The sequence below is a fragment of the bacterium genome (genome assembly GCA_018830565.1).
Classification (GTDB): Bacteria; UBA9089; JAHJRX01; order JAHJRX01; family JAHJRX01; genus JAHJRX01.
In genome coordinates this window covers 1-57,671 of the sequence record JAHJRX010000043.1, presented here as the reverse complement: position 1 = coordinate 57,671, position 57,671 = coordinate 1, and the positions used below count along the sequence as shown (strand labels likewise).

The window sequence follows — 57,671 nt, the reverse complement described above, 5'->3', positions numbered from 1 at the left end:
CATAGTCTTGATTCTCTTGTGTTATCTTGCTGCCTTTGTACTTATCGCGACATTTTCAGGTCGCCTGTTCCAGTTGTTTGAGCCTGTGTTAAGAAAGGGTCCATACCTTCACATGCTGATGGCAACAGGATTGATGATATGGGGGATATATCTACTGCACAATACAAAGCACAAGCATTGCTCTAAATACTCTGCAATATTTCTGTGGATTCCCTGCCCTGTTTGCGTTGCTGCTATAACCTTTTCTACATGGGCAGCATTAAATGTGATTAAACTCCCTGCACCAGTTGTGGGATTGTGCATTGGCACATCCTTTGTTGTTTTAACCCTTCTTATCATTATCATGATAAGGATGAATTGCATCAGTAATTCAAATGTGAACATTGGACTGAGTATGATAGGCATAGGTCTTTATTTTCTTGCAACACTGGTTCTACCGCCAAAGATTGAAGAGGCAAAGGGGATATACGGATCGTTTCTAACAGGGACAAACAATATTGATTTGAATAATAGTATTGGGGTATTTGCTCTGCTTTTTTCAGCAATGCTGATTGGGTTTTTCGCAAAGAGAACACAAGGGGGGATTAAACAATGAATATTCTTGCGGGACTTGAGACATATCTGTATATCGTCTCCTCTGTCCTTTTTTACCCGGTGGTTGCCGGGATTGCTTTGCTTACATTCTGGATGGTTATTTCGTTTGGGGGATTCTTGCGTGAATATATCGAGAGGGTGCAGGGTATATCACTGCCATTACGCAGGTATCAATTGATGCTTGAATGTGAGTGCAAAGACAAGGCAGCGGAATTAGACATCAAGCTGGAGAGACTCCTTCAGTCAGCAGAGCTTGATTTGGTCAAATCATTGGATAGGGTTAGATTTGCCATTCGGGTTGGACCTGCCCTTGGTCTCATGGGGACATTGATACCTATGGGCATTGCCCTTTCTGCCATGGCACAGGGTGATATGCCTAAAATGGCTGGAAGTATGGTAACTGCATTTACAACCGTTGTTGTGGGACTTGCCTGTAGCGTGGCCGCATATCTTATGTCTATAGTAAAAGAAAAATGGCTCAGAGCTGATATGAGGGAGATGGAATATCTTACAGAGCTGACGCTGCGAAATGCAGATGTAAAATCAAGGTAATGGTTCACCGCAGAGACGCAGAGGCACAGAGTATGGAAATTAATCAGACACAGGAAAAAGACTTTCTTGGTGCAGCCTATTGATCAATTTCAATATTTCTGTCTTAAGGAATGGAATTAAGCGTATAGCCAATAAACTTTAAGTTTTTCTCTGCGTCTCTGCGCCTTTGCGGTTAGCTGAACTATTACAAATCAGGAGCTAAGCATGAGATTTTTGAAAAGACACAAAAGATTTGAAAAATACGAACAGCTGCTTGAGGACCCTATTGCCGGAGTGGCAAATCTTTTCGACGCCAGCGTAGTCTTTATTGTCAGCATGATGATTGCCTTATTTATGGCTTATGATATGGTTGACCTGCTGGACCCAAAATCAGAGGTAACCATTACCAAAAAGACCGCTGACGGTCAGATAGAGATAATTACCAAGAAGGGCAAAGAGATTAAGGTGAAAAAGGTAACTGATACGCAGCTAAGCGGTGAAGGCACGAGACTTGGAATTGCATATCAGCTAAAGAATGGAAAGGTGGTTTATGTACCGGAATAAGAAGAAGAATACAGAAGACAGGAGACAGGAGTCAGGAGTCAGGAGTCAGAATACAGGAGTCCGATTGTTTCTATCTTTATTCTGGATTCTGACTTCTGGATTCTGGATTCTGTTCCCCTGCTTCCTGTGCCCTGCCCATGCCCAGCCGCTAACGGTCAGCTTTCTCATGGGCGACAGCCATTCAAAAATAGCCATAGATGTAGTCAAGGCAATAGAAAAGGAATACCCGCAAGATGTTAAGAGGGAAAAAATAGGCTTCAATGTCTATACAACCCATTCCATTAAGAATAACCCAAGTGTTGCAAAAGATATTGCAAATTCAAGGGTCGTCTTTTTCCTCCTTATAATGGACAGACAGGCAGTAGAATTGGCAAAGCCCTATATTGAACAGGTAATAAAAAATGGCGGTAAGGTCTATGGGCTGGGTGGGAGCTACACCAAAGAACATCATAATATGGGAATTATAGACGATAAAATGGTTGGGCTATACTACAAGGAGAATGGCTTTGAAAATATAAAAAATATGGTACTTTTTGTTTTAAGCAGGGATTTTGGACTCAATATTAAGTACAAAAAGCCTTTGATTGTTCCTGATTTTGGCATTTATCTTAAGCAGGAAAAAGGAGGAAAAAGGGCTGCGGATAATTTTGACGAATTTATGAAATCTTACTCTCAATCACACCAATCGTATGCCCATAATAAATGGATAGGGCTCACCTTTTATAAAAGCTCACTTGATTCTGATAACATGGCACATGTAGATGCGGTTATAGCAAGTCTTGAGAAAGAAGGCTTTAATGTTCTGCCTGTGTACGGCTATCCATCTGAAAATGCGATTGAGAGATTTTTCTTTGATGAAAGAGGCAAGGGACGGATAGATGCCGTTGTCGGCATGTCTCTGAAAATAGGTGTGGACGCTCAAAGGGCGGTACCATTGTTTTGTCGGCTCAATGTGCCTGTTATTGACGCCATAACCCTTTATACCCAATCAAATGATGAATGGAGAAAATCCCCTGTTGGGCTGGATATTCTTGAGCGGACATGGCAGGTAGCCATCCCTGAAATGGCTGGAATTATTCAGCCCACAGTAATTGCCTCAAAGGAAAAAATGATTGATAGGGAGACAGGGATTGAATACATAAGGAAGCAGCCTATCCTTGAGCGGATAAAAATGCTTACAGACAGGGTTAAGGCATGGATAAATCTTCAGAATAAACCAAACCAAGACAAAAAGGTGGCAATTATCTATTATAATTATCCGCCCGGCAAACAGAATATTGGGGCATCATACCTTAATGTCCTGCCTGAGAGTCTGCTTGAGATACTGAACCGGTTAAAGGCAGAGGGATACGATACAGGGGGAGAAAACCATCCAAAAAGCAAGGATGAACTCTTTAATGATATTCATAGCTATGGCAGGAATATTGGCAATTGGGCTCAAGGAGAGATTGACAAATTAGCCGAAAGTGGTCAGGCAGTACTTATCCCTATTAATGTCTATAAGCAATGGTTTGAGGAACTGCCTAAAGGGTTCAAGGCGTCTGTTCTTAAAAGCTGGGGCACAATAGAAAATAATAAAATTATGCTCTGGCAGGGGAATATTGTTATCCCTCAGGTAAGATACGGCAACATACTCTTTACCCCACAACCCTCCCGCGGCTGGGAACAGGATGTAAAAAAATTATATCACGCCGTTACCCTTCCGCCGCACCATCAATACATAGCCTTTTATCTCTGGCTCAAGAAAACCTTTGGGGCAGATGCAGTTGCTCATATCGGCACTCACGGCACCCATGAATGGCTTTCAGGTAAAGAGGTTGGGTTTACCAATGAAGACCCGCCAGAGATATTGATACAGGACATGCCAAATATCTATCCCTATATTGTGGATGATGTTGGTGAGGGGCTACAGGCAAAGAGGCGAGGCATGGCAGTTATCATTGACCATATGACCCCGCCATTTGATACGGCAGGGCTGAACAATGAATTAAAAGAATTGGCAGCATCTATCAATGATTATCTTGTGGCAAATGATAAAAGCCAGACATTGGCTGAGTTGAGGCTTGAAGAGATTAATAAACTCAGCCTAAGGATGGGCATATTGACTGACCTGAAGATTGAGGCAATAAAGTCAGGAAAAGAGGTAGAGATACTCGAACATTACATAAAGGAGATAGCAGAGAAGCAAACACCATTTGGATTGCATACCTTTGGAAAATCTCCAGAGGAGAAATACAGGAAAAGCACAGCAGAGGCAATTCTTTCCATTGAGGAGGGGTTGGGTAAGGAAGAGAAGGAAAGACGGCTGGCAGAATTGGAGGAGAGGATAGCCATAAGCGGACAAAGGGAACTTGACTCATTTATAGCTGCCCTTAGCGGTAGATATATCACAGCAGGGCAGGGTAACGACCCCATAAGGAATCCAGACTCACTTCCTACAGGTAAAAACTTCTATTCCTTTGACCCGCGCAAGATACCCTCACCGGATGCATATAAAATGGGGGTAAATCTGGCAAAGGAATTGATTGAAGGCTACAAGCAGAGGCACAGCGAATACCCTGACAAACTCACCTTTAATCTATGGGGCGTGGAGACTATAAGGCATGAAGGGGTGATGGAATCGCAGATTATGTATCTTATGGGAATAAAGCCAAAATGGGATGAAAGGGGAAAGGTTATCGGGGTTGAGGCTATTTCAAGGGAAGAACTCGAACGGGGAAGGATAGATGTAACCATTGTTCCATCGGGGCTTTACAGGGATTTATTTTCCAACCTTATGGTATTACTTGACAAGGCTGTGAGCTTGGCAAAAGAGCAGGATGAGGATGACAATATTTTAAGGGCAAATGTGCTGAGAACAAAAAAGATGCTGATGAAAAAGGGTATTCATGAGGATATGGCAGAGCGGATAGCACGGGTAAGATTATTTACCGTGCCTTCAGGTGCTTACGGAACAAATCTATCTACTGTCATCCCTTTGTCTGATACATGGGATAATGAAAAGCAGGTAGCTGATGTGTATTTTATGAGAATGAGCCATCTCTATGGACAGGGATTCTGGGGAGAAAAAATAGAGAGGGATTACAAGGATATTAGCCTTGAGGTATTTAAGAATGCCCTTTCAGGCTCTAAGATGGCTGTTCACAGCCGTTCAGGAAATGTCTATCAAACATTAGATAACGACGATTTCTTCCAATATCTTGGCGGTACGGCAATGGCAATTCGGGCAATAGACGGTAAGACACCAGAGGTTTATGTTACCAACATGGCAAATCCGAGGATGCCCAAGCAAGAAACCCTTGAAAAGATGATGGGCAGGGAGATGAGGACAAGGTATCTGAACCCCGAATGGATAAAGGCAATGATGAAGGAAGGATATGCAGGGACAAGGTTTATAGATATGGTAACAGGACACCTCTGGGGATGGCAGGTAACCGTGCCTGAGGCTGTCGATGCCGCCAAGTGGAACGAGATGTATGAGACCTATGTGTTGGATAGAAACAAGTTGGGGATAAAGGATATGTTTCGCGGCTCAAAGAATATGTGGGCATATCAATCCATTGTAGCCAGGATGCTTGAGACAGTGAGAAAGAAATACTGGAAGCCTGACGAAAGGGTAATAGAAACGCTTGCCAAAGAATATGCAGAAACCGTAAAAGAGGTTGGTCTTGCCTGCTGCGACCATACCTGCAACAATCCATCCCTGACAAAATTTACCACAGGGGTATTGATGTCTGTGCCTGGGCTAAAGGGTGATGCCAATGGGCTTATGAAGGCAACCAGGGCGATACGCGGTTTGCAGGCAGATGGCAGTCGGCAGTCGGCAGTAAGCAGTAGGCAGGAGGCAGTCGGCAGTCGGCAGTCGGCAGAAGATAGAAAGCAGAAGGTAAACAGGCAAACTGGAGCACCCGAAAGGAAGACATCCACACCCGGCGGGAAGACAGCAAAGGTTATTAAGGGCTATGAGATGAAGGATGTTGCTGCTGCAGGGGGCTCATCTGCCCCAATCCCGTATTTGTTTCTTGCTGGATTTCTGGTATTTATTGGGCTTATTGCTTTGGGATTCAGAAGGAGAAAAATTAAAAATTAAGTAAGCGTTCAGCTATCAGCGGTCAGGTATCAATTTTTAGCGATGTTAGAGCAGAAAAGCAAGAAAGTGTAAAATTGTGGAGTTCATCTTTGCGTTTGATTTTCCTGGTTCTGGCTGAGTGCTGATACCTGACCGCTGAATACTTACCTATAAAGATTATGGAAATATTTTCAGAATACTTTACCGCAGGGAATGGTCGTAACCGTTCTCTGCTTTCAAAAATCGATGCAAGGATAAAGATCATGATCAGTCTGGCTATTCTTGCCATGGTTCTAAGCTATAAGGGATTTGTCCTCCCAATATTCATGACAATCCTTTGTCTTGCTCTCTGCATAAGGATACGGATACCCTTGAGGGTCTTTGTCCTGAGATTTTTAGAGCCTGTCTTTATCGCCTCAATAATAGTCTTGTTGAAATTCTTTTTCTCTGGAAGCGATGTGTTATTCTCATTGGATATTATGGGCATAAAAATCTTTGGGCATAGCGATGGATTGATAGAGGGCTTAATGATAGCAAGCAGAATTCTGGGTGCGGTATCAATTGTTGTTTTTATGAGCTTTTCTATGCCGTTTGTGGAGTTTGCAGCAGGACTTTCCTGGATGAGAGTTCCGCAAGGATTTATTGAGATATTGATGTTTGCCTACAGGTATATTTTTGTTCTCCTTGAGGATGCAATGGTTATTTATAACGCCCAGAAGAATCGACTTGGATACTCCAATATAAAGTGTGGATTGGGTTCATTCGGCACCCTTACAGGCTCTCTCATTCTTAAGGCATTTGACCATAGCCACCATATCACAGTAGCCATGATTCAAAGGGGTTATGACGGTAACATACCGATACTCAAGCACAAACCCTTCAAAACTGTTGAGGTTATATTCTCTGTCCTGTTCGTTATTGTTGTGGGGGTTGTATGGAAGATGTGAAATCAGAATACAGAAGTCAGGAGTCAGAAGTCAGAAGATTGTCTGTTCAGATAAACTCGTTCAAATATCCGGATGGGACAATAGCCTTGTCTGACATAAGCCTTGAGATAAAAAGGGGAGAGTTTACAGGCATTCTCGGCTCAAACGGCTCAGGGAAAACAACCCTGCTAAAGGCAATAGACGGACTGTTAAAAGATATTGAGGGAAATATCCTTCTTGACGGTGTTAACATTAAAAAGCTATCGCCAAAGGAGATATATAAAAAAATCGGGCTTGTCTTTCAAAACCCTGATGACCAGCTCTTTGCTACAAGCGTCTTTGAGGATGTGGCATTTGGACCAATAAATATGGGGTTTGCGGAAGATGAGGTTATCAGCCGTGTTAAGGAGGCACTAAAGGCTGTTGAGATGGACGATTATGCAGGAAAATCAATCCACAATCTTAGTTTTGGGCAAAAGAAACGGGCATGTATTGCCGGACTTTTATCTATGGGACACGAGATATTGCTCCTTGATGAGCCGACTGCCGGACTTGACCCAATGGGTGAATATAAAATGATGAATCTCCTGACAAGGTTAAATAAGGAAAATGGCGTTACCATTGTTATGGCGACACACTCAGTTGACCTTGTCCCTTTATTCCTTGACAGGCTTTATATTTTGAGCAAGGGGCATATTGTCAGAGGCGGCACTCCTGAGGATGTATTTACCGCACCGGAGGATATGGAGAATGTAAGGCTAAGATTGCCTCAAATGGCAGAGTTGATTTATAGATTGAAGCATGAGGATAATATTCCATTTGGTAGAATCCCACTCACAATTGGTGAGGCGAGAAGGGAGATATTAAGATTATATGCAGTATCTTCTCAATAAATCGTGGTAATCGGTAATCAGTTATCGGGTGATCGGGTAAGCAGGTAATCAGGTAATTGTTTCTCTTACCGATTACCATTTACCGATTACCGGTTACCGACCTTCCCCATCATAATTGAGTAGATACTATATGCCTAAGAAGGAATTGCACATTGCTTGAAAAATCATATTTTCTGCTTGATATTTCAATGATGTTATGGTATCCTTTGTAACCGTTCAGGTGTCAGCCTTCATCCGCTGACTGCTGATAGCTGAACGGTTAGAGGGCTTTTATGATGAAGATAATTGAGAGGAAGATTGATTTTCAGAATATCTTAAAGCGAATCGGTATGTTTCCGGTTACTGCAATACTGGGACCTCGTCAGTGCGGAAAAACAACCATAGCTCGGGGATTTGATTATAGTCATTATTTTGATCTTGAAAATCCGAGAGATATTGCCAGGTTGGAACAACCACAGCTTGCACTTGAAGACTTGAAAGGATTAATTGTTATTGATGAAATTCAACGGCTACCGAATTTATTTCCTATCATTCGTTATCTGGTGGATAACAACCCCAGCCAGAAATATTTAATACTTGGCAATGTTTCAGGTAATCTGATAAGGCAGAGTTCCGAATCGCTTGCCGGCAGGATTGGTTACTATTATCTTGGTGGGTTCAGGATAGACGATGTTAGCCGGGAAAACATTTTTAGACTTTGGATTCGGGGTGGATTACCTGACTCCTACATGGCTGAAACCGAGGAACAAAGCACGCTCTGGCGGGAAAACTACATTACGACATTTCTTGAACGAGATATACCGCAATTAGGTATCAATATTCCAGCTTATACGCTCAGGCGGTTTTGGACTATGATCAGCCACTACCATGGGCAAATCATTAATTATTCGGAGGTTGCCCGCTCTTTTGGAATCTCCGATATGACAGTCCGAAAATATCTTGAGATTTTGGCAGGGACCTTCATGGTAAGGATTTTGCCGCCATGGTATCTTAACATTGGGAAACGGCTTGTTAAAAGACCCAAAATATTCCTTCAAGACTCAGGCTTGTTTCATTCTCTCATAGGTATTGAAACCTTAAGCCAGCTTTATCTGCATAATAAACTGGGTACTTCATGGGAAGGCTTTGCCTTAGAGTGTGTATGCCGAAGCGTTGGAAAAAGAGAGCAGGAGTTTTATTTCTGGAGTACCCACTCAGGCGCTGAGATAGATTTATTCTGGCAGCATAGAGGGAAAAACTGGGGCGTTGAATTTAAATATGTAGATGCCCCTCGGTTGACGAAATCCATGAAGATTGCTTTGGAAAATCTAAAGATTGAACATCTCTGGGTGGTATATCCCGGCAAAGAAGTTTACAGACTTGCTGATAATGTTACTGCTCTTCCATTAAAGGATATTCCCGAAGATGGAAATGGCACACTCTTTGCAACATGCTTGAGAGAAAAAGGCGGTGAATGATGAAGAAGATATATCTTATTGGAATTGGGCCTGGTAGCCCTGATTACCTTACTGTTCAGGCGATAAACACGATGAAAAAGGTAGATGTCTTTTTCCTCTTAGACAAAGAAGGACGGGGCAGAAAAGAGCTTCTTGAGATAAGGAAGGAGATATTAGAAAAGTATCTGGATAGTGGTACATATAGGGTTGTAATCGCAAAGATTCCCGGACGCAAAAAGGGTTGCAAGCCATATTCTGAGGAGATTAAGGTGTGGCGTCAGGAAACATCAGCAGTTATTGCCGGATTAATCAAAAATGAGATGAATGAAGATGAAAACGGGGCTATCCTTGTCTGGGGCGACCCTTCGTTATATGATGGACATTTAGAAATGATACAACACATACTTAGAGAAGGAATAATAGATTTTGAGTATGAGGTGATACCAGGAATAACCAGTATTCAGGTTTTGACTGCAAGGCATAAAATTCCCCTAAATCGTATCGGGGAGCCAATTGTGATTACTACCGGCAGAAAATTGAAAGAATATTCGGCTGATGAGGTTACAAATGCCATTGTCATGTTGGATTCCTATTCTGCCTATAAACGCTTTCAGGAGACCGATATTGATATTTACTGGGGAGGCTATCTGGGGACCGAAGATGAAATCTTAATCTCCGGGAAATTAAGGGATGTAATCGAGGAGATTAAAAGATTAAAGGGTGAGGCTAAAAAGGAAAAGGGTTGGCTGATGGACACATATATTTTAAGGAAGGTATGATGGGTAAAATCTATCTTATTGGTATTGGTTATCGACCCTTTGATGCAAGGGCAAGGGAGATAATTTGCAATTCAACAATGATTATTCTCCCATCTGACAGGCTTCTTGATGTCCTGCTGAAAAACGAGGATATCGGTAATTTTCCCAATTTTCCCAAAGACAAGGTAACAGTGATAGCCGTAGGTAAAATTATCAACGCCATTCGCTCTGCCCTTTCCTGCCAACCCTCAGCAATCATTACCATTCTTTGCTCCGGGGATCCGTTGTTCTTTGGGATTGGCAGGAAGATTATAGGTGAGTTTGGAAGGGAGATGGTGGAGATACTTCCTGATTTATCGAGTATTCAGGCGGCATTTGCAAGGATACGGGAGACATGGGATGATGCCTTCCTGATGAGTCTTCATGGAATCTCTGACCCAAAAAGGCTTGGATATGGAATACGGGATGTGCCGTCATTCCTTATAAAACACAACAAGATGGCTATTCTTACAGACAGAATGACTACCCCTTCTGTCATAGCAAAGATACTCGATACCTCACCCCTTACCGACAACCTTCCAATAACAATGTATGTTTGTGAAAGATTAGGCTGCAAGGATGAAAGGGTTGTAGAGGGAAAACCGCAAGGGTTTATTGATGCGGCTTTTTCAGAACCAAGTGTGGTTATTCTCAAGCTTCAGAATTCTGGTTCCAAACACCAAACCCTTGAGACAAAATCCAGAGCCAGCCTTTTTGTTATAGGGGTAGGACCTGGGGATCCTGAATTATTGACCCTGAAAGCAATACGGATTCTTAATCGCGTCTCCTGTATCTGTGTTCCTATGGGCAGGGAAGAAGGCAAAAGCCTTGCCTTGTCTATTGTAGAGGGGGCATTGAACCTTGAAGGCAAGGAGATTATCTCTGCATATTTCCCGATGAGAAAGACAAGGAGGCAGGAGGCAGATGAAGAAAAAAATCTGTCATCTGACTCTTGTGAGATGGATGCAGGATGGCAAAAGATAGCAGACTCAATCCTTGACAGGATTAATAAGGGAATGGATGTGGCATTTATTACACTTGGTGACCCTACCCTTTACAGCACATTCTTTTATATCTGCGATAGGCTGCTTGAACTCAGGTCTGGGATGGATATTCAGATAATCCCTGGCGTATCATCCATAACTGCAGCCGCATCAAGGCTAAAGATACCCCTTGGTCTTGCTGATGAAAAGATTGCCATCCTCCCGGCAAATTATGCGGCAGCACCCTTGACAATAGACAATTTGAAGAAAACGCTGCAACAATTTGATACTGTTATACTTATGAAGGTTCACAAGGTATTTGGCGATATTGTAAAAGCCCTTACCTCTATGGGTATGCTGGATAGGGCAACATATATCTCAAGGGCAGGAATGGAAGATGAGGCAATATTTAAGGACATCAGGGATGTAAGGGCAGGGGATTTGAATTATTTTTCAATGGTGATAGTAAGATCGCGAATCTCGAATCTCGAATTGTGAATCTGTAGAAATGGAACAGATTCGCAATTTCTGCCAGGGGTGCTCCATGCAATTCACAATTTGAGATTCTGTTCTGTTTCTTCAGATTCGCAATTCGCAATTCGAAATTCGAAATGGTGCTCTCTCTGACTGCTGATAGCTGACGGCTGAACGCTTACCTTACCTGATATGGAGGTACTAAAAAGTGGCTAAGGTTTATTTTATTGGTGCAGGTCCTGGTGACCCTGAATTGTTAACATTAAAAGGCAAAAGGGTTATAGAAAACGCAGATATTATTATCTACGCCGGCTCTTTAGTTAATGAGAAGATACTTGAATTTGCCCATAATAAAGCTGTTCAGATATACAATTCTGCTGCCATGACCTTAGAAGAGGTTGTGGGAATATATAGGCAATATAAGGACACAGACGCTGCTATAGCCCGAATCCATACTGGGGATACATCCCTGTACAGTGCTATTGCTGAACAGATAGAGTGGTGTGAGGAACAAGGAATTGAGTATGAGGTTGTCCCTGGTGTAAGCTCATTTTGTGCTGCTGCCGCTGCCCTGAAACAAGAGCTGACCCTCCCCGGGATAAGTCAAACAGTAATCATCACCAGGGCTTCCGGAAGAACGGCTGTGCCGGATAACGAGGATATAGCAAGGCTTGCTCAGATAAAAGCGACCCTTATTATTTTCTTGAGTGTAGACAGGATAGATGAGATTGTTGATAAGATTGCTTGCGGCTATGAGAAAACAACACCCGTAGCCGTAGTCTATAAGGCATCATGGGATGATGAGAGGATAATCAGGGGTACACTTGCAGATATTAGCGATAAGGTGAAGAATGAAGGGATAAAAAGGCAGGCATTGATTATCGTAGGGGATGTGCTGAAAAGGGAAGGGTTTGAGAAAAGCAGGCTCTATGCTCAGGAATTCACGCACCTTTATCGGGTAGGACAGAAATGATGGTTGCTGTTTTGGTGATAAATGAACATGGTGAGGCATTGGCAGAACGGCTATTAAAAGGGCTTGATGGGATAACGGTTATTAAGAGGGATGAGAATGAATCTCTTGCAAGCATGGTTGCTCGTATCTTTCATAAATACGAGGGATTGATATTTATTGCGGCGTTAGGGATTGTGGTTCGTGTGATTAGTCCTTTTATTAAGAGTAAGCATACTGACCCGGCGATTGTTTGCGTGGATACCAGCGGACGATTTGCCATAAGCGTACTCTCCGGGCACGAAGGCAGGGCAAATGAGCTTGCGTTCAGGGTGGCTGCTGTATTGGATGCTATACCTGTTATTACCACAGGGACAGAGGCTCGCAAGAGGTTAATCCTTGGAATAGGCTGCCGGAAAGGGATAACCCATGATACGGTAAGGGATGCCATCCTTAACACATTGGATAGACAAGGGTTAGAAATAGAAGGGATACGGTTGGCAGCAACAGCCTCTCTGAAAAAGGGTGAGATTGGGTTGATAGAGGCATGTGAGGAACTAAACCTTCCCCTGATCTTTATCCCAAACGAACAGATTAGATGTTTCCATGGGGAAATATCTCATAGTGATGTTGTTGAACGACATGTTGGATTAAAGGGGGTGTGTGAGCCATGTGCATTATTAGCTGGCAGGAATGCGGGATTAATAGTAAAAAAACAGAAATTAAATGGTGTGACTATAGCCATAGCCATGGAAGGCTGAGTATTGTAGGAATAGGTCCCGGTGATATGAGTCTTTTGTGTCAAAGGGCAAGGGAGGCAATAGATGGGTGCGAGGTTATTGTTGGGTATAAAACCTATGTAAGTCTCCTCAAGGAACTGGTAAATAACAAGGAAATTATCTCTTCCGGCATGACCGAGGAGATAAAAAGGGCAAAGAAGGCGATAAATAAGGCATTGGAAGGAAAAAGGGTATGTGTTATCTCAAGCGGGGATGCCGGTATCTATGGCATGGCAGGACTGATTTTGGAGCTTTTAAGTGAAGAGGAGATAGGCAGGCTTGAGATAGAGATAATTCCAGGGATTTCAGCTGCCTCCGGATGTGCTGGTTTGCTTGGCGCACCATTGATGCATGATTTTGCCGTTATCTCCTTAAGCGACCTATTGACAGATATGGCATTGATAGAACAACGGATTGAGCTGACAGCACAAGCAGATTTTGTGATAGTACTTTATAATCCCAAAAGTAAAAAGAGGATAGAGCCGTTAAAATCTGCATGGAATATCTTGATGAGACACAGAAACCCCCAGACCCCGGTAGGCATAGTCAGGAACGCATATCGAGAAAACCAGGAAATAGAGATAACTACCCTTAAGGAAATGCTTTCTTCAGAGAAGGTTGACATGCTTACAACTATAATTATAGGCAATTCCAAAACTTATGTAAAGGGTAAATTTATGATTACCCCTCGCGGGTATAATCTTAAAAAATAGTAGAGACAGATCTTAGACCTGTCTCTACATATTGCATACATACGAGGAGGACAGGCATGAAAGGTTTAATCCACATCTATACAGGTGATGGCAAGGGTAAGACAACTGCGGCAATAGGGCTTGCAATAAGGGCAAGGGGACAGAACCTTCGGGTCGGCTATATCTATTTTCATAAAGAACCAGAAAGATGGGGATATGCTGAACATGGGATTTTAACAAAACTCGGTGTAGATATCTTCGGTTTTGCCAAAAAACATCCACATTTTCATAAGGATATTACCGCTGATGAGATACGGCATGAATGCCTTGAAGGATTAGGGGTTATCAAAGGGCTGTACAGGGAAAACAAATACGACCTGCTCATATTGGATGAGATAAACATCTCCTTGCGTGATGGTTTTCTGAAAGAGGATGAGGTATTGGATATATTGGAGGCTAAGCCGGAGAATCTGGAGTTAGTCCTGACAGGCAGGGGTGCATCACAAAAAATCATTGAAAAAGCAGACTTAGTGAGCAGGATAGAAGCAATAAAGCATCCATATGATGTGGGAATTCAGAGAAGAAAGGGGATTGAGTATTAAGCATCACAACATTGAGGCTTGTTAAATCCTAGGAGATATCCACAATAAATACGAAAGAACCTAAATTTTCATAATTAGAATTGCTGTAAAAAACCTTGACGAGTTTAAGATTAAGAATTATATTACTTCTATGATTTTCTATGATAAGTTTTTAAAGAAAAATCTATTTAACACCTGGAGGTTAAGATGAAGTTAAGCAAGATATTCTCTTTAATGTTCTTAGTAATCTTAATAAGTTATTCAACAGCAAAGGCTCAAAATGAGCTTCCTGCTTGGTTGGATCCTAATTATGGAGGATTTGGCGGGGCACCTTTTTGGGCAATTTATTATAGTCCATCTTTAAAAGAATTAAATGATGATTTGAAGAATAGCTTACAATTAAGTGAGATTAAAAGATTAACAATGGGTGGAGGAACTCTTAGGTGGACTTTTTATGAATATCTCCAGTTAGGTTATATAGGTAGTTGGTTTTATGGTGAAAGTAGTGGTTTTTCTGACCAAAACAAAAAATGCAAAAGTGCACTTTTAAGCGGAGGGTTTCACACCCTAAATGCTTTTTATAAAGTGCCCAAAGGAAAGTTTAACTATGCCATTGGAGCAGGAGTAGGCTGGTATGGTGTAGACTATGAAAAACTTATAGAACCTTTATGGAAAGAAGTAAGGGAAGTAAGTGAAGACAGTGAAGACAAAACAAACTATACTAAGAGTGCTTTTGTTAGTGGAGACACCATAGGATATCAAATTATTTTAGAAGGTAGTTATAAATTAGCTCGCTGGATAGATATTGGAACAAGCATTTTTTATCTTCAAGCCAAAATAGATAATTTAAAGCAAGCCGGCAAGGTAGCAGAAGGAGCACCAAAAATTGATCTGTCAGGAGTGATAGTCTCTATAGGACCTCGAATTAATTTTTGACCACTAATAAAAAAAAGAAATGGTTAGGATGAAAGGTAAAACTTAGAGATAATGTTAGGCAAATTTGTTCTTATTTATAGTCTTATTCAAACTTTCTTAGTGCCCGTGATATTTCGTTCTACTGATATTCCTCATTTTGTCTCTCTGGTGGTCTGTCATGAGGAAATAAAGGATAATCTCTCGGCAGAATTAAGAAATGCTACTGCTAAAGAACTTATAGAATTAATTGAAAGTGGGGTTTTAGTAAAGATAGATTATACGATTGAGCAAATAAGAGTGTTAAGGAAGAGAAAAGAAGTGGTAAGAAGTGAGATGCTTACCAAAACCATAAGTTATGACCTGATAAGTAAGAAGTATAAAATAGTAGCTAATGGCAAAAAAGAGGAAGCTATTTCTTTTCAAGAAGCTAAAAAGTTTTGGAACACCATAGAGATCTCTTTTCCTTTAGAGAAAATTAATAGTGGAGAAGGTTATTGCTATCAAATTTCGGCAAGATTAGGTAAAATTAAGACTATTTCTCATTTAGAGCTAGATTTGATGAAATACTGGGCTAATCAAATTCCAAAGATAAAGTCAGAGGTTATGAAAAAATGAAACTTCGTATAAAGCTGACCATTATCTTCTTAATCGTAGCACTTGTTTCTGCCTTACCTATATTCTTAATTAGTAATATTTTACTAAGAGAAAATATTAAATTATTCATTAATCCTGACATAGAAAGACTTATTGATCAATCCTTAATTAAGACCAAAGGCCAAGAAGAGTCTGTAAAAAAACTATCTCTAGAATATAAAAAGTTAAAGTTTTTCCAAGAAACTATAGAGAAGAGTATCTATATAGGATCTTTGTTGGTCTTATTTTTGATGGTTATAGTAGCTATAGTGGCGGGAAGGTTAATTTCTAAAGCTATTACTACCCCCATTCTGTATTTATTAGAAGGAACTAAAAAACTATCCTTAGGAGATGTAGATTGCCAAATAAGAGAAAGAAGTAAGATTTATGAGATCGTAAAATTAACTAAGGCTTTTAATAATATGATAGCCAGAATTAAAAAAGGGAAAGAAGATTTAGTCGAAGCTCAAAAGAAACTTATTGAATCAGAAAAGGAAACTACTTGGCAGGCAGTAGCTCAAAAGGTAGCTCATGAAATAAAAAATCCTTTAACGCCTATTAAATTATCTATAGAGAGAATTATTCGAAAACAAGAAGAAAAGGACCCTGAATTTGAACAGATCTTAAAAGAAGGTAGCCAGATTATCTTAGAAGAAGTGGAAGAACTATACCGACTTACCCATGGGTTTTCAGAATTTGCTAAGTTACCTAAATTAGAGTTTAAATTAAACAATATTAATAAAATAATAGAAGAGGTAATCGAGATTCAGGAAAAGTTATATCCTGAAGTTGAATTTCATAGAGAGTTTTCAAAGAATTTGTCTTTGATGGTTTTAGATAAAAATTCTCTGAAGAGAGCTTTTACTAATTTAGCCAAGAATAGCGTGGAGTCGATGTACGAGGGAGGGATAGTCTTTTTTAAGACAGAACAAGACCAAAATATGATTAAAATAGAAGTAGTGGATAATGGTTGTGGGATTAAAGAAGAAGATTTGTCTTTAATCTTTGAGCCTTATTATAGTAAAAAATGGGGAGGAATGGGATTAGGATTATCTATTGTCAAAAGCATTATTGAGGAACATCAAGGTAAGATTAAAGTAGAAAGCAAAGAAAACAAGGGTACTAAATTTATTGTCTATTTACCTAGTCAGAGAGAAGAAAGTGAGTTATAGTATCTTAATTATTGATGATGAAAAGAATGTAAGAGTTACTTTAGGAAATTTACTAAAGGACTATGGATATAAAATATTTTTAGCAGAAAGATTAGTCGAAGCAGAAAAGATTTTGCTTACTGAAGAAATTAGTCTTATAATGTTAGATCTATTCTTAAATCAAGAAGATGGCTTAAAGTGGTTAAAGAAGATGTCTAGTATGAAGAAATATTATCCAACTACTATAATTATCTCAGGAAATGTTAATCCAGAAACCTTGGAGAAAGCTATGGAAATAGGAGTGGTTGGGGTTTTAAAAAAGCCCTTCTCTAGTGAAGAGGTAATAAATATAATTAGAGAAGCTTTGGAGAAGAGATCATCGAAAATTAATATCCTATCCTCCAGTTGAGTCAAGAGAAATAATGAAGATATTACCCTTTGAAAGAGATTTGTTTTACCAAGGAGATACACCTAAGGATATGGTGCTAATTTCTAAAGGAGAGTTTATGATGGGAGGAGAGGAGTATGAAAGTGAAAGCCCCATCCATGTGGTGTTCTTAAGTGATTATTGGGTAGATAAGTATCTTGTTACCAATGCTCAATATAAACTGTTTAATCCTGACCATCAGCCTGTGCCTGATTTTGATGAACCTTACCAGCCGGTAGTAAATATTAGTTGGCATGAAGCTTTAATGTTTGCTTATTGGGCAGAAAAAAGACTACCGACGGAAGCAGAGTGGGAAAAAACAGCTCGAGGAGAAAGATGGGTAGAGGGAAGAGAGAATAAAAAAGCTTATCCCTGGGGTGATGAATGGAAGGATAATGTTTGTAATGGAGGAAGAAGTAACATAGGAAAAACTTCTCCAGTCGCTACTTATCCGCAGGGAAGATCTTGTTATGGATGTTTTGATCTGGCTGGAAATATATGGGAATGGTGTCTGGATTGGTATGATTGGAATTATTATAGTCAATGCCATGAGAAAGGAGTAATTATCAATCCTGTTGGCGTTAAAGAAGGGAGATATAAGGTAATCAGAGGTGGCTCTTTTGCTGATAGAGAAGAATGTTGTAAGTGTAACTATAGAGGTTTTATGAAGCCAGATTATAGATTTAATAACATAGGTTTTCGTTGCGTCAAGCCGGTAGATTTGTAGGAAATATAGTCAGCAGTCAGCGGTCAGTTGCCAGCAAAAAGGAAGAGAAAATCCTGCAAAGGCGGTGAAATAAATGAAAAAACAAGTGATTCTTTCTAAGTTAAAAAACTAAAAGCTGATAGCTGAACGTTTATTGGATGACGAAGAAGATACTCGGTAAGGAGAAATATAGAAATGAATTGGTTAGAAAAGATATTTGAATCATTTTTGTGGAATAGTAAGTTTATTGTTATCTTAGCAGTAATTGCCAGCTTGGTTTCAGCTATTATTCTCTTTCTTTTAGCTACCTATGATGTATTAGGAATAGCTATTCACGCCTGGAATTACATGTTGGGTCACTTCACAGAACCATATGGTGCATTTCATGATGCCCTGGTAGGACGTATTATTGGAGCGATAGATGACTATCTTTTAGCGGTAGTTCTTCTTATTTTTTCATTTGGCCTTTACGAATTATTTATCAGCAAGATTGAAGTAGCAGAAAGCGATACTCGTGGTTCTAATGTTTTACTAATAAAGACCTTAGATGACCTAAAGGATAGATTAGCTAAAGTAATTATAATGATCTTGATAGTAATGTTCTTTAAACATGTTCTCTATACTTCATTTGAAGAACCTCTTAATATTCTTTGTCTGGCTGGGGGAATCCTTTTAATTTCATTGGCTTTGTATTTTGGACATATAGCCCATAAAGTAAAAGATTGATAAACTAATAACTTCTTTTTATTTAACAAGTGAGATGAAAAGCGCCAGCTACTTTCTTTTCTTTTAAAAGCTGATTAAAATAAAGAGTGGCTTCTTTAGTAGGAATACTTAAAAATTCAATATCTTTTTGGTGTAAATAATCTTTTACCTCTGGAGTTACTTTCATTAACCCAGAGCTACCCATGCCAAAAATAATAATTTCAGGTCTTTGCTCTGCCAAAGCTTCAATATCTTTTTTAACTACTTGGTGGCCTGTTACTCTCCACCAAGAGCTAACCTGATCTTGGAAAACAATGAGATCATGTTTATAAACCTTGCCCTCTATCTTAACTTGTCCAAAACTATAATCTTCTATCACTTAGTTTAGCCTATTTTACCATAATTCCTGCATAACCAACCACATGATTATAATCACCAGAAGCTTCAGCTGAGGTAGTATATTTTACCAGGATAGCCTTTTTAGCCCCTAACTCTTTAGTTGCTTTTAACATAATGACCGTGGGGGCATAACCACACATAGAGATGTTATACTTTTTAATCTTTTCCATAAGCTCATCTTCGTTTAAGTCTAAGATAGCCTCAATAGCCTTACTGTCCTTTTTAGAGACTATATTTTGAGATTCGTAGTGGGTCATATCGCTACTGGCAATAATCACAACTTTCTTAGGAGAATCTTTTACAATCCAAGCAATCTCTTTTCCAAGTTGTTTAAGTTCTTCTAAGTCTCTACCTCCTATACAAATGGGAATAATCATAAAGGGCTCATTATGTAAGCATTGTAAAAAGGGGAGTTGGATTTCAATAGAGTGTTCTTGAATGTGGGCTAAATTATCTTCTTTTAAAAGGGTAGAATTATTCAGTAGGCTATTGGCCAAATCCTTGTCTATCAAAACATCGCCTAATGGAGTTTGCCATGTTTCTTTGCTGTCAACTGCATATTCTTGCCCTAAACCCGAATGATTAGGACCTAATATGATATAAGTTGAAGCTAAATTAATTTTAGAGAAAACCTCACCAGCGGTGCCTCCTGAATAGATATATCCAGCGTGAGGAGATACTATTCCTAATACCTCTTCTTTAGAAGCAGTAAAATCTAAGAATGATTCTACTTGGGCTCTTAAAGCTTTTTCACTTTTAGGATAAAATGTTCCTGCTACTGCAGGATAGCGAATTGCCATAATAGCACCTTCCTTTCCTTAGAATTTCTTCTTTAACTACTTTTTTTGCAAACCTGATTTATTTGGGTGATAGCTTGAATGATATAGTCGTTATCAACAAAAACTGGAAATAGGAAATAATACCAACTAATAAAAGATAAACTTGCTTGGAGTTAAAAATTAATTTGCTCTAAGTCAAATTTTGACTAATAAGTGCTATAAAACAAGAGATTACATGTTTTTTTTACCCGAAACTTTAACCTGAGAATTTCTCATGATTAAGTAACTGTTTTAACTGTTTCATCTTTTTTGTCTTGCCTAATTTCTCCTGTTAATATTAATCGCTCAAATTTAAGGCAGCCTTCACATTTAGTCAAATACTTCCGAATAGCAAACAATGCCCCTACAGCCAATACCCAAATTATTAGTTCATAAGTATTTGGAATCATAAGGAGAAGCTTTCTTCCTACCACAAAAGCTAAAATTTCTGGCAAAAGTTCCATTCTTCGTTGAATCATCATCACAGCCATTTCCAGCCCCACTATTAGCAAAAGAAGATCACTTAAGATCGTTTCAAAAATAATATGAAACTTACCTAAGGAAACAGTTTGTACTTGAGTAATGGAAACTACTATCAGGTATAAACCAAAAACAACTATGACTACAATCACTATGCCTAAAACAACTTCAAGCCAGAGTAGTAACCTATGAATGAATTTCATCTTTTATTTCCTCCTTAAGTTAATTTACTTTTAAAGCAATCTTTGAAGACCATTAAATTTATCTAAGAAAATGATAATTCCTATTAAGATTAAAAATACTCCACAAGCTTTATTTATGAAAAGTAATGACTTTTTAAATTTATCAAAATAGCTCATAAAGGTGCTTAACAAGACAGATACCAATAAAAAAGGTATTCCTAAGCCTAAAGAATAAAAAATCAGCAAATAAATTCCTTGATACAAGGTAGCGGTGGTACTGGCGTAAACTAAAAGAGATCCTAAGATTGGCCCTACACAAGGTGACCAACCAAGAGCAAAAGTAACCCCAGTCAGAAAAGATCCTAAAACCCCCCACGACTTTTGTCTTAAATGTATTTTAAATTCTCTTTGTAAAAAACTTATCTTAAAAACTCCTAAGATATACAAACCTAAGAAAACTACTACCACTCCGCCTATCTTCTTAAAAATATCCTGATATTCATATAATAAACTACTTAAGTAAGTAATAGAGGCGCCTAAAAGTATAAAAATGATGGAAAAGCCCAAAATAAAGAGGAAGGTGTTTATTAATAAGTTATTCCTGGTCAACTTTAAGGAAGTATTGGTCAGCAAATCATTAAATGATAAGCCGGTAATAAAAACAAGGTATGTGGGCACAAGGGGAAAGAAACAAGGAGTAAAAAAGGTAAAAACTCCTGCTGTAAAAGCTACAAAGATAGATACCTTTTCCATAAAGTTAAACCTTTATTTTTATGCCATATGCTATAATAAACTATAACATTTTAACTTTATAACAACACTTAAAGAAGTACAATCTTTTCATGGCAACTTTTTCATAATTAAAATTGCTGCTAATTTTTTACTTTGTTAAACTCTGCAATCTGAAGATAACTAAATTGTCGAATTAGGGGAAGGTATTTATAAAAAAATACATCTAATATTTTTAAAATTTTAGCCACGGCTTTACTTTTTCCCTTAAAAATAAATTCGTCTAGAAGCCTAAAAAAGAAGAAATTCTTATAATGAACTTTATATTCACTAAAAATCTTGCCCATTTGTTTAATATCTTTATTGCCCAAAGGAATTTCATCTGCCGATCCATGCTTAGGAATGCCAAAGCGCCCAGTTAGAAGTTTCCTAGCCATCATTAATAAAAAGTTACGACTAGAATTTTCTAAGAATATAGCCCGACCTTCATCTTTTAAAACTCTTTTTAGTTCAAGAGCTCCTTTAGTTACATCTATATGATGGAGAATAAAGTAACCAACCACTAAGTCAAAACATTGGTCAGAATAACCAAGTTTTTCAAAAGGCATAACTTTTACCTCGACCCTTTCCCCTACTCCATTTATTTCTGCTCTTTTCTTAGTTAGCTTAGTTGATTCAGAAGAAATGTCAAAAGCAGAGACCAAAGCTCCTCTTTTAGCTAAAATAGTAGAAAGCACTCCAGACCCACATCCACAATCTAAAACTTTTTTATCTCTTAAGTCACCCAATCTTTCAAAAATAAAACTTTCTAATTCATTTAAGTTATCCTCATCGACCAATAGATCTTTTTCATCCTTAAGAGAAAAGGTTACTTGATTATCCCAAAACTTACTTTCTCTTTCGTAAACTTTTTTTAGGTTATTCTTTTTACAATTATTTTTTATAGACATTTTCTTTATTCCTTTTCCATATTGAGTTTTTTAACATGGTTAAAGCGTGTTTATTATAAAAATGACCAATACTAATCAAATGAAAGATCTTTCTTTTATTAAGAAAACTTTTTGCTGAAGTCCTTAGATAGTGATGAGTAATAGAAACATGAGGTAGATAATATATCTTCCACCCACTTTCTTTAACTCTAAAACACCAATCTATATCTTCATAATATAAAGGATATTTTTCATCCATCATCCCTACCTTTTTAATTACTTCCCTTCTTACAAATAAAAAAGCTCCTAAAGCCCAATCAATTTCTTTTAAAAAATTATGGTCGAAGTTGTGCATTAAATAATTTTGGTAGAATTGGACATTCTTAAACCATCTATCGAGTCTAAAACCTCGAAATAAAATAGCTAAAGGAGTTGGAAATTTACGACAACTATCTTGAATAGTTCCATCAGGATTTAGTAATTTACAAGCAGAAATACCTACTTCTTCATGTTCATCCATAAATTCTATCACCTTTTTTAAGGCGTTATCTGAAAAAGTAGTGTCAGGATTTAAAAGTAAAATATATCTTCCTTTGGAATATTTTATCCCAATATTATTATTTTTAGCAAAACTATACCTCTTTTTATTTTCTATTAAAGCTACTTCTGGAAAATTATTCTTTATAATTTCTACGGTCTGATCGTCAGATTTATTATCGATTAGAAGGACTTCAAAAGTAAATCCTTGAGCATATTTATAAAGAGATGCTAAGCAAGGCGTTAAAAAATGTCCATGGTTATGGCTGATGATCGTAATAGAAAGATCTAATCTTTTATCCATATTTAATTTTTATAGTTTAGTAACTTAAAGATAAAATTAAGGAAATTACTTATTAAAGGCAAAGGGCTTCTTTGCAAGGAAGGAATGGTTTCGCATTCTGTCCAACAATGGCACTTACCTCTCTTTATTCCTTCTCTAATACTTTTAGTTTTTTTAGAGAACCAAAAATTATTAAAATCTTCTTCTTTTGCATTTCCATAAACACTGGATAAGTTAATACAAGGATATATTTTTCCGTAAGGATCAAGGAAAAAAGAATGAGTGCCAGAATAACAATTAAAGATTCTTCTTTGTTCTATTTGATATTTTACCAGTCTTTTTAAGAAATGGACATCAAGTCTAAAAAGTTTTTCCAATAGATCTCGATGTTGATCCATATCACCTGTTATTTTATCTATGGTGGAACTTACTTCTTTTAAAATCTCTTTGGGCCAAATAAAATTCATTTCTTTATTTTGATAATAACTACCACTAACTTGAGCAAATCTAAAGGAAAACAAAGCTTTATTCTCTTTAGAGATTCGATAAGCTTCTTCAATTTCTCTAAAATTACCTTCACTAATCGTAAAGCTTAAATTTAACTCTATTTCTGGATAACTACTTTTTATAAAATTGACCAAACTTAAAACTTTTTCATAATTACCTTCTATGCCCCTGATTTTATCATGATTTTTTCCAATGCCATCTAAGGAAACTCCTAACTTTAATCGAGAAAGACTACTTTCCTTCTTAATTCTTTCTATTTTATCTATAATTAGTTGATTATTTATGCCATTAGTGACAAGATAGAGAGAAGAATTTTCATATATCTTAGAAAAGAACAAATAGATATCCACAAAATCTTTCCTTAAAAAAGGTTCACCTCCGGTGAAGGATATTTGCTTAATGTCTTTCATGTCCTTTATAGAGCTAAATATTCTTACAATTTCCTCAAAGGTTAGCTCTTCTTTTAGTAAGTTAGGATCGTTATGATAAATTCTCCAAATATTACAGGTAGCGCAACGACTATTACATAAATAAGTGACCGCAAATTGAAATCTGGTGATGCTCTTGGCATTAGGAGAAGTTAAAAGCATCTTTAATCTATTAATGCCTTTTATTAATCGACCATTTTTTTTATCTTCCATGGCTAACTCTTGAATTAATTAAACTTAAATAAATACCTTCTATCTTTTTCACCATAACTTCATCCGAAAATTTTTCCTTAACTAAATTTCGACTTTCTTTTCCCATTTCTTTTAACTTTTCTTTATTAGTTAATAGTTTTATTAGGGCCTTAGAAATTTCTTCACTGCTCTTTGGCTTTATCAATAAACCATTTTTACTATTTATACAAAATGGAATATCCCCTACCTTAGTTCCGATAATAGGAAGACCGGCACACATTGCCTCTAATATTACAATAGGTAAGCTTTCCATCAAGGAAGGAGTAATAAATAGATCGGAAACCCCTAAGACTTGACTTAAATCATCATAATAACCAGTAAAGATTACATTTTTAGTAATGTTTAATTTTTCAGCTAACTTAATTAACTCTTCTTTATACTCCCCTTCGCCACAGATTAAAAATCTCACTTCTTTAAATTTTTCTATAACTTTAGGAACGGCGGCTAATAAATACTCTACTCCTTTTTCTTTTTTGAGCTGGCCTATAGTAGTAACTATTATTTCATCTTCTTTGATTTTAAACTCAGCTTTAATTCGATCACTATCAAGAGGAAGGTTAAATCGAAGGATATCCACGCTATTGTGAATTAATTCTATCTTTTGAGGAGATATTTTCCACTTTTTAATTAGCTTTTCTTTTAAATCATTAGATCCTACCACTACCTTATCAAAAAATCTAATTAATAAAGAGTCAATGGATTCGTATATTCTTACTCTAAAAGGAGTAGAAAGACGACCATGAATAGTAGTAATAAGTGGTTTCTTATAAAGTAAAGCGGTGATAAGTCCTATCAGGTTAGATTTAAAATCATGAGTATGAATAATATTAATATCATATTCTTTAATCAAGCTCAAGACTTTTGCAATAATAGAAGGATTATATTTTGATTTTGAAGGCAGATCAACGGCTTTTAAATTTATAGATTTGGCTATTTGGTATAAAGTAGGTTGAGACGGGGTCTTAGGAAGACCAAAAGTGATAACCAGAGGATCAAAAAGTACTTTATTTATCTTTTTGGCAACAGACAAGATTAAGCTTTCAGGTCCAGCCATGGTCCAACTTCTTTTTAATTCTATAATTCTTATCTTCTTCATTATTTCTTTTTCATTATTTTTTCTTCATTATTGTTAGCTAACGATTACTTATTCTTTATGCTTATTATTTGCCCTTCAAATATTTCTAAAGTTTCTTTAACTACCGGCTCCCTATCTAATAGTAAACTGTAATTTAATTCATCAGCTTCTTCTTTTTTTACTTCATTCTTTTTTTGAGCAACAATCTTTAATCTTAGTTCCTGATTAAACACATTTCTGATTTCTTCTTCAATAATCTCTTTATTTTCCTTTTTCTCTATCATTTTAGAATAAAAACTTTCTTTAAAACCAAGGATAAGAGTATCATTATTAATTCCTATAATCTCTCCTTGGCTTAAAAAACCAATTAAAGATGCTTTTTTCTTTTTTAACCTCTCTAATAACAAAGACCATCCTCTCTGAGCTTCTTCTAAATTTAAAGAAGGAATAATTTCCAAAGAAGAATGTTCGGATAATTCAGATAACAAAGAAACACTGTCATCTTTCTTTAAAGAAAAAGTAAGCTCTTTTGCTTTACCTCTTTCTTCGATCTCTTTTAATTGGCTTAAAATATGGGAGATAGGAACTTTATCTTTAAGCTCTATTAAGTCCATCATCCCTAATTCTAAGATTAATTTAGGATGATCTGTCCCTTTAAGCTCTGAATAAAGTTTCTTTAAACATTCAATGATATTTTTTAAATATTCCAAAGAATAATTTTTTACCTGTTCCATTAAAGGATCAAGTTCATTCTTTGATAATTCTAATACTTCAACCAGGTGAGACGAAATCTTTAATAAGTATAAATCCTTATAAAATTGCAGAAGATCAAAGACTAATTGTTTTAAATCTAAACCTTGATAGTATAATTCCTTGATTAAACTTAAACAACGGGTAATATCTTGACAACTAATGGACTGGCTAAGATTAATTAAATTTTCGTAGGAAGCTTTGCCTAATAAGGATAAGACATCTTCTTTCTTAATCACCTCTCCTTTATAAGTAATTAACTGCTCTAAGATGGTTTGACCATCCCTTAAACTTCCTGTAGCCTTAAGGGAGATTAAATCTAAAGCAGAAGAATCTACGATTACCCCTTCTTCTTGGGCAATTCTTTCTAAAGCCTTAATCATATCTTCCTTGGAAATTCTTCGGAAATCATATCTCTGGCATCGAGAAAGAATGGTTAGGGGAACCTTATTAGGATCAGTAGTAGCAAAGATAAAGATTGCATAAGAAGGCGGTTCTTCTAAAGTTTTAAGTAAGGCATTAAAAGCTGGCTCGGTAAGCATATGGACTTCATCGATAATATAAATCTTATATTTTAAACTAACCGGTGCAAACTTTATTCTTTCTCTAAGCTCTCTAATCTCATCAATTCCTCTATTAGATGCCCCATCAATCTCTAATACATCTAAAGAGCTACCCTTGGTAACTTCTAAACAAAAGTTACAATTATTGCAAGGTCGAAAATTTAGATCTTTTTCTTGACAATTTATAGCTTTCGCTAAGATCCGAGCTGCCGTAGTCTTACCTGTTCCCCGAGGACCAGCAAAAAGATAAGCCTGGGTTATTCGATTACCCAAGATCACATTCTTTAAAGAAGTAGTAATGTGTTCTTGACCAATTAATTCTTCAAATCTTTGTGGCCGCCACTTTCTCGCTAAGGCTACATAACTCATAATTTTCTTATTTTTCTTACTCTTTATTAAAAATCTTTATTAAAAAAATTTAGTCGTGCACCTACCTTTAATTTCTAACTAAAAGTAAGTTCTTAATGGTTAGCTCCAGCTAAGCAGCCCTCTTGCCAATTACCCATTACTTACCGTTGCTTCTTTCCAGACCTGGCGGAGTTAGGTAATAAATAATTGCAAAGGACTTAGCTATCAACACTACTTTTTAAAAACTTATCTAATGGTTAATAAAACTTAGGGTAGGAATTAAACCCTGCTATAGCGGATTGCAGGTTACAGGGCACCGCTGGCTCCCCGTCTAGCACGACTAAAAAAATATATCAAATAAGTCTATTCTTAGTCAATGAAAATTAAATTAATGCCGTCGATAGCACTTATTAACGAAAATTAAGACCTCCTGTCCTTGCTAAGAAAGTAAGTTTTGGTTCTCAGCCTAAGAAAGGAATATTAACCAGATCTATCTTGATAATTGTTTGGCCAACTGCTCAAAAGAGATTAAAAAAGCCAAGCCTTGAAGATTGGTTTAAAAATACCAATGACTAACCGATTGCCATAATCTTTATTTTTATTTTGACATATTTTTTCTTCCGAATTATAATTTTACTATAACTATGACCGGGAACAATAACCGGGGTTAATTCCCTTTATTTTTAAAGGGTTACCAACTTATAGCTATAAAATAGTTATAAAAATTCGGAAATTTAGGTATTAAGACAATTGATGCCCTTCATCAGTAAAATTATTATCCTGATCATCTTAATCTTTCCTACCTCCATATTTGCTGCTTTTGAAGATAAGATACTGGGGAGTAGAGCCCAAGGATTAGGTGGTGCCTTTACCGCTTTAGCTAATGATTATAATGCTATTTACTATAACCCTGCTGGTCTTAGCAAGCTCATCCTTCCTACCATAAGTAGTAACTACCAATCACTATTTAATCTTTCCCCATTAAGAAATCAATCACTAAGCCTTACTCTTCCTTTAAAAAAACATCAAACCTTAGCTTTAGATATCCAATTTTTTGGAAAAGACCTCTACCAAGAAAAATGTTTGTCTTTATCTTATGCTCTTTCTTTATCTAAAAACTCTTATTTAGGTTTAAATATTAAATGGTTAAGATTAGAAATATTTGAGGCCGGAAAAGTTTCTTCCACTGGTATTGATCTAGGATTTTTATATGAGGCAACTAAAAATCTTTCTTTTGGCCTGATGGTCAAAAATATCAACCAGCCATTTTTAGGAGAAAGCTTGCCTCTTAATTATAGAGTTGGTCTTAAATTAGATCTTAATCCAGCCGCTATATTTGTTAGTGATCTTGATAGCCATCAACGAATATATATAGGAATTGAATTATACTTAGATCAGGGCTTTATCATTCGAAATGGATTTTTGACCAAACCACAAAGATATACTTTAGGATTAGGGATAAAGAAAAAAAGGGTATTTCTTGATTATGCCTTGGTAAGCCATCCTGTTCTCTCCTTTACTAACCAATTTAGCTTAACGATGGTCTTTTAAATTAACTTGATATGAAAAAAATAAGTTACACTCGTTCAATACCTAAAAGAAGAGAAGAATATTATTCTATAATGTCTCGTTAGCTGACAAATATCAATACCTTGCTCGTGCTAAATAATTGAAGGCCAAGAAATAATTTTGCCAGGATTGGTCAGTAGAGCCATATTCATTGTCAAAAGCAAAGTAGTCAGCTAAGATCTCATAAAGACGGGTTAATTCTCTGAGACGTTTTTTATTTTTTGGGTCAGAAATGGTTAAATGGAGAAGTTCTAAAACTCGTTCGAAAGCTTGCCTGCTATATTCTGGATTATTTTTATTCTTCCAGTTAATAGCCCGATTGACTTCACTTCCAATATTAGCCATTTGAACCGGAAACGAAAGTTCAAACCATCTACCATCAGCCAGGTTTTTATGTTGGTAGCTCATCTTTTCACCAATTTATTAACACATATAATTTATAATTTTTTCTTATAATTTTCATTCTATTTGCTTAAAGTTTAAATCTTTCCAACCTCTTAATTATAGCCAAATCTTTGGCAACTGTCAAAGAAAAAAAGGTCTATGAAATCATAACATCAGTTAAACAAATTTTGTTGACAATTAAAGATAAAAAGTGCATTATTATTTAAAGAATAATGAACAATAGGGAGGAAGATTAATGATAAACTTAACTAAAGAAAAGTTAATTATTTTAATGACCATTTTTGTCTTTATCTTTGGGATTAGCGTAGTTTGTGCCCAAGAAACACCAGGAGAAAGGATTGAGGAACAAAAAGTTTTAACTATTCCTGCTGAGAAAATAAATCCTGCCAAAGAAATAAAAGAAAAGCCTCAAATTCCTCAAATTAAAGAAGAAGTAAAGAAAGAAGAAGTTAAAAAGGTAGAAAAAGTACTCAAGCTTTCCCTACCGGCTAAGATTACTTTTTTAGCTGGATCAGCAAAAGTAAAGAAAGCAGGGGAAGAGAAGTGGATTTTAGCCAAGTTAAATATGGATTTAAAGCCTTTAGATGAAATTCGTACCGGTTATGATTCTCAGGTAGTGGTTACTTTAAATAATGAAGATAAGGTTACGGTGAAATCTAATACTCATATAGTTTTAGCTCTGTCAGAGAAAGAAGAAAAAGGTTCTTGGTCGGCAACCATTAAACTTTGGTTAGGAGAGATAAGATCTCATGTGGAAGGACTTAGGGAACGTCAAGGTAAGTATCAAGTAGAAACATTACAAGCAGTAGCTGGTGTTAGAGGTACAGATTTTATTGTCTGCGAAGGTTTGGATGAGATGACCAATGTAGTTTGTTTAGATGGAGAGGTAGAAGTAAATGATTTAGTCTTTAACGAAAAAGTTATCTTATCTAAAGGTCAAGTTACTACGGTAAGTTTAGACCAAAAACCAACACCTCCTAGAAATCTTAATGAAGAGGAGCTAATAAAGTATGGTCTTGTTGAAAAGAAAGCTGAAGAAAAAGAGATAAAAGAAGAAAAAGCAGCTGAAGAAACAGAAAAAGCTTTAGAAGAGCCAAAGAAAAAAGGAAAACCTGCCTGGAGAAAAAATGTTAGCTTAACAGGAGAGTATGGGACTGAGGTAATAGATGGAAAACTATATCAACGGATTTCATTTCAACCTGAGTTTTGTTTAGGAAAGGTAGGCGTGGGTTTAGATGGCTTTATTCTTATTGATAAGGATAATAAGATCAGGAAGGAAGATTGGGATGAGGCTTCAGATATTTTAGAGAAAGTCATCTACGTTCGTTATGGGCAGCCGAGAGAGCCTTTTTATATAAGACTTGGGGGCATAAGTAATGTTACCTTAGGACACGGCATGATTATGAATAAGTATTCTAATCTAATTAAGTATCCTAATGTGAGAAAAAAAGGAGTAGAATTAGGGATAAACAGCAGAATGTTAGGATTAGAGGGCATAGTTGACGATCTAAATAAGACCAATATTTATGGGATAAGAGCTTACGCAAGACCATTGGTCGACAGGAAGACTCTCTTCTTGTTAAATAAAGTTACTTTTGGAGGAACTTATTGTGTAGATAGAGATCCTAAAGGTGACAATAAAGAATTAGTTATTAAAGGTTTTGATGTGGAGTTGCCCTTAAAAGAAGGTAAAATTTTAAATGTTATTCTTTATGCAGATATAGCTGAGATAAAAGACCATGGAAAAGGTAGCGCTATTCCTGGATTGTTAATAAAGCTTCCAATGGCCATGTTTAAAGCTGAGTATAGAACTATGGATCAAGACTTTATTCCAGGATATTTTAATTATCTCTATGATCTAGAAAGAGATACCAAGAAAGATACTCTTCAGTCAAGCAATAAGGCAAAAAAAGGTGTTTATGCCGAGTTTTCCTCAAATATCTTTGACTTTGTTTCTATGAGTGCTTATTATGAAGATTATAATGAGACCAATCCTAACTTATCGGCAAAAGTAAAGCTACTTAAAAAGATAGTGCCTCAAATAACTTTAGCAGAAGCTTCTTATTTTCAAGATGATGTTACTCGGCTAAAGCTTAAGACAGAAAAGACTTATATTGAATGGAAGGTAGGTTATAGCCTTTCTGGTCCGGTGAGTTTAGTCTATGTTTATACTCAAACTTATAAAAAGGAAAACGGTGAGTTAAAGCCGGTAAGAAACATAGCCTTGTCTACGAGGGTAGACTTTTAATCTTAATAATCTTAAACACAGAACTTAATAGTTAAAGATAAAAATAACCTCCCTTATTTTTAAAAGGGAGGTTATTTTTTATAAAGCAACCACCAAAGATGAAAAAAAGAGCTAAATTTATTCTTCACGGAATTATCATAAGCCTGGCAATGGCTTGTTTAATTTACTTTATCACTAGTCATATTTACATATTTGAAGATTTTGAATTTAAGACCTTAGATTTAAGATTTAAACTTCGTGGAAAGACTCAGGCGGAGAAAAACAAGGAAATAATCTTTGAAGATATAGTTATTGTTGATATTGATGAGATTTCTCTTGATAAGTTAGGTAAATTTTATGACTGGCCACGTTCTTATCATGGACAGGCTCTAAATTATATAAGCTTAGGAGAGCCAAAAGCGATAGGATTTGATATCTTATTTATCGAAGAGGATAAAGATATAACCCAAGATCAAGCTCTCTGTGCCGATACAATGAAAGCCAGAAAGGTAGTTCATTCTTATTTTATGGGGGGAAAAGAAAAAGACGAAGTAGTAAACCTTAGAAAAGAAAGTTTCTTTAAAAATTTTTCATATCCAATGAAAGAACGAGGAAAAGTAGATCTATTAAAGAATAAATTTGCTTCTTTACCTATTCCTTCTTTGACAGAAGCTAGCGGCGGTTTAGGTTATCTGGATACCATGCCTGATGATGATGGAATTGTTAGAAATACTTATTTAATTAAAGAATATAAGGGCCGGGTCTACCCAAGTTTTGCCTTAGAAATTATTAGATTATATTTAGGAGCCAAGAAGGAGGAAGTAGAAATTCTTTTAGGAAAATATATTAAAATTAAGGAGATAAAGATACCCATAGACAAGACAGGTCGAATGCTTATTAATTATAAAGGCCCAACTCCTTCCTATCGTTATATTTCTTATCATTGGGTATTAGAAAAAAGAGTTCCTTGTGAGGTCTTTAAAGATAAAATAGTCTTATTTGGAACTTCAGCTCCTGGCTTAATGGACCTTCGCTCTTCTCCTTTTTCTCCAGCTTATCCAGGGGTAGAAATCCATGCTAATATTATTAAGAATATAAAAGATAATACTTACTTAGTTAAAGTTAGTGAAAAGGCTATTCTTTGTTTAGTTATCTTTTTAGGAATCTTAGTTGGTTTTTTTTCTGCCTCTTTAAGTTTAATGATTGGCATTCTGGTAGTCTTCTTAATATTATTATCTTATCTTATCCTTATCCTTTACTATTTTAACGCTTTAAATATTTGGCTACCTTGTGTCCAACCACTGATGGTTATCTTTTTTTCTTTTTTAGGAAATTGGATTTATCGATATCGGTTTGAAGAAAAAGAGAAGAAAAAGATAAGGAGTATCTTTGAAAAGTATGTTAGTTTTGGCATAGTCAATGAAATCTTAAATAACCCAGAAGGACTAAAATTAGGAGGAGAAAAGAAAGAAGTAACCATTTTATTTTCTGATATCCGGAAATTTACTACTATGTCAGAACAACTTTTACCCGAGAAAGTAGTCTTTATCTTAAATAGGTATTTTACCTCTATGTCTAAGATTATCTTTGAATACGAAGGAACCTTAGATAAGTTTATAGGAGATGGAATTATGGCTTTTTATGGAGCGCCTATTTATACTCCCGACCATACCAAGAAAGCTGTCTTTACAGCTCTTAAGATGAGAGAAGAACTTAAAAGACTTAATGAAGAATTTAAAAGAGAAGATATATCAGCTCTTAATATTGGCATTGGAATTAATACCGGAGAAGTGGTGGTGGGAAATATTGGCTCAAAAGAACGGATGGAATATACAGTGATTGGCGATAATGTTAATCTATGCTCAAGATTACAGTCTCTTAGCCAAGAGGGGCAGATAATTATTAGTGAAAGTACTTATCAAAAAATAAAAGATTTGGTGGAAGTAGTTAAGTTAGAGGCAGTTAAGGTTAAAGGAAAAAAAGACTTTATTCAAGTATACGAGGTCATTAAATTAAAAGAATAAATAAGAATAAATAAGAATAATATATTAAAAAAATAATATGAATATATTAAGAGAATAATATGGAAATATTCTTATCTTATCGACTTTTATTAGCCCATTTTTTAGCTGATTTTCCTTTTCAGACTAAGAAGATCTTTGAATGGAAAATCAAAAATAATTATGGTATCCTTATTCATAGTGGAATCTTTGCCGCTACTGCTGCTATCTTGTGTTATCCATATTTAATCTCTATGCGAATGTGGTTAGCGGTTATATTTTGTTGGCTAACTCATTTTCTCATCGATAAATCTAAGGTTAATTTCTTCTTTAGGTATCAAAGTGATAATTTATTTATCTTTGGACTTGATCAATGTTTGCATATTTTAGTAATTTGGGCCATATCTTACTTAGATATCTTTGGTCTTTCTTCAGTAAGGGTATCTGGTCATCTTCTCTCCTGGGAAGTATTAAATAAGACTTATCAGAGCAACGAATTTATCCTTGGTCTGAGTATTTTTATTGTAGCTACCTACGGAGGGAATATATTGATACCTTATCTAAAAAAGATATTTTTTCAAGAGATAGGAGAGACCATTACGGTTAGTTATATCTATTATAATATGGCCGAAAGAGCAGGAATTACTTTCTTATCAAGCTTTTTACCTTCATATTTTTTGTTAGTTATTCCATTCTTGTTTATTTTAAGAAAATTTTTAAAAAAGGGTAACCATAAAAGAGATTTCTTAGTTAATGTGTTAGTTAGTCTGACTTTAGGTATTATATTAAAAATATCCTTAATTTAGCTTCATAGAAAGTAAAGATGTCAAGATTTAAAGATTATTATCAAGTATTACAAGTAAGTCCAAATGCCGAGGCTCCTATGATTAGAAGAGCTTATCGATTGTTAGCTTTAAGATATCATCCTGATCGGATGTTAGGGCAGGAAGAAAAGATGATTGAGGTTACTGAAGCTTATGGTGTCCTGATAGACCCTGAAAGAAGAAAGTCCTTCGATAAAGATTATTATAAACAAAAAGATGTCTTTTTATATTCTTATCAATTTAAGGTACACAAAGAAGAAATGTTGAATCGATCCAAAGAAAGAGAAGAGTATTATAAAAAGAAAGAAGAAGAGATGTTGAAGGAATTAATTAAGCATAAAGAAGTTAAGAGAGAAAAATTTTACAAAAAAGAAGAAGAAAATAAGGACGAGAGAATAAAGTTGTTCCTTAAGATTATCAAAGATCCTCGAAATTCTATTGAATTTCGCTGGAAAGCTAAGATGAAGTTAGTTGAAATTAGAGAACCCACAGTGTTACCTTTAATTGATGAATTAAGTTGCCAAAATCATGAAGTTCGGTATTTTGCGGCGGTGGCTTTAGGTGAAATTGGAGATCTTAGAGCGGTAGAGCCATTAATAGAAAGATTAAAGGATAAATGGGAATTAGTAAGAAATTATGCCGCGGAAAGCTTAGGAAGACTAAAGGATAAAAGAGCTATTCCTCCTCTTTTAGAGATATTTTATAACGAACAAGAATCTGAAGAAGTAAGATTTAATGTTAAGAAAGCCTTAGAAACTTTAGAATATAATTTTGAAGAAGATAAGATCAATCAAAGGAAATAATACCGAGTAACAAAAGATAAACTTGTTTGGAGTTAAATTAATTTGCTCTATGTCAAATTTTCATTAATAAGTGCTTTAATGGTCATCGTCTTCTTATTATCAGGAGACTTAAAGACTGGGCAAGCAAAAGATCTTGATAAGGCTAATTTAATCATCTTTCACGCCGGAAGTCTTGCTGGGCCATTTAAAACATTAGAAGAGCAATTTGAGAAAGCGTATCCTGACGTTGATGTCCTAAGAGAATCACTGGGAAGTAGGCTTGCGGCTCGTAGTGTTAGCGAATTAGACAAGGAAGCTGATATAGTGGCTGTCTCTGATTATCGAGTCATTATCGATATCTTAATGCCTAAGGATACTAACTGGTATTTATGCTGGGCTAGTAATCAAATGGTCATTATGTATTCAGAGAATAGTAAGTATGCCAAGGAGATTAATTCTAATAACTGGTATAAAATTTTGCTTAGAAAAGGAGTTAATTATGGACATTCTGATCCTAACTTAGATCCTTGTGGATATAGAAGCTTATTTGTTTGGCAATTAGCCGAAAGGTATTATCAATTACCTGGTTTATATAAAAAATTATCTCAAAATTGTCCTTCTAAGAATATAAGACCTAAAGAAACAGATTTAATTGCCTTAGTAGAAATAGGAGAGTTAGATTATGTCTTTAGCTATTCTTCGATAGCCAAACAACATCGTCTTTCTTTTGTAAAATTACCAGATGAGATAAATTTAGAAAAGATAAGACTAAAAGAAGACTATAAAAAAGCTTCTTTAAAGATTTCTGGTCAGAAGCCAGGAACTTACACCAAGGTTTTTGGCGAACCTATTATCTATGCCCTCACCATTCCTAGAAATGCCCCCAACAAAGACTTGGCTTATAAATTTATTAGTTATTTATTAAGTAAAGAAGGTGAGAAAGTGTTCCTAAAATCTGGTCAATCGCCGATAACGCCAGCCATTGTTAATAATTTAAAATATCTTCCTAAAGAATTAAGACATCTTAATCTAGTTTCCAACAAAGATGAAGAGGATAAGAAACCTTAACCAGTTAAAGATATTATTCTTCTTTTTAGGTAGCATTATTATCTTTTTTATTCTCTTTCCTTTGATAAAGATAGTAATAACTACTAATCCTAAAATACTATGGGAAACCTTAAATGACCATGTAGTTAACCAGAGCATCTTATTAACTATGTATGCCGGTTTAATCTCTACTTTATTGGCTTTTATTTTTGGCATTCCATTAGCTTATTGTTTAGCTCGTTATGATTTTAAAGGTAAAGAAATTATTGAAGGAATCATTGATCTTCCTGTAGTCATTCCTCATACAGCCGCTGGAATTGCTCTCTTAATGGCTTTTCATCGAAATTCTATAGTTGGCAAGATATTTGCTTCTTTGGGTCTAGAATTTATTGGTAACCTCTCTGGGATAATAATAGCCATGTCTTTTGTGAGTTTGCCTTTTTTAATTAATGCTGCTAAAGAAGGTTTTCAAGCCGTTGATGTAAAATTAGAAAAAGCAGCTCGGACTTTAGGGGCGAATGGATTTTATGCTTTTTCCACTGTTTCTTTGCCTTTGGCTAAAAGGAGTATTATTTCTGGAATGATGATGATGTGGGCCAGAGGAATTAGTGAGTTTGGAGCCGTATTAATTATCGCTTATCATCCGATGGTGGCTCCTGTGTTGTTATTTGAAAGATTTCAATCTTATGGTCTTTCTTATGCTCAGCCAGTAGGAGTAATCTTAATTTTTATTTCTTTGTTAATATTTATTATTCTACGAATACTTCTCGGCAAGAGGAATATATAGCACTTATTAACGAAAACTAGACATAGGAAATAATACCGAGCAATAAAAGATAAACTCGTTGGCACTCAATTAATTTGCTCTATGTCAAATTTTCATTAATAAGTGCTATATTAAACGTTATTAATATAAGATGAGAAATTACTACACCGAGAGATATTTTTAGTTGACATTAATCTTTAAAATCTTTAAAATATACTTTAAAGATGAAGAAGGAATATAGATTATCTTATTTTATCGGAGGTATATTAGTAGGAATTATAGTAAGTTATTATTGGGCATCTCACCTAGCCTTCGATAAAGTAAAGAAAAAATTATTATCCTCAACCTTATTAATTGAACAAAGATTTCCCCAAGTAGACACAAATCAGATACAATACAAACCCCCTGTATTTCAAGGTAATTTAGTAAGCGCTATAGAAAAAGCAAATAAAGCAGTAGTAAATATTGGTATTAAACGACAAGTTAGGATTAAAGATCCTTTCTTTGATTTTCATGATCAATTCTTTAGAGATTTTTTTAGAGATTCTTTTGAAGAATTTTCTGTCCGAGAGTTTGAACAAACTTCTTTAGGTTCAGGTATAATTATTAGTAAAGATGGTTATATCGTTACTAATGAGCATGTTGTTAGGGGTGCTTTGGGTATAGAAATTAAATTGCTTGACGGAAGAAGTTTTCCTGCTAAAATAGTAGGATCTAATGTCGATGAAGACGTAGCTCTTTTAAAGATAAAATCTTTAGATCTTCCTTGTGCTATCTTAGGTAATTCTGATCAGTTAGTAGTAGGAGAATGGGCTATCGCGGTGGGGAATCCATTTGGATTAAATCATACGGTCACGGTAGGAGTGATTAGCGCTAAAGGAAGAGAATTGCCAGGAGTGAAAAGTTTTGGTCGAATTTACAAAGGTCTGATCCAAACTGATGCTTCTATTAATCCAGGAAATAGCGGCGGGCCTTTAGTCAATGAGTTAGGAGAAGTTATAGGTATAAATACAGCTATTGTAGCCCAAGCTCAAGGTATTGGGTTTGCTATTCCTATTAATACCGTCAAAAAAGTCATAGATAAGTTTATAGAAGAGAGATAATTATTAACATTATCCGTAAACATTCAGCCGTTAGCTAAAGCTAACAAAATCAGGGAGTAGTTTGTTTGGCAAAAATCCTTTCTTGCCTTAATGGACTTATCTCTAATAAAACTGCTATCTGGAAAGCTAATACTTGAACATTTATCATTGAATGTTTATCATTGAACATTTACCATTATGCTTAACAAAGATTGGGTTACGAAAATTTAAACAGACCCAAGATTGTCGAGATCAGACGATAGACTAAAGATTAAATCAAGAATCAAATGACCTACTTCGCAAGTACCCCAAAATTAAAAATGCCAATCAAGAATTATTAAGCATTAAGGTTATTCTAAGTTTTTAAATCTTATAGCACTTATGGCTATCCTGATTTGTTTAAGCATAACCAGAAAAATCTTCAAGTTTTCTTCCGTCAGGATAATTATTTTATAAAATCTTCATTAAATTAAGGGTTGAAATTATGTTTCTTAAAGAAGAAGTTAGAAAAATTATCAAGGAAGCTCTCTTGAGAGCTATAAAAGAGCAAAAGCTTCCTGAATGTAAATTGCCTGAAATAATTATAGAAACCCCTAAGATTAGTTCTCATGGAAATCTTTCTTCTAATATAGCTTTTATTTTAGCTAAAAGCATAGGGGAAGATGTGGTTAAGATCGCTAAGATTATTGTAGAAAATATAAAAGATAAAGAGGTGATTGAAAAAACTGAGGTAGCAGGAAGAGGTTTTGTTAACATATTTATTAGTAAAGATCGTTTGGGCAAAACATTAGGATGCATTGAAGAAGCAGGTGAAGAATATGGTTTTAGTAGTCTTGGAAAAGATAAGAAAGTATTAATAGAATATGTCAGCGCTAATCCTACTGGTCCTTTACATGTAGGTCACGGAAGAGGAGCGGTAATTGGTGATGTTTTAGCTAATGTCTTTGAGGCGACTGGATATTTGGTGGAAAAAGAATATTATATTAACAATGTAGGAAAACAAGCTGAATTATTAGGGAGATGTCTCGAAGTTGCTTATAAAAAGTTTTTAGGTGATTCTATAGAACCTCCGGTAGATGGTTATAAAGGGGAGTATATTAAAGAATTAGCTGAAAAATTAGTAAAAAAAGGAGGCATTAGGTATAAAGACTGGGGAGTTGATTTTTTTTCTAGATTTGCGATTAGAGAAATATTAGATGATATTATAAAAGTACTTTTTTCTTTTCGGGTAAAATTTAATCGTTTTTTCAGCGAAAATACTCTTTATGAATCAGGTGAGGTGAATGAGTGTATCAGTCTTTTAAAAGAAAAAGGTTATACTTATGAAAAAGATGGGGCGGTTTGGTTTAAGAGTAGTGCTTTTAACGATGATAAGGATCGAGTTTTAGTTAGAGAAAATCAGGTATTTACTTACTTTGCAGGAGATATAGCTTATCATAAAGATAAGCTTTTAAGAGGATATGAGAGGATGATAAATATCATAGGAGCTGATCATCATGGATATGTACCAAGGATAGAGTCTGCCTGTTCTTTAATTGGGTATAAACCAGGGATGTTGAGGTATTTATTATATCAATTAGTAAATTTGGTGCGGGATGGTCGTCAAGTTTCTATGTCCACAAGATCTGGTGAATATGTAACTTTAGAAGAAGTAATAAATGAAGTAGGCACAGATGCAGCTAGATTTTTCTTTTTAATGCGGAATAGCGATGCTCAGTTAGACTTTGACTTAGAATTAGCTAAAAAGAAATCAGATGATAATCCTGTTTACTATGTTCAGTATGCCCATGCTCGTATATGTAGCATTCTTCAACAAGCAGAAGAAAAGAATATTCGGGAATACTTAGTCTCAAAGGTTAATTTAAGTCTTTTACTTCTTCCCGAAGAATTAGGTATGATCTTTAAACTAAGTATCTTGCCAGATGAAATATTTAATATTACCAATAACTTAGAACCACATCATTTAACTAACTACTTAATTGATCTGGCTGCTATGTTTCATAGCTATTATGCTAAACATAGAGTAATTTCTGAAGATAGTGAACTTACTTTAGCCCGGCTCTGCTTATGCAAGGCAATTATGCTTGCTATGAGAAGTGTTTTTAAGATATTGGCTATTCAAGCTCCAGCTAAGATGTAAATTAGTAACCAAATTTTTATTTTCTATGATGCTAAATCTTCCATAATGCCAAATTTGCCTTTAAAAGATCAAGAAGTGTTAAAAGTTAGAGATCTTCTTAAATATTTTTATGGGCATGGTCTTTGTTCTCTTCCAGTAATAGGTAAAAATAAGAGATTAATAGGCATAATAAAGAAAGAAGATTTTATTACTGCTTCCTCTTCTCTGAAAAGTTTAGAAAAGCCTCTCAGGGAGTTTGTAATAAAGAATATGATCAGTATTAATCTTCCCCAAGATTTAGATCTTTTGAAGTTAGCCTCAAATTACAAAGATCTTAAAGAGGTTCCTATCATTGATGAGGAAGGAAATTTAGTAGATTTTTGGACTATCCAAGAGATACTTTTATCATTAGATTATCCGGTAGATTTTTCTGCTATTAAATGGAGAAAGGTCTTTGATAATCTTCCGGTGATTTCTATCATTACTGATTTAGAAGAAAAGATAGTTTTAATTAATGATTTAGCCAAAAAGTCTCTCTTTAAAAAATTAGAATTTCACGAGAAAAAGATTTCAGAGTTATTTCCCCCATTATCTAAAATTTCAGGTAAGGATAGAAGATTTAAAAGAAAGATCCGGGAGAGGTCAAGTCTAAGAGAGGCTTTAGTTCAGTTAAATGAGAAGAAATATAATTGTAGTTATGCTTTGGTCTGGGATAAAGACCAGATTTTAGGAAAGATATTTTTGCTAAGAGAACTTTCTGGTGGAGATTTAGATCAGAGTGCCAGTAAAGAGATTCTTGACAAGGAGATTCTTTCTTTAGAAGAGATAGTTAAAAGGGCAGAGAAAGAGGCTATTTCTATGGCTTTAAAAAAGACAGAAGGCAATATCAGCGCTAGTGCTAGTTTATTAAAGGTATCCCGAGGGACTTTGCAGTCTAAAATTAAAAAGCTACATCTGACATCTAATGATATTATGACATATTAAAAATAGCTTAACTAAGCTTTATTTTTAAGTAATACTCAGAAGGGAGGGAAAAGTAGGTGGTTTCTTCTCATAATGAGTTAGATCTTAAAATATTAGCTAAGGAGAGTTTAGAGGAAGTGTTTAATGAGGAAATAAAAAAAGCTCGTCTTTGCAAAAAATCTCTTTCTTTAGTTATCTTAGATCTTAGCGAAAGTAACCAAGAAGAAGATTTAAAAAAGATAATTGAATTATTAACTCGGAGGGCTCGTAGTGCAGATATAATCGGGAAAAGCAAATTAAAAGAATTGACTATGGTGTTTCCTAATATGGATAAGAAGGAAGTCGTATTATTCGTTCATCGATTGAAGCAAGATCTAAATTATTTTAAAGAAAGTTTAAATATCAAGGTTAGTTTTGGTTTTTCTTCTTTTCCTGAAGATGGAAGGAGTAAAAGAGAGTTAATAGAAAAAGCTACTTATTTGCTTTATAAGGACAAAATTTTAGAAACATAAAGCTGCTACCTAAATGTTTGCAAATCAAATCTATAGCACTTATTAATGAAATTTGACATAGAGCAAATTAATTTGAGGGCAAACAAGTTTATCTTTTATTGCTTGGTATTATTTCTTATGTCTAATTTTCGTTAATAACTACTATAATGAGGGAGAACAAAATATATGCATCTTAAAGAAATCCAAAGTAAGACTATTCCGGAATTATATGAATTAATCGCAGATTTAAATATTTCTGGAGTTAGAGGAATGAAGAAGCAAGACTTAATCTTTGCTATTTTTAAAAAACATACCGAGAAGAATGGATTGATCTTTTCAGAAGGTACTTTAGATGTGTTACCTGATGGTTATGGATTTTTGAGATCTTCTCTCTATAATTATTTGCCCGGGCAAGATGATGTTTATGTTTCGCCTTCTCAAATAAGGAAGTTTGATCTTCAAACCGGGGATACTGTTTCAGGTCAAATTCGTTCTCCTAAGGAAAGTGAGAGATTTTTTGCCTTACTTAAAGTAGAAACAGTAAACTATGAAGATCCTGAAATGGCTAATAAACGTATCTTATTTGATAACCTCACTCCTCTTTATCCTTGTGAAAGGATAAAATTAGAGAGGGAGGGTGATGAAATTTCTATGCGGATTATGGATATCATTACTCCTATTGGAAAAGGTCAACGTGGTTTAATCGTAGCTCCTCCTAGGACAGGGAAGACTGTTTTGTTGCAGGAAATTGCTAACAGTGTTAGCGTTAATCATCCAGAAATCAAGATTATTGTTCTTCTTATTGATGAAAGACCTGAAGAAGTAACAGATATGAAGCGATCGGTAAAAGGTGAAGTTGTTAGCTCTACTTTTGACGAACCAGCGGAAAGTCATGTAAAAGTAGCTGAGGTAGTTATTGAAAAAGCTAAGAGATTAGTAGAGCATAAGTTTGATGTCGTGATATTATTAGATAGTATTACTCGATTAGCTCGGGCTTATAACCAAGTAGTTCCAACTAGTGGAAAAATTTTATCGGGAGGAGTAGATTCTAATGCCCTCCATAGGCCGAAAAGATTTTTAGGAGCTGCCCGTAATATTGAAAAAGGAGGAAGTTTAACTATTTTAGCTACTGCTCTTATTGAGACAGGAAGCAGAATGGATGAAGTAATATTTGAAGAATTTAAAGGCACCGGCAATATGGAGCTTCATTTAGAACGTAACTTATCTGATAGAAGATTGTTTCCAGCTATTAATATTGCTCGTTCTGGTACGAGAAAAGAAGAACTTTTGCTTACCAAAGAAGAGTTAAATAAAATGTGGATTCTTCGTAATTTACTTACCCCTTTAAGTTCGGTAGAAAATATGGAGTTATTAATTGAGAAGATAAAGAATACTTCTAGCAATAAAGAGTTTTTTGCTTCCATGAATAAAGGTTAAAGAGTTAAAATTATGCTAAAGAATAAAGGTGCTTTTTCCGAGTTAGTATTTATGAGAAAGGTCAGGAAGTTTGCCTGGAAAAATGGTTTTTCTAAAAAAAATACCTATAAAGGTAACCTTGTCTGGGTATTAATTCATATCTTTGTCTCTATAAATATATTTTCTTTGTCTCCATTTTTTACGCAATGGAAAAAAACAGGAGATTTTATCCAGGTAAGTAAATTAAAAAATCTTAATGAACAAGATTTATTAATTGTTGATTTAATAGAAGAAGAGCCTCATCAAGCTGTAAATTTAGTTAATAGGGAGCTTGACCAGCTTAAAGCAGTTCAATATGCTGGTAAAGATGCTAAATATTTATTGAATAATGCCAATTTATTTATCACTCTTCACCGGGTAAGAAGAAAAGAAAATTTATGGACTATTTCGAAAAAGTATGGAATTGACCCTAGTACGATTATTTCTTTTAATAATTTAGATAGAAATGTTCTTTCTAAAGGACAATTACTAAAAATACCTAACAAAAAAGGAATTTTACATAAATTAAGAAAGGGAGAATCCTTATGGGCTGTTTCTAAAAAGTATAATTTATCTATTCCCACCATCTTAAGAGCAAATTATATCTTTAATCCATATAAAATAAGAGCGGGGGAAGCTATCTTTCTTCCTGGGGCCATCCTTGAACGTTCCTTTAAATCTCTTAATAAACCCTTTAAAGACCGTCTTAAGGAATTACCTTTTGGTTTTATAAGGCCAGTGGTAGGAAAAATTGTTTCAGGATTTGGATTTCGTTTGCATCCTATCTTTGGGAGAATTATTGCCCATAAAGGAGTTGATTTTAGTACTCCATATGGTACCAAGATCAAAGCTGCCATGTCGGGGAGAGTAGTTTATAGTGGTTGGTTTTTTGGCTATGGAAAAATGATAGAGCTTGTACATGATAAGGGTTATGTGACTAGATATGCTCATAATTCAAGAAATTTAGTTAAGAAAGGGGATTATGTCGAAAAAGGGCAAGGTATTGCCCTGTCAGGAAGTTCTGGTATTTCTACTGGTCCCCATCTTCACTTTGAAATCCATAAACATGGAACTATTAAAAATCCTGCCCAATATCTTAGATAATATCTTAGATAAAATTTTGCCTATAATTTATTTTACTTGATTCTCCGCGATGTTGTGATATAATAGCCTTACTTTATTAAAGTTTATGATCTTATCTTTATAGCACTTATTAATGAAAATTTGACCTAGAGCAAATTAATTTGAGGGCAAGCAAGTTTATCTTTTATTGCTCGGTATTATTTCCTATGTCTAGTTTTCGTTAATAACTACTATAAAGAGGCGAGGTTAAGAATTATGAAGAAAGATATCCATCCTAAGTCTTACGAAATAGAAATTAAGTGTAGTTGTGGAGCTACTTATCCCACTAAATCTACCTTACCCCAAATTAAAGTAGAGATCTGCTCTAATTGCCACCCATTTTTTACCGGTAAGCAAAAGTTAGTAGATACAGCAGGAAGAGTAGAGAAGTTTAGAACTCGTTACCAAAAACAAGGATAAGAAAGAGAATAATTTATATTTAGTTTGCCTTATGTTTGTTGAGCTTTTAAACTATACACCTAATCCTGAAAAAGCTGTAGCGATAGCTGCTAAGTTATGTTATTCTTCTATTCAAATTAGTCAGTTAAAGGAAAAGGCCAGTAAAAGCGAAATCAAAGAGTTTATCCAAAAGCTTTATCAAAGTGGTCATATTTCTCCCTTTGAGCATGTTTCTTTTACTTTTGGGGTAGAAGGAATATCAAGGGCCGCCAGTCATCAATTAGTAAGACATCGAATAGCTTCTTATTCTCAGCAAAGTCAAAGATATGTAAAGCACGAGCACTTAGAATACATTATCCCCCCTAAGATTAAAGAGAATGAAGAATTAAAAAAAGCTTTTATTTCTGTAATGGAACAATCACATCAGATTTATCGTTACTTAATAGAAAAAAAGGTAGAGACGGAAGATGCTCGTTATCTCTTGCCTAACGCTATAACCACTAAGATTATAGTAACGATGAATGCTCGGTCGCTCCTACATTTTTTTGAGCTTAGATGTTGCCATAGAGCCCAATGGGAGATACAAAATTTAGCTGGTGAGATGTTAAAACAAATCAAAAATATTGCTCCTACTATTTTTGAAAAAGCAGGACCTAAATGTATTGAGGGTATAAAATATTGCCCTGAAGGTAAATTATCTTGTGGTGAACCATTTAACATTTAATATAAAGGTGTTTTAAGGCTAAAAATTCTGATCTACTTAAGTTTGATTTTTATCAATGGAAGAAAGTTATGATAGAAAGATTAAAAGGGATAAAAGAAGAATATGATAGTTTAATGATAGAAATGAGCAAACTAGAAGTAATAGCTCATCAAGAGAGATATCAAGAGTTAGCTAAAAGAGTAGCTGAATTAGAACCGATTGCTTTATTATATCAGGAATATAAGGAGACAGTGGAACAACTAAAAGAATTAAATGAGATAACTCAAAACGAAAAAGATCTAGAATTTAAACAGATGGCGGAAGAAGAAACTTTAACCTTAAAGAAGAAAGAGAAGAATTTAGAAGAAAGATTAAAGCAAGCTATTCTTCCCAAAGACGAGGAAGAAAATAAGGATGTAATTATGGAGATTAGAGCTGGTACAGGAGGGGATGAATCTTCTCTCTTTGTGGCAGATTTATTACGAATGTATAGTAAGTATGCTGATAATCAAGGGTGGAAAAAGGAACTGATGTATGTTCATCCTACCGGAGTAAATGGCTTTAAAGAAGTAGCTCTTAGTTTAAAAGGTAAAAAAGTTTGCTCCAAGCTTCGCCTTGAAAGTGGAGTTCATAGAGTGCAAAGAGTTCCAGTTACTGAATCTTGTGGCAGGATTCATACTTCTACCGTTACAGTAGCTGTCTTGGTAGAGCCAGAAGAAGTAGAGATTACAATTGACCCTAATGAGGTAAGAGTGGATGTTTATCGCTCTAGCGGACCTGGAGGTCAAAGTGTAAATACTACTGATTCAGCCGTTCGCCTTACTCATTTGTCTACTGGATTAATAGTTACCTGCCAAGATGAAAAGTCTCAACATAAAAATAAAGCTAAAGCGATGAGGGTTTTAAAAGCAAGATTATTAGAACAAGCCAGATTAAAACAACAACAAGAGATGGCTAAAGAACGTAAAGAGATGATAGGCAGCGGTGATCGAAGTGAACGGATTCGGACTTATAATTATCCTCAAAGTAGAGTTACTGATCATCGAATTAATCTTACTTTACATAAGTTACCTAATATCATGGAGGGAGAGTTAGAAGAACTAATTGAAGCTTTAATTTTAAACGAAAAAGAGAAAATGCTTAAAAAAGCAAGTTGAGATGAAGGAATGGTCAATAATTGAAGCTTTAAATTGGACGACTAACTACTTTAAAGAAAAAGGAATTAAGAGTTCGCGGCTTGAAGCAGAAGTATTATTATCAGAAGTTTTAGGGTACTCAAGACTTAAGATATATTTAAGTTATGATCAGCCTTTAAGTAAGAATGAATTAGCCTCTTACCACCAGTTGGTTAAGAGGCGTTCTTTTTATGAGCCTATTGCTTATATCGTAGGCCGAAAAGAATTTTATGGCTATGATTTTAAAGTTACCCCAAAAGTCTTAATTCCTCGACCAGAAACAGAATTATTAGTAGAAAGGATAATTGAGAAATTAAATAGTTTAGATGAAAAAAAGTGCTATCAAATGGTTGATATAGGCACTGGAAGTGGCAGTATTGCTGTTACCTTAGCTAAGAATTTAAATAGTTATATTTATGCCATTGATATTTCAGAGGAAATATTAAATATTGCCTCTGAAAATGCTCAGAATTTAAAAGTTAAAGAAAAAATCTGCTTTTTAAAGGGTAATTTATTAGATCCTTTAAAAGAATTAAATTTAAAAGAAGAAATTGAGGTCATAGTTTCTAATCCTCCTTACATTCCTTCTCATGAAATTAATAATTTATCATCCGAAGTAAAAGATTACGAACCTCTGGATAGTTTGGATGGAGGTAAAGACGGGATAGATTATCATCTCTTTTTGATTAAGGAGTCCTTAACTTATTTAAAAAAAGGAGGATATTTATATTTAGAATTAGGAATAAATCAAGCTGAAATACTAAAGAAAATTTGTAGTCAATATAAAGACTGGCATAATCTTAAAATAATTAAAGATTATGCCAAGATAGATCGAATATTAGAGGTTCAAAAAAGATAATCGTTCGGACACCAGCCAGACACCAGCTATTAAGTTGGTAATCGGGGAATAGTAACCTACATACCTGATTACCAATTACCTAAGATTCTTTATTAAAGAAAAAAAGAATTTATGTCGAATATCTTATTAAGACCATGGATGGCAATTAAATTCCATGGTCTATTTTGTTTTAAGAGACAAAGTGTTTTAATTTGGAGATGAGAGTTTTAATTTGGATGAGATAAGAATTTTAGGAGGAAGAAGGTTAAAAGGGGAAGTTGAAATAAGTGGTTCTAAAAATGCCAGCTTGCCTATCTTATGTGCTACCTTACTAACTAAGGATAAATTTGTCATAGAAAATGTACCTACTCTTCTTAGAGACATTACGACGATGATTGCGGTCCTAAGAAATCTTGGATCTAAAATAGAAGTGAATAAATCTCAGGTAGTTATTGATAATAGTGAGTATAAGAATATAGAAGCTCCTTATGAGTTAGTAAAAACTATGAGAGCTTCAGTCTTAGTGATGGGACCTATTTTAGGCAGAATGGGTAATGTTTGTGTCTCATTTCCTGGAGGATGTGCTATCGGCTCTAGGCCCATTGATTTACACTTAAAAGGTTTAGAAAAATTAGGAGCTAAGATAAAATTAAGTGAAGGATATGTAAAACTTAAAGCTAAAAGATTAGTAGGTAGTGAAATATATTTAGACTTTCCTAGTGTGGGCGCCACAGAAAATATTATGATGGCTGCTACTTTAGCTTCTGGAAAGACATTAATAAACAATGCGGCTTGTGAGCCAGAAATTGTAGATTTAGCTAATTTTTTAAACCTCATGGGAGCTAAGATCGAAGGGGCAGGAACTAAAATTATAGAAATAGAAGGAGTTTTTGAGTTAAGAGGGTGTAATTATGCTATTATCCCAGATAGAATTGAAGCAGGAACTTTTATCATGGCCACCGCTATTACCAAAGGAGATCTTCTTATTAAAGGGGCTAATATAGATCATTTAACTTCTTTGATTGACAAACTACAAGAAGCAGGAGTAAAAGTAACCAAAGAAGAAGGAAAGATAAGAGTAAAGGTGGAAGATAAACTTAAAAGTATTAATTGGATCGAGACTGCCCCTTACCCTAGCTTTCCTACTGATATGCAAGCTCAAATGATGGCTTTAATGGCTACGACAAGAGGAGTAAGCTGTTTTATAGAAAATGTTTTTGAGAATAGATTTATGCATGTGAATGAATTAAATAGAATGGGTGCAGATATTGTGGTCAAAGGAAATTTAGCGATGGTAAAAGGAGTTTCTAATTTATATGGAGCTAAGGTAGTAGCTACTGATCTTAGAGCAAGTGCGTCTTTGGTATTAGCTGGCTTAGTAGCTAAAGGAGAAACTACTATTTCTCGAGTTTATCATTTAGATCGAGGCTATGAAAGGATTGAAGAAAAACTTAGAAGATTAAAGGCTCGGATAGAAAGGATAAAGGAGTAAGGATGCGGCGGGGAATATATACTGGAGCTATTGGCATGATGGCTGCAGAAATTCATAATGATACGATCTCTAATAACTTAGCTAATATAGATACCGTTGGATTTAAAAAGGATGTAATGATATCTCAATCTTTTCCCATGATCCTTACCAAACGGATTAATGATGAAGTAACCCAGACCATGGGAGGAGGAACGAGAGATAAAAGACCTACCGTTGGCTATACGGGAACGGGGGTGGAAATAAATGAAATAGCTACTATATTTGAACAAGGTAGCTTGGAAAATACTCAAAATGAATTTGATTTAGCCGTTGAAGGAGATGGCTTCTTTATGGTTAAGACCGCTGATAACAAGATTTATTATACTCGAAATGGAAGCTTGGTAAGAGATATAGAAGGTTATCTTGCTACTTCAAAAGGAGATTTAGTCTTAAGCGAAAATAATCTTCCTATAAAAGTAGAAAAAGATAATTTTTTGGTGTTAGAAAGTGGAAAGATAATGAGAAATACTGACCCTCATAAAAAAGATGGATCTTCCTTAGAAGAAGTAGATACCTTAAAAATTGTAGATTTTCCTAATAAACGTGGCTTAGTCAAGATGGGTAATAACTTATTCAAAGAGAGCGAAGTTTCGGGAAAGCCAGAATTAATGATCGCCGGGATGAAGATCAGGCAAGGTTTTTTAGAGAAATCTAATGTAGAGGCAATTAAAGAGATGGTGGGAATGATTAAAGCCTCTCGACTTTATGAATTAAATGCTAAAGTAATTCAAAGTTGTGATTCTACTTTAGGAAATTTAATTATGTTAGGAGCGTAAGCATAGTCTTTATTAACTTAAATTTCCATTTTTAAGATAACTATTTTCCAAAAAAGCAATGGGAATGCGAGTTTCTTCATTTTCAGAGTTATAATTTCCAAAAAGAATAGTAAGGAGGAAAACCATCATGATGCGTTCTTTGTTAACTGGATCTTCTGGGATGGTAGCCCAGCAAATGAACATGGATGTGATTTCTAATAATTTAGCTAATGTCAATACCTCTGGTTTCAAGAGAAGTCGAGTTGACTTTCAAGATCTTCTTTACGAAACACTTCGAGCTGCTGGGTCACCGGTAGCGGAGGGATCTCCAATTCCTACGGGAATTCAAGTGGGATTAGGTACCATCCCTGTGTCGACTCAACGAATGTATGTTCAAGGTTCTTTGCAAGAAACAGGAAATGTTTATGATATCGCTATCGAAGGAGATGGTTTTTTTCAAATTTTATTACCTGATGGTAGCACCGGCTATACCAGAGATGGCTCTTTTAAGATATCTGGAGATGGAAGACTAGTTACTTCTGATGGCTATATTCTTCAACCAGAAATTACTATTCCGACTGATGCTGTCCAGACTACTATTGCTCCTAATGGTACTGTTTCCGTAATGTTAGCTGGACAAACAGATCCTAGTGAAGTAGGAAAAATTGAATTAGCTAGATTTGTAAATCCAGCTGGCTTAAATTGTGTAGGTAGAAATATTGCGAAAGAGACGGCTGCTTCAGGATCACCGGTCATAGGAGAAGCAGGCTTAGAAGGCTTAGGAGAGGTTAGGCAAGCTTACGTAGAGTCATCTAATGTGAATGTGATTGCGGAAATGGTAAAGATGATTATTGCCCAAAGAGCTTATGAAATTAACTCAAAATCTATTACTACCTCTGACACCATGTTAGGCATTGCCTCATCCTTAAAGAGATAAGATGAAAATTAAATACTATTTTCTAATCATTTGTTTAATAAATTTGGTTACTATTTCTACTCAAGCCGTAGAAGTAGTCTTGAAAGAAAAAGTCGTAGTTTCTTCTTCTGAAATATTCTTAGAGGATATTGCCGATATTTATCCGGAAACCTCTGATCATTTAAAAAAGCTTTACATTGGAAGAAGTCCACTCTTAGGAAAGAGTAAAGTTTATAAACAAGGTTATATCAAGATGAGATTAGCTTCCCAAAAGTCCCCAAGTGATATAAAACTTAAAGGAACAGAAAAGGTTTTAGTGATGAGGAGTTATCAAACATTGGACTTAGATGAGCTAAAGAAAAAGATACGAGATTATCTTATCGAATGCATGGAGGACAATCAGGAAGAGATCAAGATAGAATTTTATCAAATCCCAAAAAAGATAAAGCTTCCTAATGGAGAAGTAAAAATTTATGTAGGATTTAATGGTAGGCCTACTCATTTGGTGGGAAATATTTATGTTCCGGTAAGAATTGATGTTTCTGGCGCCAAGTATAAAGTAATTAAGATTGGAGTAAAGATCAGAAGATTCTCTAAGGTAGTGGTTGCTAACAAGAATTTAAAACTGGGTCATATCCTTGATCAGGCTGATATTAGGCTGGCGCTAAGAGAGACCACTTTTTTATCTTATGATGTGGCAAGAGATTTAGATTTAGCTTTAAATAAAAGATTAACTCAAAGGGTGGATGAAGGCAAAGCTTTATGCGAAAGATGGATAGAAGTTCTTCCTTTGGTAAAAAGAGGCGAAGAAGTAGAGATTTTATCTAAGATGGATAATATCTTAATTAAGACCAAAGGCTTAGCCCGAGAGGATGGAAAGCTGGAAGAATTAATTAAAGTTCGGAATATTTCTTCAAAGAAAGAAGTATTAGCTAAAGTTATAGAAAAAAATATAGTCATTATAGAGTAAGGAGGAAGCTATTGGATAAAGAGATCTTATATTTAGCTATTATTCCCTTTATTATCATTATTTTATTAGGTATGGTAGCTTGTGGTCAGGCTAATTCTCTTTGGACAGAAAAAGCTAGCTTTTACTATGTTGACCATAAAGCTAGAGAAGAAGGGGATATTGTTACGGTAATTATTTCTGAAGCCACGGCAGCCACTCACAAAACGGCTACTAACAGAGCAAAAGATTTAAAGTTGGATGGCGGACCTGAAGTCAAAGGAAAAGGAATAGATAATCTTTTGAGCTTATTACCTACTTTTGGAGCTAAGGCTAAGTCTAGTTACAAAGGAGGAGCAGCTACTAATCGGGTAGGAAAGATAGAAGGAAAAGTTTCAGCAGTGGTAGTAAGAGTCTTACCAGATGGAAATTTAGTAATTAGTGGAAGTAAGAAGATAAAGGTAAATGCAGAAGAAGAAGAGATTACAATTAGTGGAATCATTAGAGAAGAAGATATTTCTCCTGATAATACTATTATTTCTACTTTTATTCATAATACTGATATTAAGTATCGAGGTAGCTTAAAACTTAGCGATGAAGAAAGACCTGGATTTATTACTCGTCTTTTAACTAAAGCTGTAAATTTTATATTTTAATCTTTCTTTTTGGAGTTTTCATATGGGAAAAATAGTTTTTTTAATTTTCTTTTCTTTGATTATTTCAGTAGATATTTCCGCAGCTGCAGAGCTTCCTACAGTAAGAATTAAAGATATTGCTCATCTCTCCGGAATAAAAGAGAATCAAATTACGGGTTATGGGTTAGTAGTGGGATTAGAAGGGACTGGCGATAGCAATAAGACCTTTTTTACTACTCAATCTATAGCTAATATGCTTCATCATCTGGGGATTACGGTAGATAAAAGTCAAATGACAGTATCCAATGTGGCTGCTGTAATAGCTACAGCCACCTTACCTCCTTTTGCTCGAATAGGAGATAAAATTAACATCACCATTTCTTCCTTAGGCGATGCTTCTACTTTACAAGGAGGAATATTACTTCAAACTCCTCTTTTAGCTGCAGATAAAAATGTCTATGCTGTAGCTCAAGGAGCAGTTTCTTTAGGTGGTTCTAATATTAAGACTGGCGGAACTAAAGGTCAAAAAAATCATTCTACGGTAGCTATAGTGCCACAAGGAGCAATCATTGAAAAAGAATTTACTTCTTGTTTTGTCGATAAAGAAAAAGTTTCTTTTGTCTTAAATTCATCTGATTTTACCACCGCTAAAAGAGTAGTCAAAGCTATTAATGAGAAACTTAACGTCAAGATAGCTAAAGCCATAGATCCTTCCTTAATAGAAGTAAGGATCTTAAATGAATATAAGGATGAGGTGGTAAATTTAATCTCAGAAATTGAGAACTTAACCTTAATTCCAGACATAGAAGCCAAGGTAGTCATTAATGAACGGACAGGAACAGTAGTGATAGGAAGTAATGTTAGGATTTCTCAAGTAGCAGTTTCTCATGGATCTCTGAGTGTTACTATTACTGAAGAAGCAGAAGCAGAAAAGCCTGGAGCATTGCCTACGGCAACTACTTCTCCTACTAAAGCTACGATTAAGATTCAGGAAAAAGAAGATCGCTTGTCAATTATGCCGGCTAGTGCTAGTGTAGAAAATTTAGTCAGAGCTTTAAATGCAGTGGGGACTATGCCTCGAGATATTATTGCTATTCTTCAGGCTATTAAAGCAGCTGGAGCTTTACATGCGGAGATAATTATTATGTAAGTAGATATTTTATGTAAGTAGATAATATTTGTAATAGGTAATATTTATAATAAGATAGGGAGATTAAATGGATAAGGTAACTTTGGTTCTTGATAGCTCATTTTTAAAGAGCAATACTTACTTAGGTAATACAAAGAGTGTTCAAAATAATGACTTTTTAGAAAGAATAGAAAAACTAAACTTAGAAAAGGTAACTCCTTTAGACGGAGAGAAAAAGAAAAAAAAATTAAAAGAACTTTCTAAGGAGTTTGAATCTATCTTTGTAAATCAAATGATTAAAACAATGAGAGCTACGGTAGGTAAAGAAAATTTATGTTATGGAGGTATGGCTGAAGATGTATTTCAGGAGATGTTAGATCAAGAATATGCCAAGAGTATGTCCTCAGGTAAAGATTTTGGAATGGCCAAGGCAGTTTATGATCAATTAAGCAAGCATTTGTGATGATTGAATTTGTTTAGGGCTTAGTGTTTTTTAGAGTTTTGCCTTATAGTTAGGTAAAGATTTATGGAATTAACTATAATCCTAAGTAGCTAAATTATATATTTTAGGAGGAAAAAATGATCAAGAATATCATTAAATATCCCTTAATTATCTTTCTTACCGTGGTTGGTTGTTTTTACTTAGTGATGAGAGAAGATCTTTTTAAAACACTTGGAAAGAATAGTTTAAAGAATATTAGGAATATTTTTCTTGCTAATTAAAGATTATTATGATACATAAATACTTTAATAAAATTTTGTATTTAGTCTTTGTTTTTGGGAGGAAGAATTAATTTATGGCTAACGTTTCAATTAAAAATCTATTAGAAGCAGGAGTTCATTTTGGACATCAAACTCAAAGGTGGAATCCTAAAATGGCTCCTTATATATTTACGCAAAGAAATGATATTCATATTATTGATCTTCAAAAAGCAATGAGAGGTTTAAAAAATGCCTATAATGTTGTAAAAGAAAAGGTAGCCCAAGGGGGCACAATATTATTTGTGGGAACTAAAAAACAAGCTATAGAAGCTATTGCTAATGAAGCTAAACGTTGCGAGATGTACTATGTCAATCAAAGATGGTTGGGAGGAATGCTGACTAATTTTGAGACTATTAAAAAAAGGGTGTCTCGTTTAAAAGAACTTGAAAAAATGGAAACAGAGGGAAGGTTAAAGTATTTACCTAAAAAGGAAACCTTAAAGCTAAAAGAAGAAAAGGAGAAACTTCATAAAATTCTCTGTGGAATTAAAGATATGAATAAGTTTCCAGATATGGTCTATATCGTTGATACACCTAAAGAAAGAATTGCTGTTTTAGAAGCAAGGAAGTTAAATATTCCTGTCGTAGCTATTGTTGATAGCAATGGCGATCCAGACGAAGTAGATTATTGTATTCCTGGAAATGATGATGCGGTTAGAGCGGTAGGTTTAATTACTAAAGTTATGGCCGATGCAGTCTTGGAAGGAAAAAGACTTTATAATGAAGAGAAAGCAAAAGAAGAAGAAAGATTGTCGAAAGAAATGGAGAAGGAAAAAGCTTTAAAGTTAAAAGATTACCAAGAATTAACCGAAGATATGTTTCTAAAAGAAGGTGATAAGGGTCAAGAAAAATTAAGAGGGAAGAGGGTTAATCATGGAGATTAAGGCTTCCTTAGTTAAAGAACTTAGAGAGATTACTAATGCTGGGATGATGGAATGTAAGAACGCTCTATTAAAATGCCATGGTGAGCTAGAAAAAGCTATTAAATATTTAAGAGAACAAGGCTTAGTTTTAGCCAAAAAAAAAGTTAGTCGAGAAACAAGAGAAGGTTGTATCTTTTCTTATATTCACTTGAATAATAAATTAGGAGTGTTAGTAGAAGTAAATTGCGAAACAGATTTTGTAGCTAAGAATACTCTTTTTAATGAAATGGCTAATAATATAGCGATGCAGGTTGCTGCTTCTTCTCCTTTGTTTGTAAAGAGAGACCAAGTTACTTTAGAAGCCTTAGAGCAAGAAAGAGAGATTTATCAAAAACAAGCTCAGAATGAAAATAAGCCGCCCCAAGTAATAGAAAAGATTGTGGAAGGCAAGATGGAGAAATTTTTAAAGCAGATCTGTTTATTAGAACAACCTTATATTAAAGATCCTGAAATAACAATCAGTGATTACATTAATTCTTTTATTGCTAAATTAGGAGAAAATATTACCATTCGAAGATTTGCTCGATTTAAGATCGGGGAAGAATAAGTGGAGGTTAAATATAAAAGACTCTTATTAAAACTTAGTGGAGAAGCTCTCCAGGGTGACCAAGAATATGGCTTGGATCCTAAAATGTTGGTTTCTGTGGCCAAGCAGATAAAAGAAGTAAGAGATTTGGGGGTCGAAATAAGCATATGTATTGGCGGAGGTAACATCTTTAGAGGATCAAAGTTTTCTATATATGGACTGGATCGTGCTACCGCTGATTATATGGGCATGATAGCAACTATTATTAATGGCTTGGCTTTACAAAACAGTTTAGAAAGAGAAAAAATACCGACGCGTGTTTTATCTGCCCTAAAGATAGAAAGTTGCACTGAGCCTTACATAAGAAGAAGGGCTATGCGTCATTTAGAAAAAGGAAGAATAGTCATATTTGTTAGCGGCACTGGAAGTACACATTTTTCTACCGATACGGCCTCTGCTTTAAGAGCCATTGAAATAGGGGCAGAAGTTATTTTAAAAGCTACCAAAGTAGATGGAGTCTACAGCGAAGATCCAATAAATCATAGAAATGCAGTTAAATATAAGGAATTAACTTATAATGAGGTTTTGAATAAAGAACTAAAAGTGATGGATGCTACCGCTATTTCTTTATGTAAAGAAAACAATATACCCATTCTAGTCTTTAATTTATTACAAGAAGGCAATATTAAAAAGGTTGTCTTAGGCCAAGAGATAGGTTCGTTAATTAAATCCTCATAAGAGATAAAAGTTTCTCTTGGTTTAAAATTTCTTCTTACTTTATGATTAATCTTCATTTAAGAAGATAAGTATTATTCCCGCCATCTTTTTTAGCTTGAGCTAATGCCTTGAGGCATTGGTTAATCATCTCTTCTTCATTCTTTGTCTCTTTTGAAAAGCTTGTTACTCCAGCACTAATAGTTGCCGAAGAAATACCTTCTTGACTAAAATTTATATTTTGGACTTTCTCTCTAATCTTTTCGGCAAAGAAAAAAGCTCGGTCTTTTTCGGTTTGAGGTAAAATCACAAAAATATCATTTTCTCTACCCATAGAAACAACATCAACATCTCGAGTATTGCCTTTAACTACACCCGCTATTATCTTAATTAAAATTTCACTGGCTAACTTTCCATGGGTTTTTTCATATTCTTCAAAATTATCAATGTTAAATCCAACCAAAGAAAAAGAAGATTCATAGCGATAAGCCCTTTTGATTTCACTATTTAAACACCTTTTAAAGTAAAATTCATTGAAAAGGTTAGTTAAGAAATCTGTTTCCTTTGTTTCTGAGATATAAGTGATAAGCTCTATATTCTTAACAGAGAGTGAGGCTAAATTAGTAATTAAAGAGACAAATTTGGCATCAGTAGCCGTAAAAACTTCTACTCGACCAGAAACATTAATTACCCCTAATAAACTACTTTTATATAAGATGGGGGCGCTAATAAATGACTTAGATAGGTATTTAAAGTCATTCTCTTTTTGGAAGTAAGGAAAGTGTTCTACATCAGGGACCAAGGTTAATTCTTTCTTTTTTGCTACCCAACCAGCTACTCCTTCCCCTATCTTTCCACAATAATTATTTATAATTTCTTGATCTAAGCCCTTAGCGGCTAAAATATGTAATTGTTTCTTTTTGTTATTCACAAGCATCATCGAGACGATATTAGCTTTTAAGATTAGAGATAATTTTTCTACTAATATATCGCCTAATTCTTTTAAATTATCAACATAGTGAAGTTGGTTACTTAGTTCTAAGATTACTTCTAAGGTTCTTTTTTGTTCTTTTAGATATTCTGTAGTAATCTTATTTTCAACGACCAATATCTTTTCTCTTATGGCGCTTTTGACAATCATTCTTAATTGATGGGGATCTATTGGTTTAGGAACTATATGGCAACCTAATTTCATGGCTTCTATGGAAATTCTGGTGTCGATATGGCCTGACATAATAACAATAGAGATATCATTATCTATCTCTTTAATCTCCTCAACAGCCTTTAATCCATCCATATCGGGAAGCATCACATCTATTAAGGCTACATCGAAGTTTAGTTGCTCTACTTTTTCCACAGCCAAGTGGCCTTTTTCTACCGCCACAATTTCATAACCTTCGACTTTTAAAATATCCTTTATATTTTTTAAAAGGTGGATATTATCATCTACTATTAAAATTCTTTTTCTTTCATTCATGTCTTTATTTATACAGATACCTATTTTTATATTTTAGTTAATCGCTACTAAAGAGATTATAAATGAAAATTTGACATAGAGCAAATTAATTTGAGGACAAATAAGTTTATCTTTTAAAGAGATTATAAAACATATTATTTATTCTATCAAGAAAAACTATCATCAATGTAACAGCAAAATGAAAATGTCCTGTTTTCCGTTAAATAGAAATGTCCTATTTTGTATTAGATAAAAATGATCTTTTATATGGGTTTATTTTAAACTTCCTCCAAGGGTGATCCAATGGAAGAATATGCACCTTTCTT

General features: G+C 35.0%; 58 protein-coding genes, 1 other RNA gene and 1 pseudogene (1 of these 60 running past the window's edge). 48 read left to right on the top strand and 12 right to left on the bottom strand.

The features are described from left to right. The 19 genes from KJ849_03530 to KJ849_03440 form a co-directional block, all read left to right on the top strand. On the top strand, positions 1 to 595 hold the 3' portion of the coding sequence (locus tag KJ849_03530) for a DUF2162 domain-containing protein (GenBank protein MBU2599631.1). Its footprint begins 107 nt before the window's first position; the window shows 595 of its 702 coding nt (coding positions 108-702); its start codon lies beyond the left edge, outside the window; its stop codon occupies positions 593 to 595. After that, complete coding sequence (locus KJ849_03525) at positions 592 to 1,146, top strand: MotA/TolQ/ExbB proton channel family protein (GenBank protein MBU2599630.1); 555 nt, start codon at positions 592 to 594, stop codon at positions 1,144 to 1,146. Before KJ849_03530 ends, KJ849_03525 begins: the two co-directional genes overlap by 4 nt. A gap of 204 nt (positions 1,147 to 1,350) precedes the next feature. Then, positions 1,351 to 1,689, top strand: a complete 339-nt coding sequence (locus tag KJ849_03520; GenBank protein ID MBU2599629.1) for a DUF2149 domain-containing protein — start codon at positions 1,351 to 1,353, stop codon at positions 1,687 to 1,689. Then, a complete protein-coding gene (locus KJ849_03515) occupies positions 1,676 to 5,779 on the top strand; it encodes a cobaltochelatase subunit CobN (GenBank protein MBU2599628.1) in 4,104 nt (1,367 codons plus the stop codon). Before KJ849_03520 ends, KJ849_03515 begins: the two co-directional genes overlap by 14 nt. Positions 5,780 to 5,937: 158 nt before the next feature. Then, entirely contained in the window at positions 5,938 to 6,705 is a 768-nt protein-coding gene (gene cbiQ, locus KJ849_03510) for a cobalt ECF transporter T component CbiQ (GenBank protein MBU2599627.1), read from the top strand. Further along, positions 6,693 to 7,577 (top strand): ATP-binding cassette domain-containing protein, encoded by an 885-nt coding sequence (locus KJ849_03505; GenBank protein ID MBU2599626.1) that lies wholly within the window; start codon positions 6,693 to 6,695, stop codon positions 7,575 to 7,577. The genes cbiQ and KJ849_03505 overlap by 13 nt, the downstream gene beginning before the upstream one ends. Positions 7,578 to 7,852: 275 nt before the next feature. After that, entirely contained in the window at positions 7,853 to 9,034 is a 1,182-nt protein-coding gene (locus KJ849_03500; protein MBU2599625.1) for an ATP-binding protein, read from the top strand. Next, entirely contained in the window at positions 9,034 to 9,792 is a 759-nt protein-coding gene (gene cobF / locus KJ849_03495) for a precorrin-6A synthase (deacetylating) (protein MBU2599624.1), read from the top strand. The genes KJ849_03500 and cobF overlap by 1 nt, the downstream gene beginning before the upstream one ends. Next, on the top strand, positions 9,792 to 11,291 hold the full coding sequence (gene cobI / locus KJ849_03490; GenBank protein MBU2599623.1) for a precorrin-2 C(20)-methyltransferase: 1,500 nt from the start codon (positions 9,792 to 9,794) through the stop codon (positions 11,289 to 11,291). Before cobF ends, cobI begins: the two co-directional genes overlap by 1 nt. A gap of 184 nt (positions 11,292 to 11,475) precedes the next feature. Continuing rightward, positions 11,476 to 12,240 (top strand): precorrin-4 C(11)-methyltransferase, encoded by a 765-nt coding sequence (cobM, locus tag KJ849_03485; protein MBU2599622.1) that lies wholly within the window; start codon positions 11,476 to 11,478, stop codon positions 12,238 to 12,240. Next, a complete protein-coding gene (locus KJ849_03480; protein MBU2599621.1) occupies positions 12,237 to 12,977 on the top strand; it encodes a cobalamin biosynthesis protein in 741 nt (246 codons plus the stop codon). The genes cobM and KJ849_03480 overlap by 4 nt, the downstream gene beginning before the upstream one ends. Next, the gene (gene cobJ, locus KJ849_03475; GenBank protein MBU2599620.1) at positions 12,887 to 13,708 is read left to right on the top strand and encodes a precorrin-3B C(17)-methyltransferase; all 822 of its coding nucleotides are present in this window, start codon (positions 12,887 to 12,889) and stop codon (positions 13,706 to 13,708) included. The genes KJ849_03480 and cobJ overlap by 91 nt, the downstream gene beginning before the upstream one ends. Positions 13,709 to 13,764: 56 nt before the next feature. Beyond that, the gene (locus KJ849_03470) at positions 13,765 to 14,289 is read left to right on the top strand and encodes a cob(I)yrinic acid a,c-diamide adenosyltransferase (protein MBU2599619.1); all 525 of its coding nucleotides are present in this window, start codon (positions 13,765 to 13,767) and stop codon (positions 14,287 to 14,289) included. Positions 14,290 to 14,475: 186 nt separating this feature from the next. Further along, a complete protein-coding gene (locus tag KJ849_03465) occupies positions 14,476 to 15,204 on the top strand; it encodes a hypothetical protein (protein ID MBU2599618.1) in 729 nt (242 codons plus the stop codon). A 51-nt stretch (positions 15,205 to 15,255) separates the two neighbouring features. Then, entirely contained in the window at positions 15,256 to 15,798 is a 543-nt protein-coding gene (locus tag KJ849_03460; GenBank protein ID MBU2599617.1) for a hypothetical protein, read from the top strand. Beyond that, positions 15,795 to 16,988, top strand: coding sequence for a GHKL domain-containing protein (locus KJ849_03455; protein MBU2599616.1), 1,194 nt, complete (start codon positions 15,795 to 15,797; stop codon positions 16,986 to 16,988). The genes KJ849_03460 and KJ849_03455 overlap by 4 nt, the downstream gene beginning before the upstream one ends. After that, entirely contained in the window at positions 16,978 to 17,376 is a 399-nt protein-coding gene (locus KJ849_03450; GenBank protein MBU2599615.1) for a response regulator, read from the top strand. Before KJ849_03455 ends, KJ849_03450 begins: the two co-directional genes overlap by 11 nt. A 13-nt stretch (positions 17,377 to 17,389) precedes the next feature. Beyond that, positions 17,390 to 18,121: a formylglycine-generating enzyme family protein gene (locus tag KJ849_03445; protein ID MBU2599614.1), complete on the top strand. Its 732-nt coding sequence runs from the start codon at positions 17,390 to 17,392 to the stop codon at positions 18,119 to 18,121. Between the two features lie 174 nt (positions 18,122 to 18,295). Beyond that, a complete protein-coding gene (locus KJ849_03440) occupies positions 18,296 to 18,826 on the top strand; it encodes a YqhA family protein (protein MBU2599613.1) in 531 nt (176 codons plus the stop codon). Between the two features lie 22 nt (positions 18,827 to 18,848). Here the strand turns inward: KJ849_03440 and KJ849_03435 are convergent, their stop codons facing one another. The 10 genes from KJ849_03435 to ffs form a co-directional block, all read right to left on the bottom strand. After that, positions 18,849 to 19,184 (bottom strand): hypothetical protein, encoded by a 336-nt coding sequence (locus KJ849_03435; GenBank protein ID MBU2599612.1) that lies wholly within the window; start codon positions 19,182 to 19,184, stop codon positions 18,849 to 18,851. Positions 19,185 to 19,194: 10 nt separating this feature from the next. Next, positions 19,195 to 20,004 carry an MEMO1 family protein gene (locus KJ849_03430; GenBank protein ID MBU2599611.1) on the bottom strand — a complete coding sequence of 270 codons (810 nt, stop codon included), beginning with the start codon at positions 20,002 to 20,004 and terminating at the stop codon, positions 19,195 to 19,197. Between the two features lie 257 nt (positions 20,005 to 20,261). Beyond that, positions 20,262 to 20,705 (bottom strand): hypothetical protein, encoded by a 444-nt coding sequence (locus tag KJ849_03425; GenBank protein ID MBU2599610.1) that lies wholly within the window; start codon positions 20,703 to 20,705, stop codon positions 20,262 to 20,264. A gap of 30 nt (positions 20,706 to 20,735) precedes the next feature. Next, positions 20,736 to 21,437, bottom strand: coding sequence for a cytochrome c biogenesis protein CcdA (locus tag KJ849_03420; GenBank protein ID MBU2599609.1), 702 nt, complete (start codon positions 21,435 to 21,437; stop codon positions 20,736 to 20,738). A 119-nt stretch (positions 21,438 to 21,556) separates the two neighbouring features. After that, a complete protein-coding gene (locus tag KJ849_03415) occupies positions 21,557 to 22,363 on the bottom strand; it encodes a class I SAM-dependent methyltransferase (protein MBU2599608.1) in 807 nt (268 codons plus the stop codon). Beyond that, positions 22,347 to 23,183, bottom strand: a complete 837-nt coding sequence (locus KJ849_03410; GenBank protein MBU2599607.1) for a glycosyltransferase family 2 protein — start codon at positions 23,181 to 23,183, stop codon at positions 22,347 to 22,349. The genes KJ849_03415 and KJ849_03410 overlap by 17 nt, the downstream gene beginning before the upstream one ends. A 2-nt stretch (positions 23,184 to 23,185) precedes the next feature. Then, positions 23,186 to 24,310 (bottom strand): radical SAM protein, encoded by a 1,125-nt coding sequence (locus KJ849_03405; GenBank protein MBU2599606.1) that lies wholly within the window; start codon positions 24,308 to 24,310, stop codon positions 23,186 to 23,188. Continuing rightward, positions 24,300 to 25,445 (bottom strand): glycosyltransferase family 4 protein, encoded by a 1,146-nt coding sequence (locus tag KJ849_03400; GenBank protein ID MBU2599605.1) that lies wholly within the window; start codon positions 25,443 to 25,445, stop codon positions 24,300 to 24,302. The genes KJ849_03405 and KJ849_03400 overlap by 11 nt, the downstream gene beginning before the upstream one ends. Before the next feature lie 44 nt (positions 25,446 to 25,489). Next, positions 25,490 to 27,106: a DNA polymerase III subunit gamma/tau gene (dnaX, locus tag KJ849_03395; protein ID MBU2599604.1), complete on the bottom strand. Its 1,617-nt coding sequence runs from the start codon at positions 27,104 to 27,106 to the stop codon at positions 25,490 to 25,492. A 53-nt stretch (positions 27,107 to 27,159) separates the two neighbouring features. Next, positions 27,160 to 27,425, bottom strand: an RNA gene (ffs, locus tag KJ849_03390) — signal recognition particle sRNA large type. 413 nt (positions 27,426 to 27,838) lie between these two features. Here ffs and KJ849_03385 point away from each other — a divergent pair. Beyond that, the gene (locus tag KJ849_03385; GenBank protein MBU2599603.1) at positions 27,839 to 28,636 is read left to right on the top strand and encodes a hypothetical protein; all 798 of its coding nucleotides are present in this window, start codon (positions 27,839 to 27,841) and stop codon (positions 28,634 to 28,636) included. Positions 28,637 to 28,729: 93 nt separating this feature from the next. Here KJ849_03385 and KJ849_03380 read toward each other — a convergent pair whose 3' ends face one another. Beyond that, positions 28,730 to 29,062, bottom strand: a complete 333-nt coding sequence (locus tag KJ849_03380; protein ID MBU2599602.1) for a hypothetical protein — start codon at positions 29,060 to 29,062, stop codon at positions 28,730 to 28,732. Between the two features lie 232 nt (positions 29,063 to 29,294). On the opposite strand from KJ849_03380, the gene KJ849_03375 reads away from it, so the two are divergent. The 28 genes and pseudogenes from KJ849_03375 to pyrH all read left to right on the top strand — a co-directional run bounded on the left by KJ849_03375 (position 29,295) and on the right by pyrH (position 55,913). After that, entirely contained in the window at positions 29,295 to 31,307 is a 2,013-nt protein-coding gene (locus KJ849_03375) for a FecR family protein (protein ID MBU2599601.1), read from the top strand. Between the two features lie 98 nt (positions 31,308 to 31,405). Beyond that, a complete protein-coding gene (locus KJ849_03370) occupies positions 31,406 to 33,310 on the top strand; it encodes an adenylate/guanylate cyclase domain-containing protein (GenBank protein ID MBU2599600.1) in 1,905 nt (634 codons plus the stop codon). A 59-nt stretch (positions 33,311 to 33,369) separates the two neighbouring features. Beyond that, complete coding sequence (locus tag KJ849_03365) at positions 33,370 to 34,092, top strand: DUF3307 domain-containing protein (protein ID MBU2599599.1); 723 nt, start codon at positions 33,370 to 33,372, stop codon at positions 34,090 to 34,092. Between the two features lie 17 nt (positions 34,093 to 34,109). Beyond that, positions 34,110 to 34,220, top strand: a pseudogene (locus KJ849_03360) (DnaJ domain-containing protein). A 150-nt stretch (positions 34,221 to 34,370) separates the two neighbouring features. Then, positions 34,371 to 34,913 (top strand): HEAT repeat domain-containing protein, encoded by a 543-nt coding sequence (locus KJ849_03355; GenBank protein ID MBU2599598.1) that lies wholly within the window; start codon positions 34,371 to 34,373, stop codon positions 34,911 to 34,913. Between the two features lie 78 nt (positions 34,914 to 34,991). Next, positions 34,992 to 35,960: a tungstate ABC transporter substrate-binding protein WtpA gene (gene wtpA, locus KJ849_03350; protein ID MBU2599597.1), complete on the top strand. Its 969-nt coding sequence runs from the start codon at positions 34,992 to 34,994 to the stop codon at positions 35,958 to 35,960. Next, positions 35,938 to 36,726 carry an ABC transporter permease gene (locus KJ849_03345; protein ID MBU2599596.1) on the top strand — a complete coding sequence of 263 codons (789 nt, stop codon included), beginning with the start codon at positions 35,938 to 35,940 and terminating at the stop codon, positions 36,724 to 36,726. The genes wtpA and KJ849_03345 overlap by 23 nt, the downstream gene beginning before the upstream one ends. A 203-nt stretch (positions 36,727 to 36,929) precedes the next feature. Continuing rightward, a complete protein-coding gene (locus KJ849_03340) occupies positions 36,930 to 37,808 on the top strand; it encodes a trypsin-like peptidase domain-containing protein (protein ID MBU2599595.1) in 879 nt (292 codons plus the stop codon). Positions 37,809 to 38,271: 463 nt separating this feature from the next. Continuing rightward, the gene (locus tag KJ849_03335) at positions 38,272 to 39,927 is read left to right on the top strand and encodes an arginine--tRNA ligase (GenBank protein ID MBU2599594.1); all 1,656 of its coding nucleotides are present in this window, start codon (positions 38,272 to 38,274) and stop codon (positions 39,925 to 39,927) included. A gap of 45 nt (positions 39,928 to 39,972) precedes the next feature. Further along, positions 39,973 to 40,890 (top strand): CBS domain-containing protein, encoded by a 918-nt coding sequence (locus KJ849_03330; protein MBU2599593.1) that lies wholly within the window; start codon positions 39,973 to 39,975, stop codon positions 40,888 to 40,890. A gap of 56 nt (positions 40,891 to 40,946) precedes the next feature. Beyond that, positions 40,947 to 41,381 carry a diguanylate cyclase gene (locus KJ849_03325; protein MBU2599592.1) on the top strand — a complete coding sequence of 145 codons (435 nt, stop codon included), beginning with the start codon at positions 40,947 to 40,949 and terminating at the stop codon, positions 41,379 to 41,381. Between the two features lie 165 nt (positions 41,382 to 41,546). Continuing rightward, the gene (rho, locus tag KJ849_03320) at positions 41,547 to 42,797 is read left to right on the top strand and encodes a transcription termination factor Rho (protein ID MBU2599591.1); all 1,251 of its coding nucleotides are present in this window, start codon (positions 41,547 to 41,549) and stop codon (positions 42,795 to 42,797) included. A 12-nt stretch (positions 42,798 to 42,809) separates the two neighbouring features. Beyond that, entirely contained in the window at positions 42,810 to 43,919 is a 1,110-nt protein-coding gene (locus KJ849_03315; protein MBU2599590.1) for a M23 family metallopeptidase, read from the top strand. 234 nt (positions 43,920 to 44,153) lie between these two features. Next, positions 44,154 to 44,357: a 50S ribosomal protein L31 gene (gene rpmE, locus KJ849_03310; protein MBU2599589.1), complete on the top strand. Its 204-nt coding sequence runs from the start codon at positions 44,154 to 44,156 to the stop codon at positions 44,355 to 44,357. A 31-nt stretch (positions 44,358 to 44,388) separates the two neighbouring features. Further along, the gene (gene thyX / locus KJ849_03305; GenBank protein ID MBU2599588.1) at positions 44,389 to 45,060 is read left to right on the top strand and encodes an FAD-dependent thymidylate synthase; all 672 of its coding nucleotides are present in this window, start codon (positions 44,389 to 44,391) and stop codon (positions 45,058 to 45,060) included. A 68-nt stretch (positions 45,061 to 45,128) separates the two neighbouring features. Beyond that, the gene (gene prfA / locus KJ849_03300; protein MBU2599587.1) at positions 45,129 to 46,196 is read left to right on the top strand and encodes a peptide chain release factor 1; all 1,068 of its coding nucleotides are present in this window, start codon (positions 45,129 to 45,131) and stop codon (positions 46,194 to 46,196) included. Between the two features lies 1 nt (position 46,197). Beyond that, positions 46,198 to 47,073, top strand: a complete 876-nt coding sequence (gene prmC / locus KJ849_03295) for a peptide chain release factor N(5)-glutamine methyltransferase (protein ID MBU2599586.1) — start codon at positions 46,198 to 46,200, stop codon at positions 47,071 to 47,073. A gap of 211 nt (positions 47,074 to 47,284) precedes the next feature. Then, positions 47,285 to 48,544, top strand: a complete 1,260-nt coding sequence (murA, locus tag KJ849_03290) for a UDP-N-acetylglucosamine 1-carboxyvinyltransferase (protein ID MBU2599585.1) — start codon at positions 47,285 to 47,287, stop codon at positions 48,542 to 48,544. Between the two features lie 2 nt (positions 48,545 to 48,546). Then, positions 48,547 to 49,359, top strand: a complete 813-nt coding sequence (locus tag KJ849_03285) for a flagellar hook-basal body protein (protein MBU2599584.1) — start codon at positions 48,547 to 48,549, stop codon at positions 49,357 to 49,359. A gap of 127 nt (positions 49,360 to 49,486) precedes the next feature. After that, the gene (gene flgG, locus KJ849_03280) at positions 49,487 to 50,275 is read left to right on the top strand and encodes a flagellar basal-body rod protein FlgG (GenBank protein ID MBU2599583.1); all 789 of its coding nucleotides are present in this window, start codon (positions 49,487 to 49,489) and stop codon (positions 50,273 to 50,275) included. Position 50,276: 1 nt separating this feature from the next. Beyond that, positions 50,277 to 51,224 carry a flagellar basal body P-ring formation chaperone FlgA gene (gene flgA / locus KJ849_03275; protein MBU2599582.1) on the top strand — a complete coding sequence of 316 codons (948 nt, stop codon included), beginning with the start codon at positions 50,277 to 50,279 and terminating at the stop codon, positions 51,222 to 51,224. Positions 51,225 to 51,235: 11 nt separating this feature from the next. Then, positions 51,236 to 51,856 (top strand): flagellar basal body L-ring protein FlgH, encoded by a 621-nt coding sequence (locus KJ849_03270; GenBank protein ID MBU2599581.1) that lies wholly within the window; start codon positions 51,236 to 51,238, stop codon positions 51,854 to 51,856. A 22-nt stretch (positions 51,857 to 51,878) separates the two neighbouring features. Continuing rightward, a complete protein-coding gene (locus KJ849_03265; protein MBU2599580.1) occupies positions 51,879 to 52,985 on the top strand; it encodes a flagellar basal body P-ring protein FlgI in 1,107 nt (368 codons plus the stop codon). Positions 52,986 to 53,052: 67 nt separating this feature from the next. Then, the gene (locus KJ849_03260; GenBank protein ID MBU2599579.1) at positions 53,053 to 53,427 is read left to right on the top strand and encodes a rod-binding protein; all 375 of its coding nucleotides are present in this window, start codon (positions 53,053 to 53,055) and stop codon (positions 53,425 to 53,427) included. Between the two features lie 116 nt (positions 53,428 to 53,543). Continuing rightward, on the top strand, positions 53,544 to 53,687 hold the full coding sequence (locus tag KJ849_03255) for a hypothetical protein (protein ID MBU2599578.1): 144 nt from the start codon (positions 53,544 to 53,546) through the stop codon (positions 53,685 to 53,687). 74 nt (positions 53,688 to 53,761) lie between these two features. Continuing rightward, positions 53,762 to 54,610: a 30S ribosomal protein S2 gene (gene rpsB, locus KJ849_03250; GenBank protein ID MBU2599577.1), complete on the top strand. Its 849-nt coding sequence runs from the start codon at positions 53,762 to 53,764 to the stop codon at positions 54,608 to 54,610. After that, complete coding sequence (tsf, locus tag KJ849_03245) at positions 54,600 to 55,196, top strand: translation elongation factor Ts (protein MBU2599576.1); 597 nt, start codon at positions 54,600 to 54,602, stop codon at positions 55,194 to 55,196. Before rpsB ends, tsf begins: the two co-directional genes overlap by 11 nt. After that, entirely contained in the window at positions 55,197 to 55,913 is a 717-nt protein-coding gene (pyrH, locus tag KJ849_03240) for a UMP kinase (GenBank protein ID MBU2599575.1), read from the top strand. Between the two features lie 52 nt (positions 55,914 to 55,965). On the opposite strand, the gene KJ849_03235 is transcribed toward pyrH, so the two are convergent. After that, the gene (locus tag KJ849_03235) at positions 55,966 to 57,366 is read right to left on the bottom strand and encodes a response regulator (GenBank protein MBU2599574.1); all 1,401 of its coding nucleotides are present in this window, start codon (positions 57,364 to 57,366) and stop codon (positions 55,966 to 55,968) included. Positions 57,367 to 57,671: the final 305 nt, after the last annotated feature.

Excerpts from the sequence above, each read along its gene's own strand:
- KJ849_03525 (MBU2599630.1), top strand. The coding sequence starts at position 592 with ATGAATATTCTTGCGGGACTTGAGACATATCTGTATATCGTCTCCTCT.
- KJ849_03520 (MBU2599629.1), top strand. The coding sequence starts at position 1,351 with ATGAGATTTTTGAAAAGACACAAAAGATTTGAAAAATACGAACAGCTG.
- KJ849_03515 (MBU2599628.1), top strand. The coding sequence starts at position 1,676 with ATGTACCGGAATAAGAAGAAGAATACAGAAGACAGGAGACAGGAGTCA.
- cbiQ (MBU2599627.1), top strand. The coding sequence starts at position 5,938 with ATGGAAATATTTTCAGAATACTTTACCGCAGGGAATGGTCGTAACCGT.
- KJ849_03505 (MBU2599626.1), top strand. The coding sequence starts at position 6,693 with ATGGAAGATGTGAAATCAGAATACAGAAGTCAGGAGTCAGAAGTCAGA.
- KJ849_03500 (MBU2599625.1), top strand. The coding sequence starts at position 7,853 with ATGAAGATAATTGAGAGGAAGATTGATTTTCAGAATATCTTAAAGCGA.
- cobF (MBU2599624.1), top strand. The coding sequence starts at position 9,034 with ATGAAGAAGATATATCTTATTGGAATTGGGCCTGGTAGCCCTGATTAC.
- cobI (MBU2599623.1), top strand. The coding sequence starts at position 9,792 with ATGGGTAAAATCTATCTTATTGGTATTGGTTATCGACCCTTTGATGCA.
- KJ849_03480 (MBU2599621.1), top strand. The coding sequence starts at position 12,237 with ATGATGGTTGCTGTTTTGGTGATAAATGAACATGGTGAGGCATTGGCA.
- cobJ (MBU2599620.1), top strand. The coding sequence starts at position 12,887 with ATGTGCATTATTAGCTGGCAGGAATGCGGGATTAATAGTAAAAAAACA.
- KJ849_03470 (MBU2599619.1), top strand. The coding sequence starts at position 13,765 with ATGAAAGGTTTAATCCACATCTATACAGGTGATGGCAAGGGTAAGACA.
- KJ849_03465 (MBU2599618.1), top strand. The coding sequence starts at position 14,476 with ATGAAGTTAAGCAAGATATTCTCTTTAATGTTCTTAGTAATCTTAATA.
- KJ849_03460 (MBU2599617.1), top strand. The coding sequence starts at position 15,256 with ATGTTAGGCAAATTTGTTCTTATTTATAGTCTTATTCAAACTTTCTTA.
- KJ849_03455 (MBU2599616.1), top strand. The coding sequence starts at position 15,795 with ATGAAACTTCGTATAAAGCTGACCATTATCTTCTTAATCGTAGCACTT.
- KJ849_03445 (MBU2599614.1), top strand. The coding sequence starts at position 17,390 with ATGAAGATATTACCCTTTGAAAGAGATTTGTTTTACCAAGGAGATACA.
- KJ849_03440 (MBU2599613.1), top strand. The coding sequence starts at position 18,296 with ATGAATTGGTTAGAAAAGATATTTGAATCATTTTTGTGGAATAGTAAG.
- KJ849_03430 (MBU2599611.1), bottom strand. The coding sequence starts at position 20,004 with ATGGCAATTCGCTATCCTGCAGTAGCAGGAACATTTTATCCTAAAAGT.
- KJ849_03425 (MBU2599610.1), bottom strand. The coding sequence starts at position 20,705 with ATGAAATTCATTCATAGGTTACTACTCTGGCTTGAAGTTGTTTTAGGC.
- KJ849_03420 (MBU2599609.1), bottom strand. The coding sequence starts at position 21,437 with ATGGAAAAGGTATCTATCTTTGTAGCTTTTACAGCAGGAGTTTTTACC.
- KJ849_03415 (MBU2599608.1), bottom strand. The coding sequence starts at position 22,363 with ATGTCTATAAAAAATAATTGTAAAAAGAATAACCTAAAAAAAGTTTAC.
- KJ849_03410 (MBU2599607.1), bottom strand. The coding sequence starts at position 23,183 with ATGGATAAAAGATTAGATCTTTCTATTACGATCATCAGCCATAACCAT.
- KJ849_03405 (MBU2599606.1), bottom strand. The coding sequence starts at position 24,310 with ATGGAAGATAAAAAAAATGGTCGATTAATAAAAGGCATTAATAGATTA.
- KJ849_03400 (MBU2599605.1), bottom strand. The coding sequence starts at position 25,445 with ATGAAGAAGATAAGAATTATAGAATTAAAAAGAAGTTGGACCATGGCT.
- dnaX (MBU2599604.1), bottom strand. The coding sequence starts at position 27,106 with ATGAGTTATGTAGCCTTAGCGAGAAAGTGGCGGCCACAAAGATTTGAA.
- KJ849_03385 (MBU2599603.1), top strand. The coding sequence starts at position 27,839 with ATGCCCTTCATCAGTAAAATTATTATCCTGATCATCTTAATCTTTCCT.
- KJ849_03380 (MBU2599602.1), bottom strand. The coding sequence starts at position 29,062 with ATGAGCTACCAACATAAAAACCTGGCTGATGGTAGATGGTTTGAACTT.
- KJ849_03375 (MBU2599601.1), top strand. The coding sequence starts at position 29,295 with ATGATAAACTTAACTAAAGAAAAGTTAATTATTTTAATGACCATTTTT.
- KJ849_03370 (MBU2599600.1), top strand. The coding sequence starts at position 31,406 with ATGAAAAAAAGAGCTAAATTTATTCTTCACGGAATTATCATAAGCCTG.
- KJ849_03365 (MBU2599599.1), top strand. The coding sequence starts at position 33,370 with ATGGAAATATTCTTATCTTATCGACTTTTATTAGCCCATTTTTTAGCT.
- KJ849_03355 (MBU2599598.1), top strand. The coding sequence starts at position 34,371 with ATGTTGAATCGATCCAAAGAAAGAGAAGAGTATTATAAAAAGAAAGAA.
- wtpA (MBU2599597.1), top strand. The coding sequence starts at position 34,992 with ATGGTCATCGTCTTCTTATTATCAGGAGACTTAAAGACTGGGCAAGCA.
- KJ849_03345 (MBU2599596.1), top strand. The coding sequence starts at position 35,938 with ATGAAGAGGATAAGAAACCTTAACCAGTTAAAGATATTATTCTTCTTT.
- KJ849_03340 (MBU2599595.1), top strand. The coding sequence starts at position 36,930 with ATGAAGAAGGAATATAGATTATCTTATTTTATCGGAGGTATATTAGTA.
- KJ849_03335 (MBU2599594.1), top strand. The coding sequence starts at position 38,272 with ATGTTTCTTAAAGAAGAAGTTAGAAAAATTATCAAGGAAGCTCTCTTG.
- KJ849_03330 (MBU2599593.1), top strand. The coding sequence starts at position 39,973 with ATGCCAAATTTGCCTTTAAAAGATCAAGAAGTGTTAAAAGTTAGAGAT.
- rho (MBU2599591.1), top strand. The coding sequence starts at position 41,547 with ATGCATCTTAAAGAAATCCAAAGTAAGACTATTCCGGAATTATATGAA.
- KJ849_03315 (MBU2599590.1), top strand. The coding sequence starts at position 42,810 with ATGCTAAAGAATAAAGGTGCTTTTTCCGAGTTAGTATTTATGAGAAAG.
- rpmE (MBU2599589.1), top strand. The coding sequence starts at position 44,154 with ATGAAGAAAGATATCCATCCTAAGTCTTACGAAATAGAAATTAAGTGT.
- thyX (MBU2599588.1), top strand. The coding sequence starts at position 44,389 with ATGTTTGTTGAGCTTTTAAACTATACACCTAATCCTGAAAAAGCTGTA.
- prfA (MBU2599587.1), top strand. The coding sequence starts at position 45,129 with ATGATAGAAAGATTAAAAGGGATAAAAGAAGAATATGATAGTTTAATG.
- prmC (MBU2599586.1), top strand. The coding sequence starts at position 46,198 with ATGAAGGAATGGTCAATAATTGAAGCTTTAAATTGGACGACTAACTAC.
- KJ849_03285 (MBU2599584.1), top strand. The coding sequence starts at position 48,547 with ATGCGGCGGGGAATATATACTGGAGCTATTGGCATGATGGCTGCAGAA.
- flgG (MBU2599583.1), top strand. The coding sequence starts at position 49,487 with ATGATGCGTTCTTTGTTAACTGGATCTTCTGGGATGGTAGCCCAGCAA.
- flgA (MBU2599582.1), top strand. The coding sequence starts at position 50,277 with ATGAAAATTAAATACTATTTTCTAATCATTTGTTTAATAAATTTGGTT.
- KJ849_03265 (MBU2599580.1), top strand. The coding sequence starts at position 51,879 with ATGGGAAAAATAGTTTTTTTAATTTTCTTTTCTTTGATTATTTCAGTA.
- KJ849_03260 (MBU2599579.1), top strand. The coding sequence starts at position 53,053 with ATGGATAAGGTAACTTTGGTTCTTGATAGCTCATTTTTAAAGAGCAAT.
- KJ849_03255 (MBU2599578.1), top strand. The coding sequence starts at position 53,544 with ATGATCAAGAATATCATTAAATATCCCTTAATTATCTTTCTTACCGTG.
- rpsB (MBU2599577.1), top strand. The coding sequence starts at position 53,762 with ATGGCTAACGTTTCAATTAAAAATCTATTAGAAGCAGGAGTTCATTTT.
- tsf (MBU2599576.1), top strand. The coding sequence starts at position 54,600 with ATGGAGATTAAGGCTTCCTTAGTTAAAGAACTTAGAGAGATTACTAAT.
- KJ849_03235 (MBU2599574.1), bottom strand. The coding sequence starts at position 57,366 with ATGAATGAAAGAAAAAGAATTTTAATAGTAGATGATAATATCCACCTT.